Raw genomic sequence first — 49,218 nt, 5'->3', positions numbered from 1 at the left:
GGCCTGGACGCTCATCGCCAGCATCCGAATGCTCACGAGGCGCATCGCAAGATATTGGATCTATTGCTGAACTTTTGAATCAGGCTCTCAACTGAAAATAACTGAGTGTCGGAGCGCGGGTAAACCAAACCTGATCATGGATAAATTCGGCGCATATTGTCCGAGAGTAGCTGGTTCAATTGTTGAACTTGAACATCAGCACATCGCCGTCCTGGACGACATATTCCTTACCCTCGTCGCGCGCCTTACCGGCTTCCTTGGCGGCCGTCTCGCCGCCGAGCTCGACGAAGTCGGAAAAGCCGATCGTCTGGGCGCGGATAAAGCCTTTTTCGAAGTCGGTATGGATGACGCCGGCCGCTTGTGGCGCCTTGGCACCGCGCTTGACCGTCCAGGCGCGCGCTTCTTTGGGACCGGCGGTAAAGTAGGTGATCAGGTCGAGGAGCTCGTAGCCAGCCTGGATCAGCCGATCGAGGCCGGGCTCGCTCAGGCCCATCGCTTCCAGATAGTCGCCGACTTCCTCGGACGGAAGCTGGGCGATCTCGGATTCGATCTCCGCCGAAATCACCACGGTTCGCGCTCCCTGACGCTCGGCCATCGCCGCCACCGCCTCGGAATGCGCGTTGCCGGTGGCCGCGTCGTCCTCGGCGACGTTGCAGACATAGAGAACCGGCTTTGAGGTCAAAAGGTTGAGGTTGCGCAACTCGCGCCGCTCCTCCGCGTCCATCCCAGCGAGAAGCACCCGCACCGGTTCGCCGGCCTGCAGCTTCTCCAGCGCCGCCTCCATGACCGGGAGGGCCTGCTGTGCCTCCTTGTCCTTGCCGGCCGCCTTTTTTCGGGTGGAGACCGTGCGTCGCTCAAGACTCTCGAGGTCCGACAGCATCAGCTCGGTCTCGACCGTCTCGGCATCGGCGACGGGGTCGATCTTCCCCTCGACATGGACGATGTCGTCATCTTCGAAGCAGCGCAGCACATGCACGATGGCGTCGACCTCGCGGATATTGGCGAGGAACTGGTTGCCGAGCCCTTCGCCCTTTGACGCGCCGCGCACCAGGCCGGCGATGTCGACGAAGGTGATCCGCGTGGCGATGATTGCCGCCGACTTGGCGATCCGGGCGATGTCCTTCAGCCGCGCGTCCGGCACTGGCACGTCGCCGGTATTCGGCTCGATGGTGCAGAACGGATAATTGGCGGCCGCCGCGGCGGCGGTCTTGGTGAGCGCGTTGAACAGCGTCGATTTGCCGACATTCGGCAGGCCGACGATACCGCATCTGAAACCCATGGGTTCTGGTCCTTGTCTTCGTGCGGGGCGATCCCGGCAGAGCTTCGGCCCCGCTCAGTCCTTCGACCCGAAAATTCGTTTCAGCATCTCGGCCATCGGACCCTTGTCCGGCAGCGTCACCGCCGGGCCGCTGCCGCGTGCCTGGCGAATGTGGCTTTGGCTCTTGCCGTTGCCCTGGCGCTTGGCAGGTCCCGCCGACGCGCCCTTGGCGCCCGTCGGCTCACTCGACCCGGTGGCAACGCTCACCTTGTTCATGAACAGGGCATCATCGCCGGCGACCAAACTGTCGATGTGACGGGCGACCGCCTCGATCAAGGGATCGAGCCATTCCCGGTCCACCTTGGCGAAGTCTCCGAGGACGTACGGCGTGACGGCGTCCTTGCTGCCGGGGTGGCCGATACCGAGGCGCACGCGCTTATAATCCTTGGTGCCGAGATGGGCGTCGATCGATCGAAGCCCGTTATGGCCGCCATTGCCGCCGCCGGTCTTCACCCGCAGTTTGGCCGGCGCCAGATCGAGTTCGTCATGGATGACGACGATGTTCGCGGGCTCGATCTTGAAGAAGCGCGCCGCCTCGCCGACCGAGCGGCCGGACTCGTTCATGAAGGTCTGCGGCTTGACGAGAAGCACCTTCTCAGCCCCGATCTGGCCTTCGGCGATCTCGGCGGAAAACTTCTTCGACCAAGGGGAGAAGGACGGGTCCCTGGCAATCTCGTCGATCGCCATGAACCCGATATTGTGGCGATTCCCGGCGTAGCGGGAGCCGGGATTGCCCAATCCTGCGATCAGCAACATCGCCCGGCTCCTTTTTCTCGTGAACGTGGCTCGGTGGAGCCGGCCGCTTACTTGTCCTCGCCGGAATCGTCCCCGGCGTTGCCATCAGCAACCTCGGTTGCCTCGACTTCGTCAGCCGCCTCGGCTTCCGCCGCTGCCTCATCTTCTTCCGACCGGAGCGCGGCCGGGGCCGCGATCGTCGCGATAGTGAAGTCGCGGTCGGTGATGGTCAGATCGACGCCCTTCGGCAACGTCAGCGCCGACGCATGGATCGACGCACCGATCTCGAGGCCGGTGAGATCCAGGGTAAACGCCTCGGGAATGGCGCTTGCCGGCGCGACAACCTCGACCGTATAGCGCACGACGTTGAGAACACCGCCGCGCTTCAGGCCCGGCGCATCGTCCTCGTTCTCGAAGTGAACCGGGATTTCGACGGTCACGCGGGTCTTTGCGGAAACGCGCAGAAAGTCGACATGCATCAGAAAGTCGCGGATCGGCTCCAGCTGATAGTCTTTCGGCAGCACTTGGATCTTCTTGCCGTTCAGCTCGATCGTTGCGACATGGGTCATGAAACCGCCGGCGTGCAACGCCAGAAAGGTTTCCTTGTAGGGGATGGCGATCGGCTGCGGATCTTGCTTGTCGCCGTAGATGACGGCGGGAATCATTCCGGAGCGGCGAAGATGTCTGGCGGCCCCCTTGCCGACCTTGTCGCGCGCCTCGGCTTTGACCGTGAAGGTCTCGCTCATGGCTATATCCTTTTGTTTGCGAGGTGGTCGCGCGGACGTCTTGTCCGAAACGACGAAAAGCGGACCCGTCAGCAAAAGCCGACCAGACCGCTCAACTCCGCGCTGCCTCCAAGGGTGTCTGCGCGGACGGGGTGCCTATAGCGCAAGGCGCGGGGAGGAGCAAGGCGGGCGAGGCCAAGAGGTTATTCTGCGCCTTGCCCTATCGGGGAATAACCCAATTCGGAACAGACTATCTAGCGAGATACCCTGTGGTCCGATATCCAGATTCGCCTGGATGCAATGAATTCGCTACGCTCTTATTCCGTTACGAAAAGTTCTGCATCATCGTTGCCATCACAGGCCGGCCGAGCGGTGCTTTTCAACGTAGGCCGAGGGAGCTGCGGGGCCATGCCAGAATCCCTTTTGTTCCGCGGCATTGCCGATTGGCTGCTGGACCGGGCGCTACACGATGGCGATCTCAGCGAAACGGTGCGCGAACTCGGCCGGCGGCTGATCACAGGCGGCGTACCGGTCTGCCGCATCAATGTCGGCGGCCTGCTGCTTCATCCCGTTCTCGGCGCCCTTGACATGACATGGGATATGGCGAGCGATACTTGCCGAAGCCAGTCAATTCCGCGCGCGGCGGCGAAGTCGTCGCAATTCCAGAAGGCGCCATTCTACCAGTTGGTCAAGCATCAGGTCCGGTTCCAGCGGACGCGGCTCGACGACCCCAAGGCATGTGAGCAGTTTCCGCTCTTCGTAATGCTTCGGGAGGCGGGCATGACGGATTACATTGCATGTTACGAGAGCTACGGGCGAGCCGATCCACTAGACTGGGCCGACCTGCCGGCCGGCACGGAGGGATCCATGGTGTCCTTTTGCACCCGGCGGATCGGCGGCTTTTCCCGGTCGGAAGTCGACAATCTTCGCGGGCTTTCCGTAGCGATCGCGCTCACGGTCAAAATGGCCAGTGACCGCAACCTCGCCGAAGTCCTGCTGGAGACCTATCTCGGCACACTGTCCGGGCGCAGCGTTCTGGCCGGATTGGTTGAGAAGGGCGACGGCCGGGTGATTGACTGCGCCCTCTGGTTCAGCGATCTCAGGGGCTCAACTACGCTCGCCGCACAGCTCAGTATCGACGACTATTTCGCGACGATCAACGATTATTTCGACTGTACGGCCGGAGCCGTCATCGATCATGGTGGCGAAGTGCTGAAATACATCGGCGATGGCGTACTGGCGATTTTTCCGTTCGAGACCACCACCCGGCCGGTAGCGGAAATGTGCATGGCGGCGATGATGACGGCGCGCGAGGCGCTCTCCCGCGCCGATTGCAAGAACAAGATGCGGGCAGAACAGGGGATCGATCCTATTGCCTTCGGAATAGGCCTGCATGCCGGCAAGGTAATCTACGGGAATGTCGGGACCGAACGGCGACTTGACCTGACGGTGACCGGGCCGGCAGCCAATGAAGTCACACGGCTGGAATCACTCACCAAGAGCCTCTCCACGCCTGTCGTGGCGTCGCGCGCGTTCGATGATCTATATCAGGGCGATCTCGTTTGCCTGGGACGGCAGGCGGCGCCGGGCATCAAGGCGGGGATCGAGGCGTTCGCCGTTCCAGGCATCGGGACAGCGGCCCCCGCAATCGCTGCGCAGTCCTGATCAAGCTGCTGCTCGGTGTGGCAAATCCTGGATCGACCACGCGACGCCGGCCGTGTCATTCCGGGCTCGGCGCCTTCCAGCCGTCCGGCAGGACAGGGTTGCGCGTATAGCCCGGCCCGATGGTCAGCGGGGCGGGCGGCATGACGGCGTCGGACATTTGCGAGGCAACGGTGAACGCGTCCTCGAATAGCACCGCGTCGTCGCCATTTTGAACGAGACGTACCGTCACGCGGTAAGGCTTGTTCTTTTCGATGCCGCTGAGAGGCGGAGAGCGCAGGCCGTACCGCTTGCTGCGCGGTGTCAGCTTGGTGCTGACGAGAAACGGCGGTCCACCGGCGGGGTCTTCGAACGACGCTTCGATGCGCGAATAGTTCCGCACCGGCTTCTCGACGATGGCGGTGAAGCCGTAATAGGCGTCCGCGACACGGTAATTGAAGATGAAGCCGGAGCCGGCGATGGTCAGATACGGCTTGTCGGCGACGTTCTCGCGGGTTGCCAGGCCAATGGCGAACAGGATCGCGACAAGGCCGATGCTGGCAAGGAGCACCTGCCGGACACTGATTTGGTCGAGGCGGTTGAGCATGGCCCGGCTCCCGGTTTCGGGGGGCAGGCTGATAATATTACGCCGAAAATCGCCGCGCGGCCAGATGCGATCGGGCGCTGAACGATCGCGCCGGCGCCGGCGCTGGCAGCCTCTCAGTCGAACAGGCTGGAGACCGATTCCTCGGATGCGGTGCGGGCGATCGCCTCGCCGAGAAGGTTCGCGGTGGTCACGACCCGGATGTTGTGGGCGGCAAGGATCGCCTTAGTCGGCTGGATCGAATCGGTGATCACCAGTTCCTTAAGGCTCGAGGCGGTGATGCGGGCGGCGGCCCCGCCCGACAGGACGCCGTGGGTGATGTAGGCCGAGGCGCTGTTGGCGCCGGCCTTCACCAGCGCGTCGGCGGCGTTACACAGCGTGCCGCCGGAATCGATGATGTCGTCGATCAGGATGCAGTTGCGGCCGGTGACGTCGCCGATGATGTTCATCACCTCCGAATCGCCGGGCCGGTCGCGGCGCTTGTCGACGATGGCAAGCGGCGCGTCGAGGCGCTTGGCCAGCGCCCGCGCGCGCACGACGCCGCCGACGTCCGGCGAGACGACCATCAGGTTCGACAGATCCTGATGCGCCTTCACGTCGCGCGCGATCAACGGTACCGCGAAGAGATTGTCGGTGGGAATGTCGAAGAAGCCCTGGATTTGCCCGGCATGGAGATCCAGCGTCATGACACGATCTGCGCCGGCCTCGGTGATCAGATTGGCGACCAGCTTGGCGGAGATCGGCGTGCGGCCGCCGGCCTTCCGGTCCTGCCGGGCATAGCCGAAATAGGGGACTACGGCGGTGATGCGGCGGGCCGAGGCCCGGCGCAGGGCATCGATCATGATCAGCAGTTCCATGAGATGATCGTTGGCCGGATAGGCCGTCGACTGGACGATGAAGACATCCTCGCCGCGCACATTCTCCTGGATTTCGACGAAGATTTCCTGATCGGCGAAACGTCGGACCATGGCGTCGCCGAGAGGCAATTCCAGGTAGCGTCCGATGGCTTCTGCGAGAACGCGATTGGAATTGCCGCTGAACAGTTTCATCGCGTTCTTTCCGGTAATCGGACCACCGATTGGGCAAGCGCTATGGCAAGCCGTATCTGGGCGGTGTCCTTGGCGAGGCCGATCGATGGAGGGGCTCATAACAACATCGCGCCAATCGTCAACCCGCGCGGTTTCGCAGTGCGGCAAGAATCACCCAAGCGGCACGCAAGGCGAGACGATGCTCAGCCAGCGCGGGGCGCTAATTCCGAGGCCTCGCTGAGGGTCCGCCTGGCAACGGTCTGGAAGGTGGTCAGATCAACCGCCGCCCATGGATCGTCCGTCTTGCCGGGGATGGTCTCCTGGCCCTGGATGCGCTTGATGCGCTGGTCGTTGGCGTCGAGCACGTCCCAGACATAGACGAGCGTGGTCGTGGAGCCGTCGTTGAACGCCGAGAAATAGCCCTTGAGCCGAACATCCGTAACCGATTCCGAGGCGGGCCGGATCCGCAGGCCCTGCGCCGCTGCCGTGTCGGACAGCGCGCGGGCGAGCAATTCGGCCTTGTCCTGAGGCGCCCCGACCAGTGGCAGGAACTGGATTTCGCCCGTGGTCCGGACTGCCGCGGTGGAGGAAGCGGGCATAGCCGCAGGCGGTGGGGTGGCGGCCGCTTGAGTCGGCGGCGGGGCGAGTGGCTCGGATGCGAGAGTTGCGGGAGGAGGAGCGAGCGGCGCGGATGCGACAGCGGCACGCCGGGGCGTGAGCGGCTCGGACGCGGCAGGTGGATAGGCTGCGGCCGGAGAGGCGGCGGCGGGATAAGCCGCGACCGGATACTGGGCCTGCGGCGCGGGCGGCGGTGCCCATATGCTATCGCCGGCTGCCGCGGACATCGAGCCCACTGGCGCTCCGAGCATGCTTGTCGAACCGATGTCGATACTCGGCACCGGGCCATTCTGTCCCATGCCGATGGTGCCGTCGACGCCGGTACAGGCGGTGAGGACCGCGGAAAGGCTGACGGCAATGACCGGCGCGCGACGGGCGTTGCGGGTTTTCACGGGAGCTGTTCCCTTGCCGTTGTCAGGTCTGGCGTTTCCACCAGTCGAACGTCAGCAACCTCTTGCAGGGAAATCTTAAAAAACCCTCGAAAATGGCACTTTGGCCCGGTCGATGCGCGCGATTCGATTGTTGTGCTTTACAGAACGATAAGATCGAGCGGCAAGCGCGATAGCGGCTCCGGCTCGGCCGTCGTCGTCAGATAGGTGCGCCCGAGCGTCATGGCGGTCTCGCTATCGGAATCCATGATGATCATGTGGGCGAACAGAGTCATGCCCGGCTCGATGACAGCCGGATTACCGGAATGGAACATCGGCATGTCCATCCAGGATGGGGCGTAGCGCGCGCCGAGCGAATAGCCGCAGGCGCTCAGCCGGTGGCGGGCCAGCTCGTGCGCCTCCATGACGGCGGCATGGGCGTCGAAGACATCGCCGAACGTATGACCGGGCTGCATGGTCGCTTCCACCGCTTCCAGCGCCTCCCGGGCGGCGGCATGCAGTTCGAGGTGCCGGTCGGTGGGCCGGCCGACGATCACGGTGCGCATCAATGCCGCGTGGTACTGGGCCTTGACGCCGGCCCATTCGAGGGTCAGCTGGTCCGCTTCGTCGAGCTTTCGCCGACCGGATTTGTAGCGGCAGAGCAGGGCGTCGCGGCCCGACCCGACGATGAAGGGGTTGGCGGGGTAGTCGCCTCCCTGTCGAAGGATCTCGCCTTGCATTGCCGCGAGGATTTCGGCCTCGTCCGCCCCCGGCCGGATCAGCGGCCGGGCGGCGTCGAAGGCGTCGTCGGCGAGGCGCGCGGCTTCGCGGACCATGTCGATCTCGGCCGGGCTCTTGATTGCCCGCAACATCGGGATAAGCGTCGAGGCGTCCTTCAGCGACGCGAACGAGCCGAGCCGTTCCGCAACCTGCTGGCCGTTGGCGGCGGTAAGCCCGTGGGTTGCCCATTCGACGCCGATGCGCGCCCCGAGCAAACCCATCTCGTCCAGCATGTCGCGCAGATCGATGACGGGATCGGCGCTACCTCGGTCACGCCAGACCGTGATCACATCGAGTATCGAGGTATGGCGAGCCTGGCGAAGATCGGCCGAGCGGGTCAAAAGGCGCATCTCGCCGTTCGCCTTGACCACGAGACTCTGGAAGAAGCAGAAGCCAAACGAATCGTAGCCGGTCAGCCAATACATCGAATCCTGGGCGAACAGCATCATCGCGTCCAGCTTCTGCTCGGCCATTTCGAGCATCAGCCGGTCCCGCCGAGCCTCGAATTCGTCCCGTCCGAAATGCAGCATCGGTCAGCCTCTCAGAGCGATGGCGGATAGCTGGCGGCCGTAGTCGGGCTCGCCGCGATGGGTGGTGCGCCGGTAGGAAAAGAAACGATCGGGGTCGGTGTAGGTGCAGGTGCCGACGAAACTCGCGGCGACCCCGCTGGCCCGCAATTGTGCCAGGATGAAGCCCGGCAGGTCGAACTGGCGTTTATCGGGCGACGCTCCGCCGAGGAAGAAACGCTCTCTCGTCGCGTCGCCGTCGAGGAACTCGGTCATCATGTTGACGCTCACCTCGTAGTTGGGCTGCGTGATCGTCGGTCCCAGCACGGCCGCGATCGAATCCCGGTCCGCGCCGGCTCTCTCCATCGCCGCGACCGTGGCTTCGAGGACGCCGCCAAGCGCCCCGCGCCAGCCGGCATGGGCGGCGCCGATCACGCCGTTCCTCGGGTCGGCGAAGAGCACCGGCCCGCAGTCGGCGGTCACGACGCCGATGGCGAGCCCGGGGCGGCCGGTCACGATGCCGTCGACGCGTGGTCGTTCCCCCGTGAACGGTCCATCGACCACGACGGCTTCTCCGGAATGGACTTGCCACGGAGTGGCAAGATTATCCGGTGTCGCTCCCAGCGTGGCGGCCGCTCGGGCGCGATTTTCCTCGACATCCTCGCGCCGGTCGTTCGAGCCGGCACCGACGTTCAGACCCTCATAGATGCCTTCCGATACCCCGCCGAGACGCGTGAAAAAGGCATGGCTGACGCACCCGGCACCGGTCAGGCGGTCCGAGCGGATGATCGCCGTATCGGCGAGGGGAGTAGCGGGGCTTGCTCGGGTATCGGACATGGCGCGGGATGGTGGTGGAGGGTTCGGGCGAAGTCAATGCGGCGTCAATCGACCCCGGCCAGCCCGAAAGGCGGTAAAGACATCGGGCGAGAAGACGCTGACAATACCTTGAAAAGAATCCCCATCTCTTTCTCGCTGGTGCCTGCCAGCCGCGCCACCGCGGCCCGGATTTCCTCCTGCCCCGCCTCGTCCATTCCACTGCCGAGAGTGCCGGCGCGTTCGAGGAGACCAAGGGCGAGCAGACATTCACCCTGGGGCGCGGCGGCAGAGACTGCGAGCCCTGTATGTCGAAACGGCGCCGCGATCCGCGCGAAATCGACATGGCTGGTGAGGTCCGCTTCGCCCGGCCGGTCGAGCGGATCTGCGAAGGCATGGCCGTGGATCGCCTGTAGCGTGTCCCCGAAGCCGGTCGCGGCATGGCCGTAGTCGATGAACAGCCCGGCACCGCCGTCCTCGGCCAGGCGCTGGGCGATGGCCGCCGCCAGGGTCTCGCGCGCCGGCGACACTTCGAGGACCGCGCCGGCCATCGGCGGGTGCGGCAAAGTCGCGGCGATCTTGCCAGGCGTTTCCGGCCTTGCCTGGCACAGCACGAACTCGAACCGCCCGCTATCGGCGACCGAGACGCAGCGCTCGCGCCAGCTCTCGCCGTCGAAGACGAATTGGCGGATGGCGAGTGCGTCGAAGAGTTCGTTGGCGACGAGAAGCAGTGGCTCCCGTTCCAGATCCGCGATCCGTCTGACCCGGCGGATCGGCAGATCGAAACGGTCGAGCGTCGTCATCTGTTCGGCGGCGAGCCGGTCGCTGGTTTCCACCAATCGGACCTTGGCGGCCTTGAGGCAGTCCGGTGCGACCGACCGCAAGGTGCGCAGGATGTCGGCCATCAGCGTACCGCGTCCCGGCCCGATCTCGGCGAGCAGGAACGAAGCTGGGGACCCGTGTTCGCGCCACGCCGCGGCGATCCAGGCGCCGATCAGTTCGCCGTACATCTGGCTGATCTCCGGCGCGGTGATGAAATCGCCGGTCCGGCCGAACGGCTCGCGCGCCGCGTAATAGCCATGCTCGCGGTCGAACAGCGCCAAGTCCCAATAGCGATCGAGGCCGATCGCCCCCTCGATGCGGATCAACTCCGCGATCTTGCGGGCGAGCGGGTTCAAGATTGTGCGGCGCCGGTTCCCGCGTCCTCCACGGGGCGCGGCTCGTAGGCGCGCGGCTTGGCGGTTGCCATGCCCCAGATGCCGATGAGCAGCATCGGAATCGACAGCACCATGCCCATCGTGAGCCAGCCGCCGTACAGATAGCCGAGCTGCACGTCGGGCATGCGGAACAGCTCCACGAAGATGCGGGCGCAGCCATAGCCGAACAGAAACAATCCTCCGACGAAGCGGGGACGGCCGAGCATCTTGAAGTGATGGGTGGCAATCCTGAGGATCAGCCACAACACGATGCCTTCGAGCGCGGCTTCGTAGAGTTGGCTCGGGTGCCGGGGCAGGGCGTCGGGGGCATAGGGAAACACCATCGCCCAGGAGACGCTGGTCGGCGCGCCCCACAGCTCGCCATTGATGAAGTTGGCAATGCGTCCGAAGAATAGCCCAAACGGCACCGATGCGGCGACCACGTCGATCAGGCTCCATACTGGCACCTTGTAGACCCGGCAGAAGATCAGCATGGCGACGAAGACCCCGATGAGGCCGCCGTGGAAGGCCATGCCGCCCTCCCAGACCTTGAAGATGGCTAGCGGTTCAGCGGCGTATCGCTCGAAATCGTAGAAGAACACGGAGCCCAATCGCCCGCCGATGACGATGCCGAGGGTGAGATACAGGATCAGGTCGTCGATATGGGTCTTGGTGATCGGCGAGACGCCGTTCGGCCAGAGCTTGGTGTTGCCGACGAGATAGCGCCCGTAGAGCCAGCCGCAGAGAATGCCGGCGACATAGGACAGGCCATACCAGCGCAACTGGACCGGTCCGAGATCGAGAAAGACCGGGTCGATCTGCGGATAGGTCAGGACGCCGAGAGTGGGAAGGGTGAGCATCGAACCGCCGTTACAAGATTGCCGGCGCATAACGCCGCTTGGAATGCGGCGGGACATAGACCTTGTCCCTACTGGAGGGTCAAGGGCGCCGCTGAATGATTACAGCATCGCGCGAAGCGTTGATTTGCGTCAATGCCGCGGCAGGCCGCAAGGCCGATAACGTCTCCATCGCCTATGTCGCCGGTCGCGGTCTTTGACGAACCTCAGACTCGGTTTCGCGCGCGACAGCGCCCGGCAACGAGGCTCGATGCCGGCCGTGCCGGCGATCAAGAGGAGACCCACGATGTTCAAGTCGATATTGGCGTTGACGACATCCGCGTTGATCCTGGCCGGCAGCGCCATGGCCGCCAAAGGCGACCAGGACCATGGGGCGACCGGACAGCAGGATCGAACAGGCAAGATGATGCAGCAGCAGGACGACGACATGATGCGTCCGGGCGGGCAGCGGTCGGAGCGAGACGACGACGACCTTGACGAGCGGTGGGGCATGCGGGGCGGTATGATGGGTTCCCGCATGGGCGGCGCTCATATGATGCGGATGATGATGATCCTGCTCGATATCGACGGCGATGGCGCTTTGTCACTCGATGAGGTCCAGGCCGTGCATGCGCGGTTCTTCAAGGCGGTCGACGCCGACGCGAATGGCAAGGTCACGATCGAGGAAATGCAGGTCTTCATGTCACCAATGGGCGGCAGGCCGGGTCGTCAGTAGGCCTCTTGGTATGACGGGAAACCGGGCGCCACTGGTTGCGCCCGGCATCCTGCATGGTTTTTAGCGTACCGCTCCGTCGTGGCGTTCAGCCGCGCGTTGCCCCGGCTTGCTCGCGGAAGAACCGCAGCATTTCGCGGCTGGCGTCGGGGCCTTTCGGCTCCGTATAGGTTCCGGCGGGACTGCCGCCGGACCATGCGTGGCCGGCGCCATGCAGGACCCAATGTTCAAGCGAAGACCCTCGTTGGTCGTCGGCGTGGACCGTCTGGGTATATCGTATCCCGCCGGGGGCTTCGCCCTGGCGAATTTCGGTCTGGACTCCGGCGGCGGCCTTCGCCTGTTCAATCACATGCTCGCCATTGACGGGATGCACGGTAGCGTCGCGATCACCATGGAAGACGATGGTCGGGACGAAGCCGCCGGACAGCGACGTCTGGGAGTCGGGGGCGGCGCCTTTGCGCATCGCTGCGAAGGCGGACCCCATGTCGCGCGCGGCCCCGCGGGCGAGGCCCGAATGGACGCCGACGGCGGTGAAAAGCTCGGGATAGGTCGCCCCCATGATCGCTGCCGCGGCGCCACCAGCGGACAGGCCGGCGACGTAGACGCATTTCGGCTCGACGGAAAATTCGTCGATGATCTGTCGGGTGATTCCGGCGATCAGCGACGGCTCGCCGCGATCGCGCTCCTGATCGCCCGCATTGAACCAGTTCCAGCATTTGGAGGTGTTGGCCGAGCGGGACTGGGCGGGGTAGGCCACCAGGAAGGTCTGCTCCTCGGCCAGCTCGTTCATCCGCGTGCCAGCGGCGAAGTCGTCGGGCGACTGGGTACAGCCGTGCAGCATGACGACGAGTGGCACCGCCTGCCCATCATATCCGCTCGGGACATAGATCTTGTAGTCGCGGCTTCCCGCCGCGTTGGCGTAGGTGCGGGCGGAAAATCGGGCACCCTCGGGCAAGGGACCTGTGTCGGGAGCGAGCGGCGAACCGCCGAGACCCTCGAACCCTTGCGTCCCGATCCGGTCGAGAAATCCACGCAGTACCTGCGGGATCGCGGATTTTTTCGGCTCGATCCGCGGGTCTCTGTCCGGGGAAGGTGATGCGGTCCGGGTCTTTGAAGCCACGGCGGGCGGGGTGATGTCGATGACGGAAGCTGGGTCACCTGCAGGCCGGCGATCCTTGTCGTGCTGTGCGTCGAAACCCGCGGCCGACGAGGCCTCGTCCGAACTCAACCCTTGCAGAAGGGCCATCGCTTCCTGGAGTTGCCCGTTTCGGGTCAGACGGGTCGCCTCCATCATGGTGGCCTTGGAAAGTGGTTTCATGGATTGAAATCCTGTGGGGAGGAGTCCGCAGCCCGGTGCCCTCCACTTGGGAGAAGAACGCGAGTGCAGTGAATGCAAGGGAGGAATGCTGCATTGCAGCAATTGGTTCCCGATGACGGTAACAATCATCGATACCTCGGACGAACCAACCGAAACGCCACCCGTCATTTCAGCCGGACGCCGCCCTCCAACGACCAAGAGAGGCCGATGGAGGGCAGTGGTTCGGTTTATTTCAGGAGCTTCAGCAACTCTTTCGCGGCCTCTTCGGACGAGGCCGGGTTCTGGCCGGTCACGAGCTTGCCGTCGACGACGACGTAGGAACCCCAGTCGGCGCCCTTTTCGTAAAGGCCGCCATTCGCCTTGAGCATGTCCTCCACCAGGAAGGGCACCACGTTGGTGAGGCCGACGGCCTCTTCCTCGGTATTGGTGAATCCCGCCACGCGACGGCCGGAAACCAGCGGCTTGCCGTCCATGCCTTTGGTGTGGCGGAAGATCGCCGGGGCATGACAGACGGCGCCAACCGGGCGATCGCTGGCGGCGAACGCTTCGATCAGGCGCTTGCTGTCGGCGCTCTCGGCTAGATCCCAGAGCGGGCCGTGGCCACCCGGATAGAAGACCGCGTCGAAGTCCGCCGGGTCGATTTCCGCGAGCTTGACGGTCGTGGCGAGCGCCTTCTGCGCGGCGTCATCCTTCTTGAAGCGTTCGGTCGCTTCGGTCTGGGCGTCCGGCGCATCGCTCTTCGGGTCGAGTGGCGGCTGGCCGCCCTTTGGCGATGCGATGGTGATCTTGGCGACAGCGTCGCGCAGAACGTAATAGGGCGCGGCGAATTCCTCCAGCCAGAAGCCGGTCTTTTCGCCGGTGTCGCCGAGGGTGTCGTGGGAGGTGAGGACCATCAGAATGTTCATGTGTCTATCCTTGAGATTGATTATTTCGTGTTGCCGACGCGGATCACCCGCTTGCCGAAATTCTCGCCCTTGAGCAGGCCGAAGAGGGCCTGAGGTGCGTTTTCGAGACCGTCGATGATCTCTTCGCGGTAGTGAATCTTCCCCGCTTCGATCCACGCACTCATCGCTTTGGCGAATTCGGGATAGAGGTGGACGAAGTCGTTGAAGATGATGAAGCCGCGCACGGTGAGCTGCTTGCGCAGTATCTGGCCCATCAGCCAGTTCATCCGGTCCGGCCCGTCGGGCAGGCTGGTGGCGTTGTATTGCGAGACCAGGCCGCAGACCGGAATGCGGGCGCCGATATTGAGCAGCGGCACGACCGCGTCGAGGACCTTGCCGCCGACATTCTCGAAATAGATGTCGATGCCGTCAGGCGTCGCGGCTTTCAGCTGTTCGGCGAAATCCCCGGATTTGTGATCGATGCAAGCGTCGAAGCCGAGCGTGTCGACGGCGTAGGCACACTTGTCGGGACCGCCCGCAATGCCGACGACGCGGCAGCCCATGAGCTTGCCGATCTGGCCGACCGTGGCGCCCACCGGACCGGTAGCCGCGGCGACGACGAGGGTTTCCCCAGCCTTCGGCGCGCCGATCTGGGTGAGCCCCGCCCAGGCGGTGAAGCCGGGCATGCCCATGATGCCGAGCGCCCAGGATGGATGCTTGGGATCGCGGCCCAGCGCCGTTACGCCTTGGCCGTCCGACAGCGCGTAGTCCTGCCAGCCATTGAAGCTGAGCACCCAGTCGCCCGTGTCGAAACCCTTCAGCTTGGATTCGACGACCTTTGACACCGTGCCGCCGACCATGACCTCGCCAACCGCGACCGGCGGGGCATAGGAGGGCGCGTCGCTCATGCGGCCGCGCATATAGGGATCGAGCGACAGGAACTCGGTGCGCAACAGCATCTGGCCATCCGCGGGAGCGGGGATGTCGATGCTTTCGAGCTTGAGTGTGCTGTCCGTCGGCTCGCCCTTGGGGCGCTCGGCGAGGACGATACGGCGGTTGGCGTTGTCGGTCTGGGACATGATCAACTTTCGATTGTGGTTCGAGGGAGGGCGCGCGACCGTTGGTCCGGCGCGAGACAATTTCAGGGCCGACGGATCAGCCTCTCGGTCGCCGCCATGGCGACATCGAAAGGAGAGCCGTCCCGTGCCAGACTGGCCATGAGGCTCGCACCGAGCCAGATCTGGTAAAGGGTCGTGGCGAGGGCTTCCGGATCGTCGGTCGGGCCGATCGACCCGTCGCTGACGCCTTGGCGCAGAGCCGAGGCCAATTTGGCCACGATGGCACCGACCCCGTCCTGCAGGATCGCGCTCATGCCGGGCGACAGGTCGGCGACCTCGGCGGACAGCTTGACCACAAGGCACCGATCCTCCGACCGGGAGCTGCATTGTTTCAGCCGCCAGTCCGAGAAATAGGCCAGCAGGCGATCCTTCGCCGACAGGGCGGTGTTGTCGAGTGTGTGGGTGAGATCGGCCTTGTAGCCTTTCACGAAGCTCTCAAGCAGCGCGCAGCCATAGGCCTCCTTGGACGGGAAATAATGGTAGAAGGACCCTTTCGGCACTGCGGCCGCCTTCAGAAGTTCCTGAAGTCCCACGGCCGTGAATCCCCGCTGGGCGGCGAGCCCTCTTCCTACGGTCAAAAGATGCGTGCGGGTATCGGTCATGGCCGACATATTGGGTCGATTAGACCGGTCGTCTAGTGGGGTAGGCCGAAAAAGGTCGTCGAGAGCATCGGCCGAAAAAAGAAAGAAGGAGCCGGGTCGCTGGGAATAAGGAAACCCGCGACCCGGACGGGTCTACAACGCCGAGAGCAGATCCCGCGTCGGCCAGCCGTCGGCCGGCAGGCCTAACCGCTGCTGCTCGCGGCGCACGGCCGAGCGGGTGTTTTCGCCGAGGATGCCGTCGACGCCGCCGACATCATGGCCGAGCTCGACGAGTCGCTGCTGCAGTCGCTTGGTTTGATCGAGGTCGAGGCCCGGCTGCGGATTGCCCATGTCGATCGGCGGGACACCGGCAAGGCGGGTGGAGAAATAGGCCGCGGTCAGGGAGTAGACCAGCGACTTGTTCCATTTCAGATAGATGTCGAAGTTCGGATAGGCGAGGAAGGCCGGACCGCCACGCCCCATCGGCAGAATCAGCGCCGCTGGCAGCTCGTCGGCGGGAAGCGGGGAGCCATCGGCCCTGGCGACGCCGAGCGCGGCGAAGCTGGAGCGCGGCTCCTTGTTGACGAGGGCGGCGCGGTCCCAGGGGAAATCCGCCGGCACTCGCACGGCTTCCAGCCACGGCTCGCCGCCGCGCCAGCCGAGCGACTGGATGTATTTGCCGGTGGTGACGAGGACGTCCGCGGCATCCTTGCGCAGATCGACGCGGCCATTGCCGTCGCCGTCGGTGCCGAAGGCGATATATTCCTCCGGCAGAAGCTGGGTCTGGCCGATCTCGCCGGCCCAGGCGCCCTTCATCTCCGACGGGGTGAGGTAGCCGCGATCGACGATCTCGATCGCGCCGATGAGATGCGGGCGGAACAACTCTGGCCGCCGGCAGTCATGGGCGAGCGTCGCCAGAGCCGCCAGCGTGTCGAAATTGCCGAGCACAGCGCCGTAGTCGGTCTCCAACCCCCAGAAGGCGGCGATCACCGGACCGGGAACGCCCGTCTCTGCCTCCACCTGGGCAAGGACGCTGGCGTATTTTTGAAGGTTCGCCTTGCCCTGGGTCAGCCGGTGACCATTGACCATGCGAGTGGCGAATTGCTGCCAATCCTGGGCGAAGACGCCCTGCGCCCGGTCGGCGGCGAGCACCTTCTGGTCGATTCGCATGCCGGCGAGCGCCGTATCGACGGCAGCCGGAGACAGGCCCTTTGCAAGTGCTTCGGCCCGGACCCCGTCGAGGAACTGCGAAAAGTCGCCGCCGCACTGCTGCGCCGCCGCGAGGCTGGTGCCCGAGAGGAGCAAGGTCAGGGTCAGGGCAAGACGGCGGGCTCGAAGCATCGCGGGGATCCTTTTCTCTAAAGACGGCGAGGGCGCACGCCGAGTAGCCATTCAAGATGGCGGATTGAAGAAATTCAGCGCGAGAGATTCGCTTCCAGCCACTTTTTCCAGTCCTCGCGGGTTCCGGCGAACGCGTTGCGGTCGACCTCGCCCTTTATGCCCGGCACGGTGCCCTTCTCGGTGTATTGCCAAAACCGGAATCGGCGGTTCTCATAGACGTTGTCGGGATGATCCCGCACTGCTCGCACCCAGACCTCATGGCGCGGGAAGGCGCCGACCAGCCGGTCGCGATGCACGTCGATCGGGATGTAGAGCAGCGGGCGCTGGCCATAATGGCGTTCGAGGGCATCGGCCATTGCCGTTACCTCGCGGACCAGATCCTCGCGGGGCGGGCGCTTGGTGCAGGTCGGCGAGAAGGGCGTCCATTCGATGTCGATCACCGGCGGCAGCGCCAGGCGATCTTTTGGGACGGCGTTGATGAAGGCCCGTGCCTGCTCGATGCCCGGCCGGCAATGATACCAGAAATGATAAGCGCCGCGCGGTATGCCGACCGCCCGGGTTTTCCGCCAGTTTTCCGCAAACCGTTCGTCGACCCGGTCGCCGCCCTCGGTCGCCTTCAGCCAGGCAAAGGCGACACCGCTGTCGCGGGCCGCGTCCCAGTCGATCGCGCCTTGATATTTCGAGATGTCGATGCCGTGGACCGGGTATTGATAGGCCGACTCAGCGGCCATGCCAGTGAGGCCGAGCTCCTTGACGTCGAGGGCGGTGGAGCGGCAGCCGCCGACCAGCAGCGCCGCCGCTATGCCGGCCAGGACAAGGGCCCGCCTGCCCAGACCGCGGCGCGCTCGGGTCGATGGGGCCGGGTGGGTTGGAAAAAAAGGCTTCATCGTCGGCTCGGATCGGTTCGAGGGGGCCATCATGATGGCGGGTTGGGGCAAATCGCAAGTGGCGCCGGCGTAGGCGTTCGCGAGTCTGGCAATGGACGCGGACGGCTGCCAGGCCGATCGGGGCGCACCGACGCAATCCAGGACGAAATTCGCGCAATCTCACTCCGATCAGATCAAAGTGAGCTTGACCGAAGCTTGCCGGCATCATTTACAGGGTCACGAGCGATCCCGGCCTTGATGGCGGCAGGGTGCGGTGCGGCATTTGCCTCGCCGGGAGCGATCGCCGATAATTGCGAATCGACAAAGGGCGGCGAGCCTCCGCAATGCAGATATTATCCAACCTCAATACCCTGCTCCAGGCAATCCCGGCCGGTGGCCGAGCCAGTCTCGAGGCGATTCTGGAAAGCATCCGGGCGTTGTTCGGCGGCGACCGGGAGACCCGCCGTCGGGTCGCCTTCGGCGTCGCGGTGATCGCCCTGTCCGCCAAGATGGCGAAAGCCGACGGCATCGTCTCCCAGCAGGAAATCACCGCGTTCCGGCAGATTCTGGAGATTCCGCCCGAGGAAATGCGCAATGTCTTTCGCCTCTATGACATTGCAAAGGAGGACATTGCCGGCTTCGAGATCTATGCCGCGCGTCTGCGGGCGTTGTGCCGTGACGAGGACGGGGATTGCCAGTTGCTGGCGGATGTCCTCGACGGCCTGTTCCATATCGCCAAGGCGGATGGCTTGGTGCATGAGCGCGAACTGGCGTTCCTCGCCGAGATCGGCCGGATCTTCGGTCTGACTGAGCAGGAATTCGCCCGGATCAAGAACCGCCATATCCTGGGTGCCGAGAACCCCTATGCGGTGCTCGGGCTCGATCCGGACGCGCCCCCGGCGGAGACCCGCGCGCGTTATCTGTCGCTGGTGCGCGAGAACCATCCCGACCGGCTGTCCGCCCGCGGCGTACCGGACGAGTTCATGTTCATCGCAACGGAACGGATGAAGGCGATCAACGCCGCTTATCACTCCATCTCGGGAAAGACCGCGGCTTGAAACCCGACGCCGCGCGCATCGACGAGGTCCGGCCGTCGCCCAACCACACCGAACGCCGGTTGTCGGGTGGCCCGGACATGCTGATCCTCCACTATACCGGGATGGGCACGGGCGAGGGGGCGGTGCGTTGGCTGTGCGATCCGCAAAGCGGGGTGTCCTGCCACTATCTCGTGCATGAGGACGGCCGCGTCGTCCAGATGGTGCCCGAGGAGCAACGCGCATGGCACGCCGGCGAAGGCAGTTGGCGGGGACGCGGCGACGTCAATTCCCGCTCGATCGGCATCGAGATCGTCAATGTCGGTCATGGCAACGGCTACCCGGATTTTCCCGCCGCGCAGATCGCCTCCGTCATCGAATTATGCAGGGAATGTGTCGGCCGCTGGCCGATTCCGCCTGAATTCGTGCTGGCACACTCCGACATTGCGCCCGCACGGAAATCAGATCCCGGCGAAAAGTTCCCTTGGGATCAACTTTTTTTTGCGGGCATCGGACACTTCGTCGTGCCGGCTCCGTTGCGCGGTGGCCGATTCTTCGGCCGGGGTGATCGGGGCGGGCCAGTCAGCGCCTATCAGTCGCTGCTGGCCGCCTATGGTTACGCGGTGCCGATCGACGGCGTATTCGAGGATACGACCCATTTCGCGACGGTCGCCTTCCAGCGTCATTTTCGTCCCGAACGGGTCGACGGTGTCGCCGACGCTTCGACGATCGAGACCCTGCATCGGTTGCTGACGGCTTTGCCCCGCTCACCCTTCGACCGGGATGCTAGGGCACCGAGCGTCGCCTGATCCGGGACGCAATATTTCAATATGAAATGTTGCGTGACAGCAATGCCACATTCCCGATCATATTGCGCTGCACACCACGGCTCGCCGAAGCCGCGATGCATTTGTGGCGAGGGGTAAAAGCCGCCTGCACAAGGGGTTGGGCGGCCTTCGATCAATTTGGGGTATTCATGCTTAGACTGACTGCCGCGGCGCTCGCCGCGACGATTTTCCTCGGCCAAACCACTGCCATCTTCGCTCATCAGACCGAGTCCGAACACGCCGAGACCGCCGGGGTTCAGGTGGCCTCGCTGGAGCGCCTTTCCGAGCGCCCCTACGCCGCGATCATCGCCAAACATGCCAAGGCCAATGGCGTGCCGATCGCTCTGGCGCATGCCGTGGTGAGTGTCGAAAGCCGCTACCGCGCCAAGGTGACCGGCGCCGCCGGCGAGGTCGGGCTGATGCAGATCAAGCCGGCGACGGCGCGCGGCATGGGCTACAAGGGCAGCACGAAGGCGCTCTACAATCCCGATACCAACATCAAATGGGGCATGCGCTACCTGGCCGGCGCGGTGAAGCGCGGCGGCGGCACCACCTGCGGCACGATCCTCAAATACAATGCGGGCCATTACGCGAAGCGGATGAACCCGGTGTCCAAGCGCTATTGCTCGAAGGTCAAGGTGGAGATGGCGCGGGCGTAAGCCGCGGCTTCCTCATCGCTTCGAAATGGAAAACATCCGGCGTGGGGGCGCCGGGTGTTTTGCGTTTGAGGGGCGCTTGAAAATTGAACAGGGTGGCGTCGTCGCCAGCATTCCGGCAACGCCTTCTGTCTTTCCCATTGACTTCCGTTCCTCGCGCGGACACCTACGGCGTGCCAGTCGGCTGGGCGACCGCTCCCGTCATACGTCGAAAGACGGCGGGGGAGGAAAGTCCGGGCTCCACGGAGAAACGGTGCCGGATAACGTCCGGCGGGGGCGACCCCAGGGAAAGTGCCACAGAAAACAGACCGCCCCGCCTATAGTGCGGCTCGACCGGCGCAAGAGCCTCGGCAGCGGAGCCGCAGTATTGGCGGGGTAAGGGTGAAACGGTGGGGTAAGAGCCCACCGCGCTTCCGGCAACGGCAGCGGCACGGTAAACCCCACCGGGAGCAAGACCGAATAGGGACGACGCGGTGGTTCGCCTTCGGGTGACATCGCCAGCCCTTCTCCGGGCCGGTCGTCCGGGTGGGTTGCTTGAGGCGGTTCGCAAGGACCGTCCCAGAGGAATGGTCGCCAGGCGGCTTTGCCGCCTACAGAACCCGGCTTACAGGCCGACTGGCTCTTTCTTTTCTACGTTTCTGGCGAATTCAGCGCCGCTTCCGGCAGTCGCGATCGAACTGCTCCGGTTGAATTTTGGGACGCGCCCACACCGCGCGTGCATTTGTCTGCAATCCTTTGTTTTCGCTGCCTTCGTGAGACCCTGGCCCCCACCCCGGAGGCCCGTCACACGACTGCGGTGATGCTGTGGGGGCAATGCCTGAAGTTCCAAAAATATCAATATTAATAGGACGTTAAGAGTGATTGTCTAAAAATTTGGCATGTCTTTCAACAGGCGCTGTGTCGGTCTATCCCATTGACGCCCAAGAGTGCCCATGCTATCCGGTAATCCATCATTAGGGGCTCGGTCAGTGCCCCATTTCGAACATCGCAGGCCGGGCCGCGGACGAGCCGAGGCTCGCGACGAGTGCTGTATGGCACCCTTCGCCGTGGCGGAGCTGTGTCGGTGGGCGGCGGACGAGCGGGGGTTTTGATGGAATGCGAACCGGTCGCTTCAAAGCATTCGCGAACTGATGGACCGGTTTCTCTCCAACTGGGTGAACAACGTCGACGCCAAAGGGCGCGTGTCGGTGCCGGCCGCGTTTCGGCAGGTGATCGCGACGCGCGGCATTCGCGAGCTGTTTGCCATGCGCAGTCTCGGTCAGCCGGTGATGGATGTCGGCGGTCCCGATCTCTTGGAGCGTTTCGAGCGGCAGATGGATGCGACCAGCCCGTTCAGCGAAACGTTTCAGGATTTGTCGGTCTTCGCTTTCGGCGACGGGATGTATCTGAAATTCGACAGCGAGGGGCGGATCACCATGACCGACTTCGTTCGTTCGCATACGGGGATCACCGATCAGGTGGCCTTCGTGGGTGCCCGCGATTTCTTCCAGCTTTGGGAGCCGTCGCGGTTCGAGGCGTACCGGGCCGAAGCGAGGGCGCGTCTTTTGGCGGCGCGTGGTTCGGTCGGCACGTCAGCGGGATCACCGGAATGATGGCGGGCAACGGCGGGGGCGAGGATCCTGTCGTTGGCGGACCGGCTCGTCATGTTCCGGTGCTTCTCGACGAGGTTCTGGCGGCACTTGCCCCGCAGCCGGGCGAGACGATCGTCGACGGCACCTTCGGCGCGGGCGGCTATACGCGCGCCATTCTGGATCGCGGCGCCAGTGTCGTGGCCATCGACCGGGACCCTTCGGCGGTGGCGACCGGACGCAGGCTCGCCGAAGGTTACAGCGGCCGGATGACGATGGTCGAGGGCCGCTTCGGCGACCTCGAGACGATCGTTGAAAATCATAGCGGCGCGGTCGATGGCATCGTGCTCGACGTCGGCGTTTCGTCGATGCAGATCGACGCAGCCGAGCGCGGCTTTTCCTTCCAGAAGGACGGTCCCCTCGATATGCGCATGGGCGCGTCCGGGCCGACCGCCGCCGACGTCGTCAACCGGCTGAAGCTGGGCGATCTGGCGCGCGTTCTCGGATTCCTGGGCGAAGAGAAGCAGGCGGGGCGCGTTGCGCGGGCGATCGAGGCGCGCAGGGCGGAAAAGCCGTTCACCCGGACCCTCGATCTTGCCGCGGTCATCGGTCGGGTAGTGGGGCGCTCGCCCAAGGACCGGATCGATCCCGCAACCCGCAGTTTTCAAGGGCTACGTATCTTCGTCAATGACGAACTGGGCGAGCTCGCTCGCGCATTGGTCGCGGCCGAGCGGGTGCTGAAGCCCGGCGGTCGTCTCGTTGTCGTGACCTTCCATTCGCTCGAGGATCGCATCGTCAAGCGCTTCCTGCGCGACCGCTCGTCGCCGCCGTCGGGATCGCGACACCTGCCGGACATCGCTCCCGCCACGCAGACTTTCGAGGCCCGCAACAAGGCGCTGGCCGCCTCCGATGCGGAAGCGGCGCGCAACCCGCGCGCCCGTTCGGCCAAGCTGCGCCACGGCGTGCGGACTGCCGAGGCGCCGCGCGGCGAAAACGACGCGCTCGCTTTCGCCGCCCTGCCATCGCTCGCCGACCTTCCTCAGACCGGAGACTGACAGCCATGTTGAAGACCCTCGACATCGTTCTCATCGCGGTCATGATTTCCGCCGCGGCCTGGACCTACAAGATCAAGCACGAGGCTGAACTGCTCGAGGCGGAGGTCGCCAAGGTCGAGCGCCGGATCGCGCTGGAGCGTGAGACCATCGCCCTGCTCGAGGCCGACTGGAGCCTGCTCGATCAGCCGAGCCGGCTCCAGCGCCTGGTCGACGCCTTCGCGTCGGATCTCAAGCTGCAGCCGATGCGGCCGGATCAGATCGTCGAGCCCGATCAATTGCCTGCCCGGCCGGTGAACTTCCTTCCCGATCAGACCAACACGCTCGGCGGCTATGCCGACAACTCGGAAACGGTGGTCCGGTGATGCGCATCGCAAATCCCTTCAAACGGGCCATACCGACGGCACCGGTGCCGGCGGCTTCCGAGCTCGATGTCTTCGCTCGTCAGGGCCGCCGCCGCGTCGCCCCGACAAATCGCAGCCGCTTCACCATCGCCATTGGCCTCTTCGTGGCCGTTTATGGCGTCATCGGCGGCCGTCTCGTCATGTGGGGTGTCGCGCCGGCCGAAACGGCTTCGTCCAGAGGCGCAAGCGACCTGATCATGGCCGCCCGGCCGGATCTCGTCGACCGCAACGGCGAAGTGCTCGCCACCGACATCAAGACCGCATCGCTGTTCGCCGAGCCCCGGCGCATCATCGATCCGGACGAGGCGAGCGAACTGTTGCTCTCGGTCCTGCCCGATCTCGATCCCAAATGGCTTTATCGCCGGTTGGCCAGCGAGGCCGGCTTCATCTGGCTACGGCGCGAGCTGACGCCGGGCCAGCAGCAAGCGATCCTCGACCTCGGCATTCCCGGCATCGGATTTCGCACCGAAAAACGCCGCTTCTATCCCGGCGGCAGCACGGCGGGCTTCATCGTCGGGACTGTCAATGTCGACAATCAGGGCATTGCCGGGATGGAGAAATACGTCGACGACGCGGGCTACCGCGCGTTGCAGAACACCGGCCTGGCCGTCGACACCGATTTGCAGCCGATGCGGCTGTCGATCGATCTGCGCGTCCAGCACATCGTGCGCGACGAGGTCGCGGCGGCCATGAAGCGCTACCGGGCGATCGCGGCCGGCGGCGTCGTTCTGGATGTCGAGACGGGCGAAGTCATCGCCATGACCTCGCTGCCCGACTACGACCCCAACGAGCCGAAGCAGGCGCTCGAAAAGGATCGCATGAACCGCATGTCGGCGGGCCTTTACGAAATGGGGTCGACCTTCAAAACCTTCACCACCGCGATGGCGCTCGACTCCGGCAAGGTGAAGATCACCGATTCCTTCGACGCGACGAAACCGATCCGTATCGGCGGCTTTACCATCACTGACTTCCACGGCAAGCGCCGCGTGCTGAGCGTTCCGGAAGTCTTCATCTATTCATCCAATATCGGCACGGCCAAGGAGGCCGAGGTCGTCGGCGTCGCGGCTCACCAGGAGTTCCTGACCCGGCTGGGCCTGCTCAGCAAGATGCGGACCGAACTCCCGGAAGTGGCGTCTCCGACCCAACCCAAGGAATGGAAGCAGATCAACTCGATCACGATTTCCTTCGGTCACGGCGTCTCGACGACGCCGCTCCAGACAGCGGTGGCCGCGGCCGCGCTGATGAACGGCGGCAAACTGATCCCGCCGACCTTCCTGCCCCGCACCCGCGAAGAGGCGGAGGCCGTTGCAACACGGGTGGTTTCCGAAAAAACCAGCGACCAGATGCGCTATCTCTTCCGCCTCAACGTCGCCGACCAACGCGGTTCCGGCAACCGAGCCGACGTGCCCGGCTACAAGGTCGGCGGCAAGACCGGCACGGCCAACAAGGTGGTCAACGGCCGCTACTCCGACACCAAGAAATTCAACGCCTTCCTGTCGGCCTTTCCGATCGACAAGCCACGCTACGTCGTTCTCGTCGTCGTCGACGAGCCGAAGGCGGAGGAAGGTCAAGTTTACGCCACGGCCGGCATGAACGCGGCGCCGACGGTCGCCAACATCATTCGCCGTTCGGCGACGCTGTTGAAGGTCCGTCCGGATTTCGGCGAGGACGGAAAGTCGCTGCTCGTCTCCTATTAGCAACTGTGAACGTCCAAACCGACCTTCACCAAGCGGCCCGCAAGTTATAGAAGTCCGACGAGTCGGCGAGGGATGCGCCGGCCATTCGGTACAGCGCGGATATTGGTGAATGAAGCTATCCCAACTCGCAGACGGCCTGGCCATGACCGGCGGTGCAGACGATCCGGAGATCGCCGGACTGTCGGCTGATTCCCGCAGCGTCGGCGACGGATTTCTGTTCGCGGCTTTGTCGGGAACCCGGGCCGATGGCGCGCGATTCGTCGCCGCGGCAGAGTCCAGCGGCGCGGTCGCCATTCTCGCGGCGAACGACGCGGCGATCGAATCACGCCTGCCTATCCTGCGTGCTGACGATCCGCGTCACGCCATCGCCGTCATGGCCGCCAGGTACTATGGCGCGCAGCCCGAGCAGGTCGTCGCCGTCACCGGCACGGCCGGCAAGACCTCGATCACCACCTTCGTCCGCCAGATCTGGGCCAGCCAGGGGATCGCCGCCGCTTCGATCGGCACGACCGGCGTCGTTTCGCCGAGCCGCGACGAATACGGCACGCTGACGACGCCCGATCCGGTCGCGCTTGCGAAGCTGATGGCCGACCTGGCGGCCGAAGGCGTTACCCACGCGGCGATGGAAGCGTCGAGCCACGGCCTCGATCAGCGCCGACTCGACGGTGTCCGGCTCGCGGCGGCGGGGTTCAGCAATCTCGGCCATGACCATCTGGACTATCACCCCGACGCCGAGTCCTACTTCGGCGCCAAGATGCGGCTGTTTACGACCCTCCTGCCGAAGGGGGCTCCGGCAGTGATCTTCGCCGACGACCGCTGGTCAGGCCGGGCGATCGAGGTCGCAACAGGTGTCGGCGCGAACGTGTTGACCGTCGGGCGAAACGGCGGCTTTCTCACATTGAAAAGGCTCGAGCACCAGCGGCATTGCCAGGTCGCGGAAATCGAGGCCCAGGGTCGTATCCATCGCATCGTCCTGCCGCTGGCGGGCGAGTTCCAGATGTCCAACGCCCTGGTGGCCGCCGGGCTCGCAATCGCCACCGGCGTTGCGACAGGTGCCGCGCTGGCCGCGTTGGAGACCTTGAAAGGCGCGTCCGGCCGGCTGGATCTGGCCGGCACGACGGCTGAGGGGGCTCCGGTCTTCGTCGATTACGCGCACAAGCCGGATGCGCTCGAGAACGTGCTGGCGTCGGTGCGCCCTTTCACCACCGGCCGTGTCGTCGCGGTCATCGGCTGTGGCGGCGACCGCGATCGGGCCAAGCGCCCGATGATGGGCGAAATCGCCGCGAGACTGGCCGATGTGGTCATCGTCACCGACGACAATCCGCGCTCGGAAGACGCGGCGGCGATCCGGGCAGCGATCATGGCGGCGGCCCCTGGCGCGACCGAAATCGCCGATCGCCGCGCGGCCATTCGCGAGGCGGTCCGGCAGGCGCATTCCGGCGACACGGTCGTGGTCGCCGGCAAGGGGCACGAGATTGGCCAGACCGTCGGCGACGTTACCCACCATTTCAGCGACCATGAAGAGGTTCGCGCGGCGATCTCGGAGGCGGGCCGATGAGCGAAGCGCTTTGGGAGACATCCGCCTTGATCGCGGCGATGAACGCGCGACCGGTCGGCGACCTGCCAGCCTCGATCTCTGGCATTTCCATCGATACCCGCACGCTCGGTGAGGGCGAGGCCTTCTTCGCCATCCAGGGCGAGCGGTTCGACGGCCATGACTTTCTGACGGCAGCGACGAAAGCCGGCGCTGCTCTGCACGTGGTGGCCGAGCACAAATTGCCGGCGCTCGGCAGCGTTCAGTCACCGTTGCTGGTCGTCGACGACGTGTTGCATGCCCTGTCGCGCCTGGGCGAAGCCGCCCGCGCCCGTTCGAGCGCGAAGATCATCGCGGTGACCGGCAGCGTCGGCAAGACGACCACCAAGGATGCACTGCGCCACAGCCTTTCGGCGGTCGGCCGCGTCCATGCGAGCGCGGCTTCGTTCAACAATCACTGGGGCGTGCCGCTGAGCCTGGCCCGGATGCCGGCCGACAGTCGCTTCGCGATCTTCGAGATCGGCATGAACCATGCGGGCGAAATCCGGCCGCTGGTCAAACTAGTGCGGCCGCATCTGGCGATCATCACGCTGATCGCCCCCGCTCATCTCGGCCACTTCCGCGACCTCGAGGAGATCGCCGAGGCGAAGGCCGAGATCTTCGAAGGGCTCGTCACGGGCGGCACCGCGATCCTCAATGCCGATGATCCCCATTGTGGACCGCTGGCGACCATGGCCCGCAAGGCGGGCGTCACCGCGATCGCGACCTTCGGCGAGGCGAGCGGCGCCGATTTCGCGTTGGCCCGCTTCGAAACGACGGCTGAGGGCGCGGCGATCGAGGCGGTCATCGGTGGCGAACCGGTCCGGCTGCATCTGACCTCCAGCGGCCGGCACATGGCACAGAATATCCTTGCCGTGCTCGGCGCGGCCAAGCTTGCCGGTGCGGATGTCCAGACGGTGGCGGCGGCGCTGTCGAGCTGGCACGCGGTCAAGGGACGCGGCGCGCGCTCGCAGCTGCCGATGCCGGGCGGCGGTTCGATCGAACTCATCGACGACAGCTACAACGCCAACCCGGCCTCGATGCGAGCCGCGCTCGACGTCTTGAAGGCTGCGGCGGTCGGGGAGGGTGGTCGCCGCATCGCTGTTCTTGGCGACATGCTGGAACTGGGCGAGCACGCGCCGGCGCAGCACGCCGATCTCGCCGCGCCGATCGCCGAGGCGGGCGTTGATCGGGCCTTTCTCGCCGGGGATGAGATGAAGGCGCTCGACGACGTGCTGGAAGGTCGGGTCGACCGCGAATGGCATGACAGCGTCGACGAACTCCTTAAGAGCCTGTTGACGATGATCCGCGCTGGCGACGTCGTTATGGTAAAGGCCTCGAAAAGCATCGGCTTCACCGCCTTGGTGGATAGGATGCTGACGACCTATCCGCCGCAGACATCCACCGGCGCGGCGCCGGTCCCTGACAAGATCGACCCGGCTGGAGCTGCCCGATGATCGCTTATCTCGGCCAGTTCGGCGCCGACTTTCCACTCTTCAATGTCTTTCGCTACATCACATTCCGAACCGGTGCGTCGATGATCACCGGCTTCATCGTTGTGTTTCTGTTCGGCCCGGCGATCATCGCCAATTTGCGCATTCGGCAGGGCAAAGGCCAGCCGATCCGCGCCGACGGCCCGCAGACCCATTTCAAGAAGGCCGGCACGCCAACTATGGGCGGGCTGATGATTCTTTCGGGTTTTCTTGTCTCAGCGATGCTGTGGGCGGATCTGAGCAACCTCTACGTCTGGACGGTGCTGCTGGTCACGGTCGGCTTCGGGGCGATCGGGTTTTACGACGACTATCTGAAAGTGACGAGGCAGAACGACAAGGGTTTTTCCGGCAAGTCTCGCCTGGCTCTGGAATTCTTGATCGCGATCGCGGCGTCGGTCCTGATCGTCTATGCTGGAACCGGCAGTTTCGCCACGTCGCTGGCTTTCCCCTTCGTGAAATCCTTTCTCCTGGATCTCGGCTGGTTCTATGTCGGCTTCGCGGCTTTCGTCGTGGTCGGATCCGCCAACGCGGTGAACTTGACCGACGGGCTGGACGGGTTGGCGATCGTGCCGATCATGATCGCGGCCGCCGCCTTCGGCCTCATCGCCTATATCGCCGGCAATGTGAACTTCTCCAATTATCTGCAGATCCACTATGTCGTCGGCACCGGCGAACTGGCGCCGCTCTGCGGCGCGGTCATCGGCGCCGGACTTGGCTTCCTGTGGTTCAACGCGCCGCCGGCGGCGATCTTCATGGGCGACACCGGCTCGCTCGCCCTCGGCGGGATGACCGGCACGATCGCCGTCGCGACCAAGCATGAACTGGTGCTGGCGATCATCGGCGGCCTGTTCGTCATCGAGGCGCTGTCGGTGATCATCCAGGTCGCCTCGTTCAAGCTGACCGGCAAGCGGGTCTTCCTGATGGCGCCGATCCACCATCATTTCGAAAAGCTCGGTTGGACCGAAAGCCAGGTCGTCGTGCGCTTCTGGATCATCGCGTTCATGTTGGCCTTCGTCGGCCTGTCGACCCTGAAACTGCGGTGAGACGATGATCCCGGCGCGTTCCTTTTCCGGACAATCGGTCGCCCTGTTCGGGCTCGGCAGCTCCGGCCGCGCGACGGCACGCGCGTTGGTCGAGGGTGGCGCAAACGTTGTCGCCTTCGACGACAATCCGGCGAGTGTCGAAGCCGCGCGCGCCGAGGCAATCCCGACGGGCGATCTGCGCGACGCCGATTGGTCGCGTTTTAGCGCCTTTGTCCTATCGCCCGGTGTGCCGCTCACTCATCCCAAGCCCCACTGGACCGTGGAACTTGCCCGCGCCGCCGGCGTCGAGGTGATCGGCGACATCGAGTTGTTCAGTCGCGAGCGCCGCGCGATCGCGCCGACATCGCCTTTCATCGCGATCACCGGCACCAACGGCAAGTCGACGACCACCGCATTGATTGCCCATTGCCTGCGCTGGAGCGGGCGGGACACGCAGTTCGGCGGCAATATCGGCGTCGCCGTAATGACGCTCGAACCGCCGGCGCCCGAGCGCCACTACGTCGTCGAGTGTTCGTCTTATCAGATCGACCTGGCGCCGACGCTGGAGCCCTCGGTGGGCATCCTGCTCAACCTGACGCCTGACCATCTCGACCGGCATGGATCGATGGGCAATTACGCCGCGATCAAGGCCCGCCTCGTCGCCGGTTCCGGTCTGGCCGTCGTTGGCGTCGATGACGCGCCGTGTCGGCAGATCGCCGACGAACTGGAATCCGATGGCAGGACCGTCGTGCGGATTTCGCAAGGGGAATTGCAAGGCCCCGGGGTCGACTTCGACGGTCGGGTTCTCCGGCGCCGCGTGAGGGGAACTGAGGAGGCCTTCTTCGACCTTTCCGCGATCGGTTCCCTGCGCGGTCGCCATAATGCCCAAAACGCCGCCGCGGCGGTTGCCGCCCTGACCGCTGTTGGATTGTCGGGCGCGGAAATTCGCGCGGGTCTGGAAAGTTTCCCAGGGCTGGCGCACCGCATGGAGGAGGTCGGGCGTCGCGGCCGGGTTCTCTTCGTCAATGATTCCAAGGCCACCAATGCCGAAGCGGTCGCGCCGGCGCTCGCGGCCTTCCCGCGCATCCACTGGATCGCCGGGGGACTGGCGAAGGACGGCGGTATCGCGGCGCTGGCGCCGTTTTTTCCACGGATCGCCAAGGCCTATTTGATCGGCGAGGCGGCGCCTGCCTTTGCCGCGACTCTTGGTAAACGAATTCCTTACGAAATCTCCGGTACGCTTGCCATCGCGGTCGAACACGCGGCGGCCGACGCCGAGGCGAGCGAAGGTGCGTCCGGGCAGGAGAGCGTCATACTCCTGTCCCCGGCCTGCGCCAGTTTCGACCAGTTTCGCAATTTCGAAGTGCGGGGCGATGCGTTCCGCGAGGCGGTGGGCGCGCTCGCGGGCATCGAGATGGCGCACAAGGGGGAATCATGACGAGCCGGGTCAAACGAGGCGTGATCAGCGAGTGGTGGTGGGGCGTCGATCGCTGGTTCTTGGCGGCCTTCCTGATACTTCTGGTCGGCGGCCTGGTGTTTTCCTTCGCCGCCAGCCCCCCGGTCGCCGAGCGCATCGGCGTCGAACCCTTCCACTTCGTCAAGCGCCATGCCGCCTTCCTCATCCCAACGGCTTTGGTCATGTTCGGTTGTTCGCTGCTAAGCTCGCGTGGTGTGCGCCGCGCCTCGTTGCTGATTTTGGCGGCGTCGCTCATGCTGATGGTGTTGGCGCTGTTCGTCGGCATGGAGATCAAGGGCTCGCGCCGCTGGATCGATTTCGGTCCGCTCAACATCCAGCCGTCGGAATTCATGAAGCCGGCCTTTGTAGTGATCTGCGCCTGGCTGTTCGCCGAGAAGCAACGCCGCCCCGAGATTCCGGGCAATCTGTTCGCGCTGATCCTGCTTCTCGTGGTCGTCGCGCTGCTCGTGGCGCAGCCCGACCTCGGCCAGACCATACTCGCGACGGCCGCCTGGGGCGGCTTGTTCTTCATGGCCGGCATGCCATGGTTGTGGATCGCGCTGCTCGGGGGCGTCGCCCTCGGTGGCTCTTTTCTCGCCTATGTCGCGTTTCCCCACGTTGCCAGCCGCATCGATCGGTTTATGACCGGCGAGGGCGACACCTTCCAGACCGACACCGCGCGCGAGGCGATCATGCGCGGCGGTTGGTTTGGCCAGGGTCCGGGCGAGGGCACGGTCAAACGCATGCTTCCCGATAGCCACACCGATTTCGCGTTTGCGGTTCTTGCCGAGGAATTCGGCATTATCGCCTGCATGCTGGTGGCCTCGATATTCGCCTTTATCGTGATCCGAGGCCTATCCTCGGCGCTCGCCCAGCGCGATATCTTCGACCGGTTGGCGATTTCCGGTCTGGTGCTGCTCATTGGCTTGCAGTCGATCATCAACATGGCGGTGAATCTGCAATTGATGCCGGCGAAGGGCATGACGCTGCCCTTCATTTCCTATGGTGGCTCGTCGATGCTGGCGATCGCCATATCGGCGGGGTTCATCCTTGCGCTGACGCGGCGACGGCCGGAGAACCGCTCGCATACCGACCGGCTGATGGAGCGGACCTTCCAGTTGCACGCCGCGTGAGGCAAGGGGCGGGGACCGGCTCTAGCGCTTGAGCGCCCGTTTTCGAGCGCTTGAGCGCCCGTTTTCGCTGATACTGTGAGTCGGATGGCTCTCCGCTTTTATCAATCCTGGGCGGAACGGCTGGCGCGCTTTCGCATTGTGTGAGCGAGTTGGTCGCGTTCTCTGCGGTTTTAGCCACACGAAGCAATGGCAACGAGGCCAACTCCGACCCGAAGAGGCGACCTTTTTCCGCAATGACAACGATCCTTCTCTCCGCTGGCGGCACCGGCGGCCATCTCTTTCCGGCCGAAGCCCTGGCACATGAGCTCGTTGCGCGCGGCTTCGAGGTTCATCTCGTCACCGACGACCGTGCCGGCCGTTTCGCCGAGCGTTTTCCGGTCAAGGCCGTGCATCGGGTGCGCTCGGCAACCTTCGCGTCGAAAAACCCGCTCAAGGTCGCATCCGCCCTGTGGACGCTGTGGCGGGGCTTCCGCGAAGCCGGCGATCTGGTGCGTCGTCTGCGACCGGCGGTCGTCGTCGGATTCGGCGGTTATCCGACGGTGCCGCCGCTGATGGCAGCGCTCCGCGCTGGCCGGCCGACGCTGATCCATGAGCAGAACGCGGTGATGGGACGCGCGAACCGCTTCCTCGGCTCCCGTGTCGATCGCATCGCCGCCGGGATTCCGCAGGACAAGGCCGATCCGGCGGTTGCTAGCAAGATGACCGTGACTGGAAACCCGGTGCGTCCGCCGATCCTGGAGGCGGCGAAGATCCCATACCGGCCGGCCGAGCCGGATGAGCGGTTCAATCTGGTGGTTTTCGGGGGAAGCCAGGGCGCGCAGTTCTTTTCCGAGCGCATTCCCGCAGCCATCGATCGCCTGCCCGAGGAACTGCGAAAGCGCCTCGTCGTCACCCAGCAGGCGCGCAGCGACGACGAGGCGAGCGTCAGGCAATTCTATGAGGAGCGCGGCATTCCGGCGACGGTGGCGCCGTTCTTCACCGACATGGCCGAACGGCTGGGCGCCGCGCATCTGGTGATCAGCCGCTCGGGCGCCTCTACGGTGTCCGAATTGGCGGTGATCGGGCGACCAGCGATCCTGGTGCCTTATCCCTATGCCCTCGACCATGATCAGGCCGCGAATGCCGCCAAGCTCGAGGCCGAGGGCGGCGCGCTGGTCGTGCGGCAGGCGGAGCTTTCCGCCGACCGGCTGGCCGGCCTCATCGCGGAGATTGCCAGCGATCCGCAAAGGGCTTCAACCATGGCCGCGGCGGCGAAGGCGACGGGTATTCCCGATGCGGCGCGGTTGCTTGCCGACCTCGTTGCGGCTATGCCCCGGGCCGGCGATTGAACCGAAATTCTTTATAATACAGGGGGATGCGGCCATGAAAATGCCGCCGAACATCGGACCGGTCCACTTCATCGGGATTGGCGGTATCGGGATGAGCGGCATCGCCGAGGTGCTGCTCAATCTCGGCTACACCGTCCAGGGTTCCGACCAGAGTGAAAACGCCAACGTTCAGCGCCTGCGCGAGCTGGGAGTCCATGTCGCCGTCGGCCACGCCGCCGAAAATCTGGGTCTCGCCGAGGTGGTGGTCGTCTCGACCGCGATCAAGCGCTCGAATCCGGAGCTCGAAGCGGCCCGCGAGCGGCTGCTGCCGATCGTCCGGCGCGCCGAGATGCTGGCCGAACTGATGCGCTTCCGCCAGGCGATCGCCATCGGCGGCACCCATGGCAAGACCACCACGACCTCGATGGTGGCGACGCTGCTCGACGCCGGCGGTCTCGACCCGACCGTCGTCAACGGCGGTATCATCAACGCCTACGGCACCAATGCGCGAATGGGCGAGGGCGACTGGATGGTCGTCGAGGCGGACGAATCCGACGGCACTTTCCTGAAGCTGCCGGCCGATGTCGCCGTCGTCACCAACATCGATCCCGAGCATCTCGACCATTATGGCACCTTCGACGCCGTCCGAGCGGCGTTTCGGACATTCGTCGAGAACGTGCCGTTCTACGGTTTTGCGGTGATGTGCATCGATCACCCAGTGGTGCAGACGCTGATCTCCGAGATCGAGGATCGCCGGGTCATCACCTATGGCGAGAGCCCCCAGGCGGACGTGCGGTTCGAGAACCTGCAGGTCGAAGGCCCGAAATCCCGCTTCGACATTACCATTCGCGATCGGGTGACCGGGGCCGCCGAGCAGATCGAGAACCTCGTCCTGCCGATGCCGGGCCGCCATAACGTTTCCAACGCGACGGCCGCGATCGCAGTGGCGCATCGGCTGAACATCCCGGCGGACGCGATCCGCAAGGGACTTGATGGCTTCAGCGGCGTCAAGCGCCGCTTCACCCATACGGGCAATGTCGGCGGCGTCGACATCTACGACGACTACGGCCACCACCCGGTCGAGATTCGCGCTGTTCTGGCAGCGGCGCGAGCCTCGGCGAAGGGGCGGGTCATCGCCGTCGTGCAGCCGCATCGTTATTCTCGGCTGCAGGCGCTGTTCCCTGATTTCGCGGCCTGCTTCAACGACGCCGACACGGTGATCATTGCGCCGGTCTACGCCGCAGGCGAGGAACCGATCGGTTTTGTCAGCTCGGAAATCCTGGTCGAACGTCTCAAGCTTGGCGGACACCGCGACGCCCGCCTGATTGGTGGGCCAGAGGACCTTGCGCCGTTGATCCATGGGATAGCCAAGTCGGACGACATGGTCGTTTGCCTTGGCGCCGGCTCGATCACCCAGTGGGCCTATGCGCTGCCGAAGGAGCTGGCCGCACTCAACGGAGGCGGCAGTTGATGGATGGCGAGACAATGCTGGCAGGGCTCGGCGATCGGCTCAGCGGTGTTCGCGGCAGACTGACGCCAGGCGCGGGCATGGACAAGATCACCTGGTTTCGGGCCGGCGGCCCGGCAGAGCTGCTGTTTCAACCGGCGGACGAGGAGGATCTCGCCGCGTTTTTGGCGGCCTTGCCCGACGAGGTGCCCGTCCTTGTCGTCGGTATCGGTTCCAACTTGTTGGTGCGCGACGGCGGCGTGCCCGGCGTCGTCATCCGCCTGTCCGCCAAAGGCTTCGGCACGGCCGAGGCAATCGGCGATACGGCGATCCGCGCTGGCGCCGCGACGCCCAACAAACGGCTTGCCGCGACGGCGCGGGAAGCCGGCATCGGCGGGTTTCATTTCTATCATGGCATTCCCGGCGCGGTCGGCGGGGCGCTTCGCATGAACGCCGGTGCCAACGGCGTCGAGACCTGCGAGCGCGTCCGAGAAGTCCGCGCGCTCGACCGCAATGGCAATGTCCATGTCCTGGCGAATGCCGAGATGGGTTATGCCTATCGGCATTCCGACGCGGCGCCAGAGCTGATCTTCACCTCGGCGATCTTCGACGGATATGCGGCGGACAAGGACGACATCCGCGCGAAGATGGACGAGGTCCAGGAGCACCGCGAAACGGTCCAGCCGATCCGCGAGAAGACCGGCGGTTCTACCTTCAAGAACCCGCCGGGAACCTCCGCCTGGAAGGAAGTCGACAAGGCCGGTTGCCGCGGTCTCGTTATCGGCGGGGCGCAGATGTCGGAACTGCACTGCAACTTCATGATCAATACCGGCACGGCCACCGGCTACGATCTGGAATGCCTCGGCGAGACCGTGCGTGCGCGGGTGCTCGAGACCTCCGGCATCCGGCTCGACTGGGAGATCAAGCGGCTCGGCCGCTTTGCCGAAGGGCATGTTGTGGAGCCGTTTCTCGGACGGGGATGAGGCGTACGGGCCTGTCGGCAGTTGCTTTCAGAAACCATCTCCTTACGAAAATCTTGCTTTCGCCACAGTCGGTTAACTGCCGCTTAACCATCCGCCTGCGATGAATGGCCTCTAGCCTCGTTTGAGGAACGGATTGGGCGATTCATGGCCAAGCATGTGGCGGTATTGATGGGTGGATTTTCGTCGGAGCGGCCGGTCAGCCTCGCTTCCGGCAACGCCTGCGCCGACGCGCTTCAGGCTGCCGGCTATGCGGTGACGCGCGTTGACGTCGACCGCGATGTCGCCGACGCGCTGGTCAAGCTGAAGCCCGATGTCGCCTTCAATGCCCTGCACGGCCCCTATGGCGAGGACGGCACGATCCAGGGCATTCTCGAATATCTGGCGGTTCCTTATACCCATTCCGGCGTGCTCGCCTCGGCGCTCGCCATGCACAAGGAACTGGCAAAGACCGTCGCCAAGGCGGCGGGCGTGCCGGTGGCCGAAGCCAAGGTGTGCCATCGCCTCGACGCCGCCAGCAAACACGTCTTGTCGCCGCCCTACGTAGTCAAGCCGGTGGCCGAGGGCTCCAGCTTCGGCGTGCTGATCGTGCGCGAAGACCAGGCTCATCCGCCGCAGGAACTCACCAGTGACGAATGGCCTTATGGCGACATCGTCATGGTCGAACGCTTCGTCGCCGGAAGGGAACTGACCTGCGCGGTGATGGGCGATGTGGCGCTCGAAGTCTGCGAGATCACCACCGAGGGCCACGCCTTCTACGATTACGATTCCAAATATGCCCCCGGCGGCTCCAGCCACGTCGTGCCGGCCAAGATTCCGGCCAAGGTCGCGCGGCGCATTCAGGAATGGTCGCTCGCCGCTCACAAGGCGATCGGCTGCCGCGGCGTTTCGCGTTCTGATTTTCGCTACGACGACCGGTTCGGCGAGGGCGGTGAGGTGATCTGGCTGGAGGTGAACACCCAGCCCGGCATGACCGAGACCTCGTTGGTGCCCGATATCGCCGCGGCCTCCGGCCATGCCTTCCCCGAGCTTCTGACCTGGATGGTGGAGGACGCCTCATGCAATCGCTGAACGCCAACCGGCGCCAGGGCGACGTACGGACCGGTACGCCCAGCCAGCTGACCTTGCGTGTGCTGCGCGCCGGGCGCCGGGCCTCCAGCCTCGCTACCAGCGTCGCGAGACTGCCGATACCGCGTTTCGGGGCGCTCGCCGCCGTGGTGATCGGCTCGACCCTGGTCTACGGCATGTCGGTGGGCGGCCATACGGTGACCGTCATCGACAATATTGCTCAGCCGCTCGGCTTTCCGATCGAGGCGATCGACGTGACGGGCAATTCGGAAACTTCCGAGATCGACGTTCTGCAGGCGCTCTGGCAGACCGGGTCACAGAGCCTGTTCTCGCTCGACCCGGCCGCGGCTCGCCAGACACTGGAAGCGATGCCTTGGGTCGACCGCGCCTCGGTCGCCAAGATCTTTCCCGATCGGGTCAGGATCACCCTGTCCGAACATCGTCCCTACGCCGTTTGGCAAAAGGGGCGTGAGTTCGTCGTGGTCAACCGCGAGGGCAAGGAGATCGTCCCCTTTGAACCCGGCCGCTTCGCCAATCTGCCTATTGTCGTCGGGACCGGCGCGGCCACCCACGCCGCTGCGCTCCTCGACGAACTGGAAGTGTTGCCCGAGCTTCGCGCAAGGGTGAAGGCGTATATTCGGGTGGGAAATCGTCGGTGGGATTTGCGGCTCGAAAACAGCATCGCGATCGAGCTCCCCGAGGATGATCCGGTGGAGGCACTCGCCGAGGTGGCGCGGATGGATCGGGAGAACGGGCTTTTGTCGCGCGATATCGCCGCCGTCGACATGCGGCTCGCCGACCGGATCGTGATCAAGCTCACGCCCGACGCTCTGGTTCGGCGCAATGCCGCTCTGAAGGAGCGAGAGAAAATTTTCAAGCGTAGCCGGAAGGATGACCCGGTATGAGTGTGTTTCAACGTGGCCGGGACGAACTTCCGCGTATCAAGGCGCTGCCGAAGCGCCGTTCGCGGGTCATCTCGGTGCTCGATGTCGGTTCGGAAAAGGTGGCCTGCCTGATCGCTCGGCTGACGCCGCGCGTCGCCAGCGAAATGCTGCCCGGTCGGACCCATACGATCGAAGTGATCGGCGTCGGTCACCAGCGCTCGCACGGCATCAAGTCGGGCGTGGTCATCGATCTCGACGCGGCGGAACAGTCGGTCCGGCACGCGGTCGACGCGGCGGAGCGGATGGCTGGACTGACCATCGAATCGCTCATCGTCTCGGTCACGGCTGGCCGGCTCAAGAGCCTGCGCGGCGCCGCCGAGATCGACATCGTCGGCGAGGTTTCCCAGACCGACGTTTCGCAGGTCCTCGGTCTCGCCGCGAAGCTGCCGCTCGAGGAGCGCCGGGTGGCGTTGCATTCGCTCGCCTTCGATCTGTCGATCGACGGCGAGAGCGGTCTCGACAAGGTCGTCGGCATGAGCGGCAATCGGCTGGGCGCGGACATGCATGTGCTGACCGCGGAGGAAACGCCGTTGCGCAATCTCGAGGCGGTCATCAATCGCGCCCGACTGATGGTCGAGGCCTTTGTGGCGACGCCCTATGCCAGCGCGCTGTCGACATTGGTCGAGGACGAGGCGGCGATGGGGTCGGCCTGCATCGACATGGGGGGCGGTGCGACGACCATCGCGATCTTCCAGAATGGTCGCTTCGTCTATGCCGATCAGGTCGCACTCGGCGGCAATCACATCACCATGGATCTCGCCCGCGGCCTGTCGATCCGGCCAGCCGATGCGGAGCGGCTCAAGGTCATGCACGGCTGCACTCTGAGCGAGTTGATGCAGGACGACGACAGGGTGCCTGTCGTGCCGCTCGGGGAAGAGGGCGGACACGACTCCAAATCCACCGTCGCGCGTTCGCTGATCGCCAAGATCATCCGGCCGCGCGTCGAGGAAACCCTGGAGCTTGTCCGCGACCGTCTGGCCGCCTCAGGGCTCGGCCACGTCATCGGCAAGCGCGTGGTCTTGACCGGCGGCGCCAGCCAGCTTGCCGGCATGAGCGATACGGCGCGCAGCATCCTCCAGCGCAATGTCCGGCTCGGACGACCAGTCGGGGTTGCCGGGCTCAATCCATCCAACAAGGGGCCAGCCTTCGCGACCTCCGTCGGCCTGCTGATCTACCCGCAGGTCGCCCATCGCGAGAACACCGGCCAATCGTCGATCGCGGCTTTCGCGCTCGATCAGAACACCAGGACGGGACGTTTCGGATCCTGGCTCCGGCGGAGCCTTTGAGACAGCGCGGCCGGACTGCCGGCCGGCCGCGAAAACATACGGTGCGCGCCGCGCGCCGCAGCAACTGACAATGCGAACGGCCGCGCGGCGAAACGGCCCGAAACTGCGATAGAGGAACAGGTTATGAGCACGAACCCGAACAAGACCGACATCACCGAGCTGAAGCCCCGCATCACCGTTTTCGGCGTCGGCGGCGGCGGCTGCAATGCGGTCAACAACATGATCAATGCCGGCCTCGAAGGTGTCGAGTTCGTGATCGCCAACACCGACGCCCAGGCGCTGCGCTCGTCCAAGGCCGAGCGGATCATCCAGATGGGCGTCGCCGTCACCGAGGGTCTCGGTGCCGGTTCGCAGCCGGAAGTCGGCCGTGCCGCCGCCGAGGAATCGATCGACGAGGTCTGCGACCATCTCCTCGGCTCGCATATGTGCTTCGTCACCGCCGGCATGGGGGGCGGAACCGGCACCGGCGCCGCGCCGGTCGTTGCGCGCGCCGCACGGGAAAAGGGCATCCTCACGGTTGGCGTCGTTACCAAGCCGTTCCATTTCGAAGGCCAGCGCCGGCTGCGGATCGCCGACGAGGGCATCGAGGAACTGCAGAAGAACGTCGATACGCTGATCGTCATTCCGAACCAGAACCTGTTCCGGATCGCCAACGACAAGACCACCTTCGCCGACGCCTTCGGCATGGCTGATCAGGTGCTGTATTCGGGCGTCGCCTGCATCACCGACCTGATGGTCAAGGAAGGGCTGATCAATCTCGATTTCGCCGACGTGCGTTCGGTGATGCGCGAGATGGGCAAGGCGATGATGGGTACCGGCGAGGCCTCCGGCGAAGGCCGCGCGATGGCCGCCGCCGAAGCCGCGATCGCCAACCCGCTGCTCGACGAGACGTCGATGAAGGGCGCGCGGGGACTGTTGATCTCGATCACCGGTGGCCGCGATCTCACCCTGTTCGAGGTGGACGAGGCGGCGACCCGCATCCGTGAAGAGGTCGACCAGGACGCCAACATCATTCTTGGGGCCACTTTCGACGAAGCGCTGGAGGGGATCATCCGGGTCTCGGTGGTCGCGACCGGTATCGACAAGGTCGAGACGGTCCTCGCCGGGCGCGTCCCCGACCGCCACGCCGTGCCAGCCGCCGCCGCGCCGCGTGCCGTGCCGCAGGCTCAATCGGCGATGACCCATGTCGAAGTCGCGGAGCCGGCGCCCGTTCTCACGGCCGCAGTCGCAGCGGATGAGTTCGAGGAAGAGATCGAAGACGATTTCACCGACGCGCTCGAAGCCGAGATCGCCCAGGTCAGCTCGTTGGCTCCGACCGCCGCGCAATCGGCGCCGCGCATGCCCCGGGTGGAGGATTTTCCGCCGGTGGTCCGCGCCGAGATCGAAAGCCGCGCCGCCGAGCACCATGGTGAGGACCGCGGCCCGATGGGGTTGCTGCGCCGGCTGACGACGGGCTTGTCGCGCCGTGACGAAGAGGACGCCCATCCGGCTGAAATGCGACAGACCCCGGCCGAGAGCCCGCGTCGGGCCGTCGTCGAGCCAAATCCCTATGCGCCCCGGCGTGTGGCGGCCGAATCAGCAGCCCGACCAGCGTCCCAGCCACGTCCCATTGGTGATGACGATCAGCTTGAGATTCCTGCGTTTTTGCGCCGACAAGCCAACTGATCCCTCACTGTTACCAGTTTGACACAAGGCCCGCCGCGGAACCGGCGGGCCTTTGTTTCTTTAACCTTTTGAAAAATATACGATTTAAGTGGTTGTTAACTGCGTCGACGGTAACAACGGGTAAGAATCCGTGATTTGGCTGGCGAACGGCTCCGTTCTAGGTGTTGCAGCGTGTTTTAGACATCTCGACGGCGTGATTCTCCTGGGGAGGGGTGTCAATGGGCGTCGACGGGGCGTCTCCCGATGAGGGTGCCAATCTCCAGGAAGAGCGAATGGATATTCGTTTGATGGTTGGCGGGAAAGGTTGCCAATTGTGTTGATGTTTCAGCAGACGCTTGGTTCGCGGGTCGACTTTGATGGCGTAGGCGTCCACAGCGGTCTTCCTGTCCAGCTGAGCCTGCTCCCGGCCGAGGCCCATACCGGCATCGTCTTCCATCTGTTCGACAAATGCGACCTTCTGCACGAGATCAAGGCGATTTCGGCGAATGCCGCGCTGATGGATCTTTCCACCGTCGTCGGTGATCCGCGCGGCGCTCATGTCGCGACCATCGAGCATCTGATGGCGGCGCTCTATGCCATGGGCATCGACAATGTCGTCGTGCAGATCGATGCGCATGAGACGCCGATCATGGACGGATGCGCTGCCGCCTTCATCGCCGCGATTCGCGAGTCGGGCATCATCAGCCAGGCCGCCAGGCGGCGTTTCCTGCGCGTTTTGAAGCCCGTGACCGTCGAGATGAACGGCGCCCGCGCCGAATACCGTCCGCATAACGGCACGCGATTCGAGATCGAGATCGATTTCGATAGCCCCGTCATCGGACGCCAGACCTATTGCGCCGATCTCACGGCCGATCGCTTCGCCGCGGATCTGTCGCGGGCACGCACCTTCGGATTCATGAAGGATGTCGAGCGTCTCTGGGCCGCCGGCTATGCTCTGGGCTCCTCGCTCGATAATTCCGTGGTCATCGGCGACGACGGGCGGATCATCAATCCCGACGGGCTCCGCTATACGGACGAGTTCGTTCGCCATAAGGCACTGGACGCGGTCGGTGACCAGGCGCTTGCCGGCGCGCGCGTGCTCGGCTGCTACCGCTCCTATCGCGGCGGTCACAAGCTCAACGCGCTGGCGCTGCAGGCACTGCTCGCCGACCATCGCGCCTATGAGATCGTCGAGATGCCCTCACGCCTCGTCGACCCGGTTCGCCATGCGCCGCTCGTTGCGGTGGCCGCGCCTGCCTACGGTCCGCAGACCCTTTAATATAACGTCAAGTGACGGTTCGCCCGGGTGCCCGCGTCATAAAAAAGACGGGTTGGTTCGGCTTTCAACGTTGCTGGCGTCGAGGGCACGGCGTAAACAGGCCTTCGAACGGCAGGGGATCGGCACGAATGAGCAATCCGCACAGCATTGAGATCACGCGCCGCTGGCGGACGGGGTGGCTCGGCCTCGGTCTGGCGCTTGGAATCGCCGCCCTCGGCCTCGGCGGTTGTGCGTCCTCCGGCAACACCGATGTCGAGGCTTTGGCGCTTGCCGCGCAGACAGAGCCGCCAGACGTCCTCTACAATCAGGGCCTGGCCAATCTCGAGGGTGGTCGTCTGGGCGAGGCTGCGAAGAAATTCGAGGCCATCGATCGCCAGCATCCCTATTCGGAATGGGCCCGCAAGGCGCTGGTGATGAACGCATTCGCCAGCTACCGCAGCGGCGAGTACGAGGCCGCCATCAGCTCGGCCAAGCGCTATCTCTCGCTCTACCCTGGCAGCGAGGAAGCCGCCTACGCGCAATATATCATCGGCTTGGCCTATTATAAGCAGATCCCGGACGTTACCCGCGACCAGAAGGAAGCCGCCCGCGCGGCCGCTGCGATGCGCGAGGTGATGGAGAAATATCCCGACTCCGTCTATGCCGAGGATGCGGGCAACAAGGTCCGAATCGCCCGCGATCAGCTGGCCGGCAAGGAGATGCAGGTCGGGCGCTATTACTTGGAACGCCGCGAATACGTCGCCGCGATCAACCGCTTCAAGAACGTCGTCGATGTTTATCCCGAATCGCGGCAGGTCGAAGAGGCGCTCGCGCGTCTGACCGAAGCCTATTACGCCATGGGTCTGACCCGCGAGGCGCAGGCCGCCGCCTCGGTGCTCGGTCAGAACTATCCGGACTCGCCCTGGTATCGCGACTCCTACCAACTCCTGCAGAGCAAGGGCCTTGCGCCGCGCGAAGGCGGAGCGACGTCCTGGTTCGGCACCATCGGCCGGAAGATCGCCGGCGGCTGACCCCGGCAGTCCGGTTGCTCTGTGGGTCGACCGTTTCTAGTTTGTCGGGCGGCCGGTTGAACGACCGGTCGCCCTTTTCGTTTCCGCCGCCATCCTCTCGCTCGCCGAATGCGCTATCTCGGTAACGCGGTTGCCATTGGGGCGCCGCTTCATTACCGACGATCCGGTCATGCTGGTTCATCTTTCGATCCGCGACATCGTTCTCATCGAACGGCTCGACCTTGCCCTCGGCGAAGGCCTCTCCGTGCTCACGGGTGAGACCGGCGCCGGCAAGTCGATCCTTCTCGACGCGCTTTCGCTCGCGCTCGGGGGGCGGGGCGATGGCGGTCTGGTGCGTCATGGCGCCAAGCAGGGTGAGGTGACCGCGGTCTTCGATCTGCCGGCCGGGTTCGGCGTCCGCACGCTGCTCGACGAGAACGGCTTCGACGACGACGGCGATGTGATCCTGCGCCGCGTTCAGAGCGCCGACGGTCGCACCCGTGGCTTCATCAACGACCGTCCCGCCAGCGTCGCGCTGATGCGACAGGTCGGGCAGGCCCTCGTCGAAATCCACGGCCAGCACGCCGACCGGGCGCTGGTCGACCCGGAAGCGCACCGCACCCTGCTCGATCAGTATGGTGGGCTCGAGCGCGAGGCGGCGGCGGTGGCCGGCGCGCACGCGGCCTGGCGGAGCACCGAGCAGGAGCTGCGCGCGCACCGCGCCAGGGTGGAGGCCGCGGCGCGTGAGGCCGACTATATTCGCGCCGCCGTCGAGGAACTGTCCGATCTCGCTCCGATCGCCGGCGAGGAGGACGAACTCGCCGAACGCCGCCAGATCATGATGCGCTCCGAGAAGATCGTGACGGACGTCAACGATGCCCATGAAGAACTGTCCGGGTCCGCGTCACCGATCCCGCCGCTGGCGGGTCTCCTGAAGCGTCTCGACCGCAAGCGCGATCAGCTGCCGGGCCTGCTTGATCCCACCATCGAACGGCTCGATGTGGCCCTCGATGCGCTGTCGGATGCCCAGATGGCTTTGCAAGAGGCATTGCGCTCGCTCGAATTCGATCCGCGCGCACTGGAAGAAACCGAGGAGCGGCTGTTTGCGCTCCGGGCGGCGGGCCGCAAATTCTCGGTCCCCGTCGACGCGCTGCCCGAACTCACAGCAAAGATGATCGGCGACCTGGCCGATCTCGACGCTGGTGAGGAGCGTTTGGCCCGGCTCGAGGCCGAACTGGCCGAAAAACGGACGCTGTTCGATCGCAACGCCGCCGCGCTGTCCGAACAGCGTCAGGAGGCCGCGCGGCTGCTGGAAGCCGCCGTGATGGCCGAGCTCCCCGATCTCAAGCTCGATCGCGCGGCGTTTCTGGTCGAGATGGCAAGCGACCCGGACCGGCCCTCGGCCGCCGGTATCGACACGGTCGAGTTCTACGTTCGCACCAATCCCGGCACCCGCGCCGGGGCAATGATGAAGGTTGCGTCCGGCGGCGAGCTGTCGCGTTTTCTGTTGGCGCTGAAAGTCGCGCTCGCCGATCGGGGATCGGCGCCGACGCTAGTCTTCGACGAGATCGACACCGGCGTCGGCGGCGCCGTTGCCGATGCGATCGGCCGGCGCCTGGCGCGGCTGGCCGGGACTGTCCAGGTGCTCGCCGTAACCCATGCGCCGCAGGTTGCGGCCCGCGCCGCGACGCATCTTCTGATTTCCAAGGCCGCCGCCGACGCCGGCGAGGATCGGGTCGCCACCCGTGTCGCGCCGATCGGCGAGGCGGGGAGACGCGAGGAGATCGCCCGCATGCTTGCCGGCGAAACGGTGACCGACGAGGCTCGCGCCGCCGCCGAACGGCTGATCGGCGCGGGAGCTTGAAGATGACGAGGCCTGAACGCGTTCTCATCGTCGGCGCGGGCCCGGTGGGGCTTGCCGCGGCCGTCGAATTCCGTCGGCGTGGCTTTCATCCCCGCATCATCGACTCCGGGGAGGGGCCGACGGACGCGGCACAGTCACGGGCGCTCGGCATCCTGCCGACGACGCTCGACATCCTCACCGCCTCCGGCATAGCCGACCGGCTGCTCGCCGAGGGCGGCCGGATTGAGAACGCCGAGATTTCTCTCGATGGAAAGCGCCTGTTCAGGATTTCGACCAAGCCGGCCCGCACGCGTCACAACTTCATCCTGACGCTGCCGCAGGGGCGCACCGAGCGGCTGATGATCGAGTGGCTCGCGGCCCATGATGTCACGGTCGAATGGAATACTGCCTTCGTCTCGCTCGCCGATACCCACGCGCCGCGGGTCAGCCTGTCGAATGGCGAGACCGTGGCGGCCGATCTGGTGCTTGGCGCCGACGGCGTTCATTCGGCGGTGCGCGAGGACGTCGGCATTCCCTGGAGCGGCGAGGGCTATCCGGCCGAGTTCGCCCTGGCCGACGTGGTCTTCGAGCGGCCGGTCGAGGCTTCGACGGCCAGGGCTAATCTCAGGACCGCGAAGGGCGGCCACGGAGGAGCGGTCGCGCTGCTGCCTCTCAGTGCGACCACGGGCCGCTATGTCGGCATCGCGCCGTCCACCGATGCGCTGCTGGCCGGAATCGAGGGCATTACCTCGATTACCTGGGAATCACGCTTTTCGGTCAGCTTCCGGCATGCCGAGCGTATGGCCAAGGGTCGGGTGTTCCTGGCTGGCGATGCCGCCCATGTTCATTCGCCGGTCGGCGGCCGCGGCATGAATCTGGGCATCTGGGATGCGGGCTGGCTCGCCTATCTCGCCAGCGAGGGGCGTCAGAGCGAATACGAGATGCGCCGGCTGCCCTCGGTGCGGCGGGTGCTGAAGGATACGCGGCAAATGACCGATGTCATCGCCGCGCCGTCGGCCAATATTCTCAATCTGCTGCGCTACGCGATGCCGCTGGCGACGCAACTGCCGTGGGTGCGAAGGAAGATCGCCGAACGGCTCTTGGCGCTCGACCTGCCGCAGCCCGAATGGCTATGACGGGTGCGTGTGGAACGGGCAGGGAATCGCGAACGCCATGAACGACAAGCCGGTCGACGATCTCGATGAACAGGAGGCGGCGAGCGAGCTCGAACGTCTGGCGCGCGAGATCGCCGAACACGACGGGCGCTATTATCGCGAGGACGCGCCGACGATCTCGGACGCCGACTACGACGCGCTGCGCCGCCGCAACTCCGCGATCGAGGCGCGGTTTCCCGAACTGATCCGATCGGACTCGCCGTCACGGCGGGTCGGATCGGAGGTGTCGGAGAAATTCGAGAAGATCCGCCACGCGTTGCCGATGCTGTCGCTCGACAACGCTTTTTCGGATGAGGACGTCGCCGATTTCGCCAAACGCGTCCGCCGCTTCCTGAAGCTCGCCGAGGACTCAGCCCTGGCGATCACCGCTGAGCCCAAGATCGACGGTCTGTCGCTGTCGCTGCGCTACCAGAACGGCGAACTCGTCTCGGCGGCGACCCGGGGCGACGGGACGACCGGCGAGGACGTGACCCGCAACGCCCGGACCATCGATGACATTCCGAACCGGCTGAAGGGCGATGCGCCGGAGATCTTCGAGGTGCGCGGCGAGGTCTATATGAGCCACGCAGCCTTCGCCGCCCTCAACGCCCGGCAGGCCGAGGAGGAGAAGCCGGTCTACGCCAATCCGCGCAACGCCGCCGCCGGCTCGCTGCGCCAGCTCGACGCTGGGATCACCCGTGGCCGCGCCTTGCGATTTTTCGCCTATGCCTGGGGCGAGGCGAGCGATGTGCCCGGCAAGACCCAAATGGAGGTCGTCGCGGCGCTGGGCGGTTTCGGTTTTTCCACCACCGATTTGATGCGCCGCTTCGACACGATCGAGGGGCTGATCGAGCATTATCACCGGATCGAGGAGAGCCGCGCGAGCCTCGGCTACGACATCGACGGCGTCGTCTACAAGGTCGACGATCTGGCCTTGCAGAAGCGGCTCGGCTCCGTCTCGCGCTCGCCGCGCTGGGCGATCGCCCACAAGTTTCCCGCCGAGCAGGCGACGACGGTTCTGAGGGCGATCGAGATCCAGGTCGGCCGCACCGGCGCGCTGACCCCGGTCGCCAAGCTCGACCCGGTCACCGTCGGCGGCGTCGTCGTCTCCAACGCCACGCTGCACAACGAGGACTACATTAAGGGCGTTGGTCAGGATGGTGGGATCCTCCGGGAAGGCCGCGACATTCGTATTGGCGATACGGTGATCATTCAGCGCGCCGGCGACGTCATCCCCCAAGTAATCGACATCCTCCCGGAAAAGCGTCAGACGGAATCGAAACCGTACGTGTTTCCGACCCGCTGCCCGATCTGCCACAGCCATGCGGTGCGAGAGTTCAATCCTCGCATAGGGAGGCATAGTTCAAAGAGACATTGCACGGCGGGGCTAACTTGTCCGGCACAGGGAAAAGAGCGGCTCAAGCACTTTGTGTCGCGGAACGCCTTCGATATCGAGGGCTTTGGAGAAACCTACATCGAAGCGCTGTTCGATGCAGGGTTGATTAAAGAGCCTGCTGATATCTTCAAGCTGGAGTTCGACTCGCTTAAGGACGTGCTCGCGAAACGACGGGAGGAAATTGCACGAACGAAGCGTGCCGCAACCGGAAAACCAGAGCCGAAAAAGAAGGCAAATGCAAAAGCGAAAGGCGGGGAAGATCTTTCGGTCAAAAACTTGCTGAACGCGATCGCAAAGCGACGTGAGGTTGCACTCGACCGTTTTCTATTTTCCTTTGGCATTGATAATGTCGGAGAGACTACATCGAAGGCTCTGGCAAAGCAGTATGGAGGCATCGATCAGGTCATAACTGCAGCTCTTCTTGCTGCCGGTGAGAAGCCCGGCGATGATTGGGCCAAGCTAGACTCGGTAAAATCGATAGGCGAAAAGACCATCGACAAAATTATTGAAGCGGCCAAGAAGCATCATAGCGACGAGACGTGGAGCCCTTATCGAGACCAGACCCTTAGATTGACGGCGAAACAACGATTAGCACTCCGTGAGCACTACGAGAGCGATGAGGTATTTAGGGTCGCGCTTTCGCGCGCGGTCGAACAGCAGCCGGGTCCAACCTTCAAAAAGCTTTCCAAGGGCGTCGACGTTGGAGAGGTGGCTGCTTTGTCCCTCATCGAATTCTTTGAAGAAGATCGTAACAGAAAAGCGGTAAATGATCTTCTTAATCAGGTAAATGTGTTGTGGAAATCGCCGGATCTCACGAATTTGATATTCGGCGGCCAGACGATAGTTTTTACTGGATCGCTTGAAAAATTGACTCGTGCCGAAGCGCAGGCACAGGCGGAGGAGAGGGGAGCAAAAGTCTCCAGTTCTGTTTCCGCAAAGACCAATCTGGTTGTGGCAGGTCAGAAGGCGGGCTCGAAACTCGCCGACGCCCAAAAGCACGGCGTCAAGGTAATCTCGGAAGACGAATGGTTGCATCTCATTTCGGTCGGTTGAGTCCCAAGTCTGTCGCCTTTAGGTTGGGGTGGCAAAATCGGAGTGGTGGACCGCATGAAAGTCGTGGCAGTGGACTTCGAAACGGCTACGAGTAGCCGCGACAGTGCCTGCGCCATTGGGTTGGCGTGGATTGAAGGAGACTCTATTAGAGTCCGTTTCGAAACTCACTGCGGCGGGTTCAAAGGCCCCTCGGATGGTCGCTCCGCAATGACATGATACCCGATTTCCGCGGGTTTGGGCGNAGAGTCCGTTTCGAAACTCACTGCGGCGGGTTCAAAGGCCCCTCGGATGGTCGCTCCGCAATGACATGATACCCGATTTCCGCGGGTTTGGGCGTCCCGGGTGAACCATGGAGGCTGGTCTTGGCAGGGTTTCGAAACGGCCTCTTACACGCCGCGAATATCGCCTTATTCGACCACGCCAAACTCAATTCAATCCTATCAATATAAGCATTCATGGAATTACCGAAGACGATGTGCGGGATTCACCAGAATTTCCAGACGTATTTCATGAATTTATTAGCGAACTGGAGGGCGCTCTTTTGCTTGCGCATAACTCCAGTTTCGATATTTCCGTTCTCAATGCGTCCTTGCGGGCATATGGACTTGCCCGCCCTCAATTCCTCTCGGCATGTACGTTAGCCCTTTCGCGTAGGATTTGGCCGACTGAACCTAGCCACCGTTTGTCCACACTCGCTCATCGCTTTGGGGTGAACTTCCAACATCATCATGCTGGAGAAGATGCTTTCGCTTGCGCCAATATTGCCCTTGAGGGCGTGCGACATACGGCAGCTAATGATGTCGTCGATTTGGCACGGGAATGTCCCGGTCTCTGTTGAAACTCTGAAGTGGGCGGCGTTGCCCGCCTTGAGCCGTTAGGCTCGGGGTGCCGATTCCACTGAGGA

General features: G+C 64.4%; 43 protein-coding genes and 1 other RNA gene. 28 read left to right on the top strand and 16 right to left on the bottom strand.

All coding sequences use genetic code 11. From position 1 onward, the window contains the following. Window positions 1-175 precede the first annotated feature (175 nt). From ychF to VQ044_RS13015, 3 genes are read right to left on the bottom strand one after another with little or no spacing between them, the layout of a single operon-like run. Window positions 176-1,279: a redox-regulated ATPase YchF gene (gene ychF / locus VQ044_RS13025; RefSeq protein WP_327647656.1), complete on the bottom strand. Its 1,104-nt coding sequence runs from the start codon at window positions 1,277-1,279 to the stop codon at window positions 176-178. Window positions 1,280-1,333: 54 nt separating this feature from the next. Further along, complete coding sequence (pth, locus tag VQ044_RS13020; RefSeq protein WP_327647655.1) at window positions 1,334-2,074, bottom strand: aminoacyl-tRNA hydrolase; 741 nt, start codon at window positions 2,072-2,074, stop codon at window positions 1,334-1,336. 47 nt (window positions 2,075-2,121) lie between these two features. Further along, entirely contained in the window at window positions 2,122-2,799 is a 678-nt protein-coding gene (locus VQ044_RS13015) for a 50S ribosomal protein L25/general stress protein Ctc (protein WP_327647654.1), read from the bottom strand. A 387-nt stretch (window positions 2,800-3,186) separates the two neighbouring features. Between VQ044_RS13015 and VQ044_RS13010 the strand changes: the two genes are divergently transcribed. Next, on the top strand, window positions 3,187-4,443 hold the full coding sequence (locus VQ044_RS13010; protein ID WP_327647653.1) for an adenylate/guanylate cyclase domain-containing protein: 1,257 nt from the start codon (window positions 3,187-3,189) through the stop codon (window positions 4,441-4,443). A gap of 55 nt (window positions 4,444-4,498) precedes the next feature. Here VQ044_RS13010 and VQ044_RS13005 read toward each other — a convergent pair whose 3' ends face one another. The 7 genes from VQ044_RS13005 to lgt all read right to left on the bottom strand — a co-directional run bounded on the left by VQ044_RS13005 (window position 4,499) and on the right by lgt (window position 11,192). Beyond that, window positions 4,499-5,026 (bottom strand): hypothetical protein, encoded by a 528-nt coding sequence (locus tag VQ044_RS13005; protein ID WP_327647652.1) that lies wholly within the window; start codon window positions 5,024-5,026, stop codon window positions 4,499-4,501. 113 nt (window positions 5,027-5,139) lie between these two features. Next, window positions 5,140-6,072, bottom strand: coding sequence for a ribose-phosphate pyrophosphokinase (locus VQ044_RS13000; protein WP_327623013.1), 933 nt, complete (start codon window positions 6,070-6,072; stop codon window positions 5,140-5,142). Window positions 6,073-6,254: 182 nt separating this feature from the next. Next, entirely contained in the window at window positions 6,255-7,061 is an 807-nt protein-coding gene (locus tag VQ044_RS12995; protein WP_327647651.1) for a hypothetical protein, read from the bottom strand. A 137-nt stretch (window positions 7,062-7,198) separates the two neighbouring features. Next, the gene (locus VQ044_RS12990; RefSeq protein ID WP_327647650.1) at window positions 7,199-8,347 is read right to left on the bottom strand and encodes a M24 family metallopeptidase; all 1,149 of its coding nucleotides are present in this window, start codon (window positions 8,345-8,347) and stop codon (window positions 7,199-7,201) included. Between the two features lie 3 nt (window positions 8,348-8,350). Further along, entirely contained in the window at window positions 8,351-9,160 is an 810-nt protein-coding gene (gene pgeF / locus VQ044_RS12985; protein ID WP_327647649.1) for a peptidoglycan editing factor PgeF, read from the bottom strand. 44 nt (window positions 9,161-9,204) lie between these two features. Continuing rightward, window positions 9,205-10,314, bottom strand: coding sequence for a class I SAM-dependent methyltransferase (locus VQ044_RS12980; protein WP_327647647.1), 1,110 nt, complete (start codon window positions 10,312-10,314; stop codon window positions 9,205-9,207). Further along, complete coding sequence (gene lgt / locus VQ044_RS12975) at window positions 10,311-11,192, bottom strand: prolipoprotein diacylglyceryl transferase (protein WP_327647646.1); 882 nt, start codon at window positions 11,190-11,192, stop codon at window positions 10,311-10,313. The genes VQ044_RS12980 and lgt overlap by 4 nt, the downstream gene beginning before the upstream one ends. 283 nt (window positions 11,193-11,475) lie before the next feature. On the opposite strand from lgt, the gene VQ044_RS12970 reads away from it, so the two are divergent. Then, window positions 11,476-11,904 carry an EF-hand domain-containing protein gene (locus VQ044_RS12970; protein WP_327647644.1) on the top strand — a complete coding sequence of 143 codons (429 nt, stop codon included), beginning with the start codon at window positions 11,476-11,478 and terminating at the stop codon, window positions 11,902-11,904. An 85-nt stretch (window positions 11,905-11,989) separates the two neighbouring features. Here VQ044_RS12970 and VQ044_RS12965 read toward each other — a convergent pair whose 3' ends face one another. The 6 genes from VQ044_RS12965 to VQ044_RS12940 all read right to left on the bottom strand — a co-directional run bounded on the left by VQ044_RS12965 (window position 11,990) and on the right by VQ044_RS12940 (window position 18,030). Next, entirely contained in the window at window positions 11,990-13,219 is a 1,230-nt protein-coding gene (locus VQ044_RS12965) for an extracellular catalytic domain type 1 short-chain-length polyhydroxyalkanoate depolymerase (RefSeq protein ID WP_327647642.1), read from the bottom strand. A 227-nt stretch (window positions 13,220-13,446) separates the two neighbouring features. Beyond that, window positions 13,447-14,124: a type 1 glutamine amidotransferase domain-containing protein gene (locus VQ044_RS12960; RefSeq protein WP_327647641.1), complete on the bottom strand. Its 678-nt coding sequence runs from the start codon at window positions 14,122-14,124 to the stop codon at window positions 13,447-13,449. 20 nt (window positions 14,125-14,144) lie between these two features. Further along, a complete protein-coding gene (locus VQ044_RS12955; RefSeq protein ID WP_327623022.1) occupies window positions 14,145-15,182 on the bottom strand; it encodes an NADP-dependent oxidoreductase in 1,038 nt (345 codons plus the stop codon). Window positions 15,183-15,244: 62 nt separating this feature from the next. Beyond that, entirely contained in the window at window positions 15,245-15,832 is a 588-nt protein-coding gene (locus VQ044_RS12950; RefSeq protein WP_327650865.1) for a TetR/AcrR family transcriptional regulator, read from the bottom strand. 123 nt (window positions 15,833-15,955) lie between these two features. After that, window positions 15,956-17,143, bottom strand: coding sequence for a lytic murein transglycosylase (locus VQ044_RS12945; RefSeq protein ID WP_327647637.1), 1,188 nt, complete (start codon window positions 17,141-17,143; stop codon window positions 15,956-15,958). 74 nt (window positions 17,144-17,217) lie between these two features. Further along, a complete protein-coding gene (locus VQ044_RS12940) occupies window positions 17,218-18,030 on the bottom strand; it encodes a glycoside hydrolase family 25 protein (RefSeq protein ID WP_327647636.1) in 813 nt (270 codons plus the stop codon). Window positions 18,031-18,353: 323 nt separating this feature from the next. Between VQ044_RS12940 and VQ044_RS12935 the strand changes: the two genes are divergently transcribed. The 26 genes from VQ044_RS12935 to VQ044_RS25670 all read left to right on the top strand — a co-directional run bounded on the left by VQ044_RS12935 (window position 18,354) and on the right by VQ044_RS25670 (window position 49,152). Beyond that, a complete protein-coding gene (locus tag VQ044_RS12935) occupies window positions 18,354-19,067 on the top strand; it encodes a J domain-containing protein (protein WP_327647635.1) in 714 nt (237 codons plus the stop codon). Then, window positions 19,064-19,852, top strand: coding sequence for a peptidoglycan recognition protein family protein (locus VQ044_RS12930; protein ID WP_327647633.1), 789 nt, complete (start codon window positions 19,064-19,066; stop codon window positions 19,850-19,852). The genes VQ044_RS12935 and VQ044_RS12930 overlap by 4 nt, the downstream gene beginning before the upstream one ends. 167 nt (window positions 19,853-20,019) lie before the next feature. Beyond that, window positions 20,020-20,529, top strand: coding sequence for a lytic transglycosylase domain-containing protein (locus VQ044_RS12925; protein WP_327623028.1), 510 nt, complete (start codon window positions 20,020-20,022; stop codon window positions 20,527-20,529). Window positions 20,530-20,702: 173 nt separating this feature from the next. Continuing rightward, window positions 20,703-21,149, top strand: an RNA gene (rnpB, locus tag VQ044_RS12920) — RNase P RNA component class A. 507 nt (window positions 21,150-21,656) lie between these two features. Next, entirely contained in the window at window positions 21,657-22,118 is a 462-nt protein-coding gene (gene mraZ, locus VQ044_RS12915) for a division/cell wall cluster transcriptional repressor MraZ (protein WP_327623029.1), read from the top strand. Further along, the gene (gene rsmH, locus VQ044_RS12910) at window positions 22,115-23,149 is read left to right on the top strand and encodes a 16S rRNA (cytosine(1402)-N(4))-methyltransferase RsmH (RefSeq protein WP_327647632.1); all 1,035 of its coding nucleotides are present in this window, start codon (window positions 22,115-22,117) and stop codon (window positions 23,147-23,149) included. The genes mraZ and rsmH overlap by 4 nt, the downstream gene beginning before the upstream one ends. 5 nt (window positions 23,150-23,154) lie before the next feature. Continuing rightward, complete coding sequence (gene ftsL / locus VQ044_RS12905) at window positions 23,155-23,511, top strand: cell division protein FtsL (protein ID WP_327623031.1); 357 nt, start codon at window positions 23,155-23,157, stop codon at window positions 23,509-23,511. Next, entirely contained in the window at window positions 23,511-25,247 is a 1,737-nt protein-coding gene (locus VQ044_RS12900; RefSeq protein WP_327647657.1) for a peptidoglycan D,D-transpeptidase FtsI family protein, read from the top strand. The genes ftsL and VQ044_RS12900 overlap by 1 nt, the downstream gene beginning before the upstream one ends. A gap of 109 nt (window positions 25,248-25,356) precedes the next feature. Continuing rightward, window positions 25,357-26,805: a UDP-N-acetylmuramoyl-L-alanyl-D-glutamate--2,6-diaminopimelate ligase gene (locus VQ044_RS12895; RefSeq protein ID WP_327647631.1), complete on the top strand. Its 1,449-nt coding sequence runs from the start codon at window positions 25,357-25,359 to the stop codon at window positions 26,803-26,805. After that, window positions 26,802-28,277 (top strand): UDP-N-acetylmuramoylalanyl-D-glutamyl-2,6-diaminopimelate--D-alanyl-D-alanine ligase, encoded by a 1,476-nt coding sequence (locus VQ044_RS12890; protein WP_327647630.1) that lies wholly within the window; start codon window positions 26,802-26,804, stop codon window positions 28,275-28,277. The genes VQ044_RS12895 and VQ044_RS12890 overlap by 4 nt, the downstream gene beginning before the upstream one ends. Then, a complete protein-coding gene (gene mraY / locus VQ044_RS12885) occupies window positions 28,274-29,356 on the top strand; it encodes a phospho-N-acetylmuramoyl-pentapeptide-transferase (protein ID WP_327647629.1) in 1,083 nt (360 codons plus the stop codon). The genes VQ044_RS12890 and mraY overlap by 4 nt, the downstream gene beginning before the upstream one ends. A gap of 4 nt (window positions 29,357-29,360) precedes the next feature. After that, a complete protein-coding gene (gene murD, locus VQ044_RS12880) occupies window positions 29,361-30,773 on the top strand; it encodes a UDP-N-acetylmuramoyl-L-alanine--D-glutamate ligase (protein WP_327623036.1) in 1,413 nt (470 codons plus the stop codon). Continuing rightward, complete coding sequence (gene ftsW, locus VQ044_RS12875) at window positions 30,770-31,924, top strand: putative lipid II flippase FtsW (protein ID WP_327623037.1); 1,155 nt, start codon at window positions 30,770-30,772, stop codon at window positions 31,922-31,924. The genes murD and ftsW overlap by 4 nt, the downstream gene beginning before the upstream one ends. Before the next feature lie 233 nt (window positions 31,925-32,157). Next, window positions 32,158-33,252, top strand: coding sequence for an undecaprenyldiphospho-muramoylpentapeptide beta-N-acetylglucosaminyltransferase (gene murG / locus VQ044_RS12870; protein ID WP_327647627.1), 1,095 nt, complete (start codon window positions 32,158-32,160; stop codon window positions 33,250-33,252). 34 nt (window positions 33,253-33,286) lie between these two features. Further along, window positions 33,287-34,702, top strand: a complete 1,416-nt coding sequence (gene murC, locus VQ044_RS12865) for a UDP-N-acetylmuramate--L-alanine ligase (RefSeq protein WP_327647625.1) — start codon at window positions 33,287-33,289, stop codon at window positions 34,700-34,702. Beyond that, window positions 34,702-35,661, top strand: a complete 960-nt coding sequence (gene murB / locus VQ044_RS12860; RefSeq protein WP_327647624.1) for a UDP-N-acetylmuramate dehydrogenase — start codon at window positions 34,702-34,704, stop codon at window positions 35,659-35,661. The genes murC and murB overlap by 1 nt, the downstream gene beginning before the upstream one ends. A 144-nt stretch (window positions 35,662-35,805) precedes the next feature. Then, entirely contained in the window at window positions 35,806-36,729 is a 924-nt protein-coding gene (locus VQ044_RS12855; protein ID WP_327647622.1) for a D-alanine--D-alanine ligase, read from the top strand. After that, window positions 36,717-37,631: a cell division protein FtsQ/DivIB gene (locus VQ044_RS12850; RefSeq protein WP_327647620.1), complete on the top strand. Its 915-nt coding sequence runs from the start codon at window positions 36,717-36,719 to the stop codon at window positions 37,629-37,631. Before VQ044_RS12855 ends, VQ044_RS12850 begins: the two co-directional genes overlap by 13 nt. Continuing rightward, on the top strand, window positions 37,628-38,956 hold the full coding sequence (gene ftsA, locus VQ044_RS12845) for a cell division protein FtsA (protein WP_327647619.1): 1,329 nt from the start codon (window positions 37,628-37,630) through the stop codon (window positions 38,954-38,956). Before VQ044_RS12850 ends, ftsA begins: the two co-directional genes overlap by 4 nt. A 123-nt stretch (window positions 38,957-39,079) precedes the next feature. Then, a complete protein-coding gene (gene ftsZ, locus VQ044_RS12840) occupies window positions 39,080-40,621 on the top strand; it encodes a cell division protein FtsZ (protein ID WP_327647617.1) in 1,542 nt (513 codons plus the stop codon). Between the two features lie 319 nt (window positions 40,622-40,940). After that, window positions 40,941-41,879 (top strand): UDP-3-O-acyl-N-acetylglucosamine deacetylase, encoded by a 939-nt coding sequence (lpxC, locus tag VQ044_RS12835; RefSeq protein WP_327623045.1) that lies wholly within the window; start codon window positions 40,941-40,943, stop codon window positions 41,877-41,879. A 128-nt stretch (window positions 41,880-42,007) separates the two neighbouring features. Then, on the top strand, window positions 42,008-42,889 hold the full coding sequence (locus tag VQ044_RS12830; protein ID WP_327647616.1) for an outer membrane protein assembly factor BamD: 882 nt from the start codon (window positions 42,008-42,010) through the stop codon (window positions 42,887-42,889). Window positions 42,890-43,058: 169 nt separating this feature from the next. Further along, window positions 43,059-44,732 carry a DNA repair protein RecN gene (gene recN, locus VQ044_RS12825; RefSeq protein WP_327647615.1) on the top strand — a complete coding sequence of 558 codons (1,674 nt, stop codon included), beginning with the start codon at window positions 43,059-43,061 and terminating at the stop codon, window positions 44,730-44,732. A 2-nt stretch (window positions 44,733-44,734) separates the two neighbouring features. Continuing rightward, window positions 44,735-45,847, top strand: coding sequence for an FAD-dependent oxidoreductase (locus VQ044_RS12820; protein WP_327647614.1), 1,113 nt, complete (start codon window positions 44,735-44,737; stop codon window positions 45,845-45,847). A 37-nt stretch (window positions 45,848-45,884) separates the two neighbouring features. Continuing rightward, the gene (ligA, locus tag VQ044_RS12815; protein ID WP_327647612.1) at window positions 45,885-48,314 is read left to right on the top strand and encodes an NAD-dependent DNA ligase LigA; all 2,430 of its coding nucleotides are present in this window, start codon (window positions 45,885-45,887) and stop codon (window positions 48,312-48,314) included. Window positions 48,315-48,663: 349 nt separating this feature from the next. Next, on the top strand, window positions 48,664-49,152 hold the full coding sequence (locus VQ044_RS25670) for an exonuclease domain-containing protein (protein ID WP_442873820.1): 489 nt from the start codon (window positions 48,664-48,666) through the stop codon (window positions 49,150-49,152). The last annotated feature ends 66 nt before the right edge of the window (window positions 49,153-49,218 follow it).

The organism is Aurantimonas sp. C2-5-R2 (assembly GCF_036549495.1).
In the GTDB taxonomy this organism is placed as follows: domain Bacteria; phylum Pseudomonadota; class Alphaproteobacteria; order Rhizobiales; family Rhizobiaceae; genus Aurantimonas; species Aurantimonas coralicida_A.
This window is presented reverse-complemented; position numbering and strand designations above follow the sequence as displayed.

Bases quoted from the DNA above. Each gene is read 5' to 3' on its own strand.
- VQ044_RS12990 (WP_327647650.1), bottom strand. From the start codon at position 8,347: ATGCTGCATTTCGGACGGGACGAATTCGAGGCTCGGCGGGACCGGCTG.
- ftsW (WP_327623037.1), top strand. From the start codon at position 30,770: ATGACGAGCCGGGTCAAACGAGGCGTGATCAGCGAGTGGTGGTGGGGC.
- ychF (WP_327647656.1), bottom strand. From the start codon at position 1,279: ATGGGTTTCAGATGCGGTATCGTCGGCCTGCCGAATGTCGGCAAATCG.
- VQ044_RS12895 (WP_327647631.1), top strand. From the start codon at position 25,357: ATGAAGCTATCCCAACTCGCAGACGGCCTGGCCATGACCGGCGGTGCA.
- mraY (WP_327647629.1), top strand. From the start codon at position 28,274: ATGATCGCTTATCTCGGCCAGTTCGGCGCCGACTTTCCACTCTTCAAT.
- VQ044_RS12900 (WP_327647657.1), top strand. From the start codon at position 23,511: ATGCGCATCGCAAATCCCTTCAAACGGGCCATACCGACGGCACCGGTG.
- murG (WP_327647627.1), top strand. From the start codon at position 32,158: ATGACAACGATCCTTCTCTCCGCTGGCGGCACCGGCGGCCATCTCTTT.
- mraZ (WP_327623029.1), top strand. From the start codon at position 21,657: ATGGACCGGTTTCTCTCCAACTGGGTGAACAACGTCGACGCCAAAGGG.
- lgt (WP_327647646.1), bottom strand. From the start codon at position 11,192: ATGCTCACCCTTCCCACTCTCGGCGTCCTGACCTATCCGCAGATCGAC.
- ligA (WP_327647612.1), top strand. From the start codon at position 45,885: ATGAACGACAAGCCGGTCGACGATCTCGATGAACAGGAGGCGGCGAGC.
- VQ044_RS13010 (WP_327647653.1), top strand. From the start codon at position 3,187: ATGCCAGAATCCCTTTTGTTCCGCGGCATTGCCGATTGGCTGCTGGAC.
- VQ044_RS12940 (WP_327647636.1), bottom strand. From the start codon at position 18,030: ATGAAGCCTTTTTTTCCAACCCACCCGGCCCCATCGACCCGAGCGCGC.
- ftsZ (WP_327647617.1), top strand. From the start codon at position 39,080: ATGAGCACGAACCCGAACAAGACCGACATCACCGAGCTGAAGCCCCGC.
- murC (WP_327647625.1), top strand. From the start codon at position 33,287: ATGAAAATGCCGCCGAACATCGGACCGGTCCACTTCATCGGGATTGGC.
- VQ044_RS12965 (WP_327647642.1), bottom strand. From the start codon at position 13,219: ATGAAACCACTTTCCAAGGCCACCATGATGGAGGCGACCCGTCTGACC.
- rsmH (WP_327647632.1), top strand. From the start codon at position 22,115: ATGATGGCGGGCAACGGCGGGGGCGAGGATCCTGTCGTTGGCGGACCG.
- VQ044_RS13005 (WP_327647652.1), bottom strand. From the start codon at position 5,026: ATGCTCAACCGCCTCGACCAAATCAGTGTCCGGCAGGTGCTCCTTGCC.
- VQ044_RS12850 (WP_327647620.1), top strand. From the start codon at position 36,717: ATGCAATCGCTGAACGCCAACCGGCGCCAGGGCGACGTACGGACCGGT.
- murB (WP_327647624.1), top strand. From the start codon at position 34,702: ATGGATGGCGAGACAATGCTGGCAGGGCTCGGCGATCGGCTCAGCGGT.
- VQ044_RS12970 (WP_327647644.1), top strand. From the start codon at position 11,476: ATGTTCAAGTCGATATTGGCGTTGACGACATCCGCGTTGATCCTGGCC.
- ftsL (WP_327623031.1), top strand. From the start codon at position 23,155: ATGTTGAAGACCCTCGACATCGTTCTCATCGCGGTCATGATTTCCGCC.
- pgeF (WP_327647649.1), bottom strand. From the start codon at position 9,160: ATGTCCGATACCCGAGCAAGCCCCGCTACTCCCCTCGCCGATACGGCG.
- VQ044_RS12830 (WP_327647616.1), top strand. From the start codon at position 42,008: ATGAGCAATCCGCACAGCATTGAGATCACGCGCCGCTGGCGGACGGGG.
- VQ044_RS12855 (WP_327647622.1), top strand. From the start codon at position 35,806: ATGGCCAAGCATGTGGCGGTATTGATGGGTGGATTTTCGTCGGAGCGG.
- lpxC (WP_327623045.1), top strand. From the start codon at position 40,941: ATGTTTCAGCAGACGCTTGGTTCGCGGGTCGACTTTGATGGCGTAGGC.
- VQ044_RS12925 (WP_327623028.1), top strand. From the start codon at position 20,020: ATGCTTAGACTGACTGCCGCGGCGCTCGCCGCGACGATTTTCCTCGGC.
- VQ044_RS12935 (WP_327647635.1), top strand. From the start codon at position 18,354: ATGCAGATATTATCCAACCTCAATACCCTGCTCCAGGCAATCCCGGCC.
- VQ044_RS12820 (WP_327647614.1), top strand. From the start codon at position 44,735: ATGACGAGGCCTGAACGCGTTCTCATCGTCGGCGCGGGCCCGGTGGGG.
- pth (WP_327647655.1), bottom strand. From the start codon at position 2,074: ATGTTGCTGATCGCAGGATTGGGCAATCCCGGCTCCCGCTACGCCGGG.
- recN (WP_327647615.1), top strand. From the start codon at position 43,059: ATGCTGGTTCATCTTTCGATCCGCGACATCGTTCTCATCGAACGGCTC.
- VQ044_RS12950 (WP_327650865.1), bottom strand. From the start codon at position 15,832: ATGTCGGCCATGACCGATACCCGCACGCATCTTTTGACCGTAGGAAGA.
- VQ044_RS25670 (WP_442873820.1), top strand. From the start codon at position 48,664: ATGGAGGCTGGTCTTGGCAGGGTTTCGAAACGGCCTCTTACACGCCGC.
- VQ044_RS12955 (WP_327623022.1), bottom strand. From the start codon at position 15,182: ATGTCCCAGACCGACAACGCCAACCGCCGTATCGTCCTCGCCGAGCGC.
- VQ044_RS12960 (WP_327647641.1), bottom strand. From the start codon at position 14,124: ATGAACATTCTGATGGTCCTCACCTCCCACGACACCCTCGGCGACACC.
- ftsA (WP_327647619.1), top strand. From the start codon at position 37,628: ATGAGTGTGTTTCAACGTGGCCGGGACGAACTTCCGCGTATCAAGGCG.
- VQ044_RS12890 (WP_327647630.1), top strand. From the start codon at position 26,802: ATGAGCGAAGCGCTTTGGGAGACATCCGCCTTGATCGCGGCGATGAAC.
- murD (WP_327623036.1), top strand. From the start codon at position 29,361: ATGATCCCGGCGCGTTCCTTTTCCGGACAATCGGTCGCCCTGTTCGGG.
- VQ044_RS13015 (WP_327647654.1), bottom strand. From the start codon at position 2,799: ATGAGCGAGACCTTCACGGTCAAAGCCGAGGCGCGCGACAAGGTCGGC.
- VQ044_RS13000 (WP_327623013.1), bottom strand. From the start codon at position 6,072: ATGAAACTGTTCAGCGGCAATTCCAATCGCGTTCTCGCAGAAGCCATC.
- VQ044_RS12945 (WP_327647637.1), bottom strand. From the start codon at position 17,143: ATGCTTCGAGCCCGCCGTCTTGCCCTGACCCTGACCTTGCTCCTCTCG.